Origin of the sequence: Pseudomonas sp. KCJK9058 (assembly GCF_046230975.1) — a bacterium.
In the GTDB taxonomy this organism is placed as follows: Bacteria; Pseudomonadota; Gammaproteobacteria; order Pseudomonadales; family Pseudomonadaceae; genus Aquipseudomonas; species Aquipseudomonas alloputida.
The window spans coordinates 1-55922 of sequence record NZ_JBJJLR010000006.1 but is presented as its reverse complement, the minus strand read 5'-3'; the positions used below and the strand labels follow the sequence as shown (position 1 = coordinate 55922).

Annotated in this window: 56 protein-coding genes (1 of these 56 running past the window's edge); 22 read left to right on the top strand and 34 right to left on the bottom strand. The window is 62.6% G+C overall.

The annotated features are described in order from the left end of the window. The 3 genes from ACK59Z_RS05890 to ACK59Z_RS05880 form a co-directional block, all read left to right on the top strand. Positions 1-266: the end of an alpha/beta fold hydrolase gene (locus ACK59Z_RS05890; protein ID WP_108192205.1), read on the top strand. Its footprint begins 547 nt before the window's first position; the window shows 266 of its 813 coding nt (coding positions 548-813); the start codon falls outside the window, past its left edge; the stop codon is at positions 264-266. After that, positions 260-817 carry a peptidylprolyl isomerase gene (locus tag ACK59Z_RS05885; RefSeq protein WP_070096456.1) on the top strand — a complete coding sequence of 186 codons (558 nt, stop codon included), beginning with the start codon at positions 260-262 and terminating at the stop codon, positions 815-817. Before ACK59Z_RS05890 ends, ACK59Z_RS05885 begins: the two co-directional genes overlap by 7 nt. Positions 818-879: 62 nt before the next feature. Next, on the top strand, positions 880-2712 hold the full coding sequence (locus tag ACK59Z_RS05880) for an ABC transporter ATP-binding protein (RefSeq protein ID WP_003254613.1): 1833 nt from the start codon (positions 880-882) through the stop codon (positions 2710-2712). A 37-nt stretch (positions 2713-2749) separates the two neighbouring features. On the opposite strand, the gene ACK59Z_RS05875 is transcribed toward ACK59Z_RS05880, so the two are convergent. Continuing rightward, entirely contained in the window at positions 2750-3877 is a 1128-nt protein-coding gene (locus ACK59Z_RS05875; RefSeq protein ID WP_409292614.1) for a GNAT family N-acetyltransferase, read from the bottom strand. A gap of 262 nt (positions 3878-4139) precedes the next feature. On the opposite strand from ACK59Z_RS05875, the gene ACK59Z_RS05870 reads away from it, so the two are divergent. Continuing rightward, entirely contained in the window at positions 4140-5384 is a 1245-nt protein-coding gene (locus tag ACK59Z_RS05870) for a putative porin (protein ID WP_003254615.1), read from the top strand. Between the two features lie 200 nt (positions 5385-5584). On the opposite strand, the gene ACK59Z_RS05865 is transcribed toward ACK59Z_RS05870, so the two are convergent. Together ACK59Z_RS05865 and hrpA are read right to left on the bottom strand one after the other, a co-directional pair. Next, complete coding sequence (locus ACK59Z_RS05865) at positions 5585-6706, bottom strand: beta-ketoacyl-ACP synthase III (RefSeq protein ID WP_003254616.1); 1122 nt, start codon at positions 6704-6706, stop codon at positions 5585-5587. Positions 6707-6880: 174 nt separating this feature from the next. Then, entirely contained in the window at positions 6881-10786 is a 3906-nt protein-coding gene (gene hrpA, locus ACK59Z_RS05860) for an ATP-dependent RNA helicase HrpA (protein WP_409292612.1), read from the bottom strand. 571 nt (positions 10787-11357) lie between these two features. On the opposite strand from hrpA, the gene ACK59Z_RS05855 reads away from it, so the two are divergent. Next, positions 11358-12722 (top strand): glutamine synthetase family protein, encoded by a 1365-nt coding sequence (locus ACK59Z_RS05855; RefSeq protein WP_108192220.1) that lies wholly within the window; start codon positions 11358-11360, stop codon positions 12720-12722. A 24-nt stretch (positions 12723-12746) separates the two neighbouring features. Beyond that, on the top strand, positions 12747-14054 hold the full coding sequence (locus ACK59Z_RS05850) for an FAD-binding oxidoreductase (RefSeq protein WP_003254619.1): 1308 nt from the start codon (positions 12747-12749) through the stop codon (positions 14052-14054). 286 nt (positions 14055-14340) lie between these two features. On the opposite strand, the gene fadD1 is transcribed toward ACK59Z_RS05850, so the two are convergent. Beyond that, positions 14341-16038 carry a long-chain-fatty-acid--CoA ligase FadD1 gene (fadD1, locus tag ACK59Z_RS05845; RefSeq protein WP_003254620.1) on the bottom strand — a complete coding sequence of 566 codons (1698 nt, stop codon included), beginning with the start codon at positions 16036-16038 and terminating at the stop codon, positions 14341-14343. Between the two features lie 319 nt (positions 16039-16357). Then, the gene (gene fadD2 / locus ACK59Z_RS05840) at positions 16358-18046 is read right to left on the bottom strand and encodes a long-chain-fatty-acid--CoA ligase FadD2 (protein WP_409292610.1); all 1689 of its coding nucleotides are present in this window, start codon (positions 18044-18046) and stop codon (positions 16358-16360) included. A gap of 218 nt (positions 18047-18264) precedes the next feature. Here fadD2 and ACK59Z_RS05835 point away from each other — a divergent pair, with 218 nt between their 5' ends. Both ACK59Z_RS05835 and ACK59Z_RS05830 read left to right on the top strand, forming a co-directional pair. Next, positions 18265-19209, top strand: a complete 945-nt coding sequence (locus ACK59Z_RS05835; RefSeq protein ID WP_019750688.1) for an alpha/beta hydrolase — start codon at positions 18265-18267, stop codon at positions 19207-19209. Positions 19210-19243: 34 nt separating this feature from the next. Continuing rightward, positions 19244-19714: a MaoC family dehydratase gene (locus ACK59Z_RS05830; RefSeq protein ID WP_014755701.1), complete on the top strand. Its 471-nt coding sequence runs from the start codon at positions 19244-19246 to the stop codon at positions 19712-19714. Between the two features lie 118 nt (positions 19715-19832). Here the strand turns inward: ACK59Z_RS05830 and ACK59Z_RS05825 are convergent, their stop codons facing one another. The 5 genes from ACK59Z_RS05825 to ACK59Z_RS05805 all read right to left on the bottom strand — a co-directional run bounded on the left by ACK59Z_RS05825 (position 19833) and on the right by ACK59Z_RS05805 (position 22838). Beyond that, positions 19833-21071 (bottom strand): RNA polymerase sigma factor, encoded by a 1239-nt coding sequence (locus ACK59Z_RS05825; RefSeq protein WP_003254625.1) that lies wholly within the window; start codon positions 21069-21071, stop codon positions 19833-19835. After that, positions 21071-21556 (bottom strand): SRPBCC family protein, encoded by a 486-nt coding sequence (locus ACK59Z_RS05820; RefSeq protein ID WP_108192201.1) that lies wholly within the window; start codon positions 21554-21556, stop codon positions 21071-21073. Before ACK59Z_RS05820 ends, ACK59Z_RS05825 begins: the two co-directional genes overlap by 1 nt. Before the next feature lie 21 nt (positions 21557-21577). Beyond that, on the bottom strand, positions 21578-21922 hold the full coding sequence (locus ACK59Z_RS05815) for a YciI family protein (RefSeq protein WP_003254628.1): 345 nt from the start codon (positions 21920-21922) through the stop codon (positions 21578-21580). Between the two features lie 44 nt (positions 21923-21966). Beyond that, on the bottom strand, positions 21967-22392 hold the full coding sequence (locus ACK59Z_RS05810; protein WP_409292607.1) for a YybH family protein: 426 nt from the start codon (positions 22390-22392) through the stop codon (positions 21967-21969). A 188-nt stretch (positions 22393-22580) separates the two neighbouring features. After that, positions 22581-22838 (bottom strand): DUF2790 domain-containing protein, encoded by a 258-nt coding sequence (locus ACK59Z_RS05805; RefSeq protein ID WP_003254632.1) that lies wholly within the window; start codon positions 22836-22838, stop codon positions 22581-22583. A gap of 318 nt (positions 22839-23156) precedes the next feature. Here ACK59Z_RS05805 and ACK59Z_RS05800 point away from each other — a divergent pair, with 318 nt between their 5' ends. Further along, on the top strand, positions 23157-23561 hold the full coding sequence (locus tag ACK59Z_RS05800; RefSeq protein WP_003254633.1) for a GNAT family N-acetyltransferase: 405 nt from the start codon (positions 23157-23159) through the stop codon (positions 23559-23561). Here ACK59Z_RS05800 and def read toward each other — a convergent pair. The 3 genes from def to ACK59Z_RS05785 form a co-directional block, all read right to left on the bottom strand. Further along, positions 23516-24052, bottom strand: coding sequence for a peptide deformylase (def, locus tag ACK59Z_RS05795; RefSeq protein WP_409292604.1), 537 nt, complete (start codon positions 24050-24052; stop codon positions 23516-23518). The genes ACK59Z_RS05800 and def overlap by 46 nt on opposite strands. Continuing rightward, entirely contained in the window at positions 24052-25008 is a 957-nt protein-coding gene (locus tag ACK59Z_RS05790; protein WP_003254637.1) for a YihY/virulence factor BrkB family protein, read from the bottom strand. The genes def and ACK59Z_RS05790 overlap by 1 nt, the downstream gene beginning before the upstream one ends. Before the next feature lie 160 nt (positions 25009-25168). Beyond that, positions 25169-25348: a CsbD family protein gene (locus ACK59Z_RS05785; protein WP_003254639.1), complete on the bottom strand. Its 180-nt coding sequence runs from the start codon at positions 25346-25348 to the stop codon at positions 25169-25171. A gap of 235 nt (positions 25349-25583) precedes the next feature. On the opposite strand from ACK59Z_RS05785, the gene ACK59Z_RS05780 reads away from it, so the two are divergent. Beyond that, the gene (locus tag ACK59Z_RS05780; protein ID WP_003254641.1) at positions 25584-25964 is read left to right on the top strand and encodes a hypothetical protein; all 381 of its coding nucleotides are present in this window, start codon (positions 25584-25586) and stop codon (positions 25962-25964) included. A gap of 5 nt (positions 25965-25969) precedes the next feature. On the opposite strand, the gene ACK59Z_RS05775 is transcribed toward ACK59Z_RS05780, so the two are convergent. Continuing rightward, positions 25970-26806, bottom strand: coding sequence for a S1 RNA-binding domain-containing protein (locus ACK59Z_RS05775; protein WP_010955234.1), 837 nt, complete (start codon positions 26804-26806; stop codon positions 25970-25972). Between the two features lie 130 nt (positions 26807-26936). On the opposite strand from ACK59Z_RS05775, the gene ACK59Z_RS05770 reads away from it, so the two are divergent. Continuing rightward, complete coding sequence (locus tag ACK59Z_RS05770) at positions 26937-27797, top strand: DUF6279 family lipoprotein (protein WP_108192199.1); 861 nt, start codon at positions 26937-26939, stop codon at positions 27795-27797. A 19-nt stretch (positions 27798-27816) separates the two neighbouring features. Here the strand turns inward: ACK59Z_RS05770 and aceK are convergent, their stop codons facing one another. Continuing rightward, complete coding sequence (gene aceK / locus ACK59Z_RS05765; protein ID WP_060545090.1) at positions 27817-29532, bottom strand: bifunctional isocitrate dehydrogenase kinase/phosphatase; 1716 nt, start codon at positions 29530-29532, stop codon at positions 27817-27819. Between the two features lie 204 nt (positions 29533-29736). Here aceK and ACK59Z_RS05760 point away from each other — a divergent pair, with 204 nt between their 5' ends. Both ACK59Z_RS05760 and ACK59Z_RS05755 read left to right on the top strand, forming a co-directional pair. Further along, positions 29737-30612: a DMT family transporter gene (locus tag ACK59Z_RS05760; protein ID WP_004576045.1), complete on the top strand. Its 876-nt coding sequence runs from the start codon at positions 29737-29739 to the stop codon at positions 30610-30612. A 13-nt stretch (positions 30613-30625) separates the two neighbouring features. Continuing rightward, positions 30626-31084 carry a DUF4265 domain-containing protein gene (locus ACK59Z_RS05755; RefSeq protein ID WP_004576044.1) on the top strand — a complete coding sequence of 153 codons (459 nt, stop codon included), beginning with the start codon at positions 30626-30628 and terminating at the stop codon, positions 31082-31084. A 3-nt stretch (positions 31085-31087) separates the two neighbouring features. Here ACK59Z_RS05755 and ACK59Z_RS05750 read toward each other — a convergent pair whose 3' ends face one another. From ACK59Z_RS05750 to cysK, 4 genes are all read right to left on the bottom strand, one after another. Further along, positions 31088-31969, bottom strand: a complete 882-nt coding sequence (locus ACK59Z_RS05750) for a DMT family transporter (protein ID WP_012051511.1) — start codon at positions 31967-31969, stop codon at positions 31088-31090. Positions 31970-32085: 116 nt separating this feature from the next. Beyond that, on the bottom strand, positions 32086-32247 hold the full coding sequence (locus tag ACK59Z_RS05745; protein WP_154070663.1) for a hypothetical protein: 162 nt from the start codon (positions 32245-32247) through the stop codon (positions 32086-32088). A gap of 156 nt (positions 32248-32403) precedes the next feature. After that, positions 32404-33339, bottom strand: a complete 936-nt coding sequence (locus ACK59Z_RS05740; RefSeq protein WP_003254653.1) for an aspartyl/asparaginyl beta-hydroxylase domain-containing protein — start codon at positions 33337-33339, stop codon at positions 32404-32406. Between the two features lie 173 nt (positions 33340-33512). Beyond that, positions 33513-34487: a cysteine synthase A gene (cysK, locus tag ACK59Z_RS05735; RefSeq protein WP_003254654.1), complete on the bottom strand. Its 975-nt coding sequence runs from the start codon at positions 34485-34487 to the stop codon at positions 33513-33515. Positions 34488-34619: 132 nt separating this feature from the next. Here cysK and ACK59Z_RS05730 point away from each other — a divergent pair, with 132 nt between their 5' ends. From ACK59Z_RS05730 to ACK59Z_RS05720, 3 genes are all read left to right on the top strand, one after another. Further along, positions 34620-35693 carry a DUF748 domain-containing protein gene (locus ACK59Z_RS05730; RefSeq protein ID WP_409292601.1) on the top strand — a complete coding sequence of 358 codons (1074 nt, stop codon included), beginning with the start codon at positions 34620-34622 and terminating at the stop codon, positions 35691-35693. Positions 35694-35880: 187 nt separating this feature from the next. Beyond that, on the top strand, positions 35881-36726 hold the full coding sequence (locus ACK59Z_RS05725) for a MoxR family ATPase (RefSeq protein WP_003254658.1): 846 nt from the start codon (positions 35881-35883) through the stop codon (positions 36724-36726). 13 nt (positions 36727-36739) lie between these two features. Next, positions 36740-37918 carry a VWA domain-containing protein gene (locus ACK59Z_RS05720; protein WP_004576041.1) on the top strand — a complete coding sequence of 393 codons (1179 nt, stop codon included), beginning with the start codon at positions 36740-36742 and terminating at the stop codon, positions 37916-37918. 81 nt (positions 37919-37999) lie between these two features. On the opposite strand, the gene ACK59Z_RS05715 is transcribed toward ACK59Z_RS05720, so the two are convergent. From ACK59Z_RS05715 to ACK59Z_RS05700, 4 genes are read right to left on the bottom strand one after another with little or no spacing between them, the layout of a single operon-like run. Then, entirely contained in the window at positions 38000-38917 is a 918-nt protein-coding gene (locus ACK59Z_RS05715; RefSeq protein WP_108192195.1) for a biotin-dependent carboxyltransferase family protein, read from the bottom strand. Then, positions 38914-39600: a 5-oxoprolinase subunit PxpB gene (gene pxpB, locus ACK59Z_RS05710; protein ID WP_108192194.1), complete on the bottom strand. Its 687-nt coding sequence runs from the start codon at positions 39598-39600 to the stop codon at positions 38914-38916. Before pxpB ends, ACK59Z_RS05715 begins: the two co-directional genes overlap by 4 nt. After that, complete coding sequence (locus ACK59Z_RS05705) at positions 39600-40376, bottom strand: 5-oxoprolinase subunit PxpA (RefSeq protein WP_108192193.1); 777 nt, start codon at positions 40374-40376, stop codon at positions 39600-39602. The genes pxpB and ACK59Z_RS05705 overlap by 1 nt, the downstream gene beginning before the upstream one ends. A 9-nt stretch (positions 40377-40385) precedes the next feature. Beyond that, positions 40386-41672, bottom strand: a complete 1287-nt coding sequence (locus ACK59Z_RS05700) for an MFS transporter (protein WP_108192192.1) — start codon at positions 41670-41672, stop codon at positions 40386-40388. Between the two features lie 130 nt (positions 41673-41802). On the opposite strand from ACK59Z_RS05700, the gene ACK59Z_RS05695 reads away from it, so the two are divergent. After that, a complete protein-coding gene (locus ACK59Z_RS05695) occupies positions 41803-42714 on the top strand; it encodes a LysR family transcriptional regulator (protein WP_003254668.1) in 912 nt (303 codons plus the stop codon). Between the two features lie 134 nt (positions 42715-42848). On the opposite strand, the gene ACK59Z_RS05690 is transcribed toward ACK59Z_RS05695, so the two are convergent. Genes ACK59Z_RS05690 through ACK59Z_RS05680 form a run of 3 tightly spaced genes read right to left on the bottom strand, consistent with a single transcriptional unit; the run spans position 42849 to position 44665 of the window. Next, positions 42849-43370: a DUF2937 family protein gene (locus tag ACK59Z_RS05690; RefSeq protein WP_409292597.1), complete on the bottom strand. Its 522-nt coding sequence runs from the start codon at positions 43368-43370 to the stop codon at positions 42849-42851. Positions 43371-43379: 9 nt separating this feature from the next. Beyond that, entirely contained in the window at positions 43380-44153 is a 774-nt protein-coding gene (locus tag ACK59Z_RS05685) for a class II glutamine amidotransferase (protein WP_003254671.1), read from the bottom strand. Between the two features lie 14 nt (positions 44154-44167). Beyond that, the gene (locus ACK59Z_RS05680; protein WP_108192191.1) at positions 44168-44665 is read right to left on the bottom strand and encodes an MFS transporter; all 498 of its coding nucleotides are present in this window, start codon (positions 44663-44665) and stop codon (positions 44168-44170) included. Positions 44666-44746: 81 nt separating this feature from the next. Between ACK59Z_RS05680 and ACK59Z_RS05675 the strand changes: the two genes are divergently transcribed. Then, positions 44747-46789: a S9 family peptidase gene (locus tag ACK59Z_RS05675; protein WP_108192190.1), complete on the top strand. Its 2043-nt coding sequence runs from the start codon at positions 44747-44749 to the stop codon at positions 46787-46789. Between the two features lie 198 nt (positions 46790-46987). Here ACK59Z_RS05675 and ACK59Z_RS05670 read toward each other — a convergent pair whose 3' ends face one another. Further along, on the bottom strand, positions 46988-47266 hold the full coding sequence (locus tag ACK59Z_RS05670; protein ID WP_003254675.1) for a hypothetical protein: 279 nt from the start codon (positions 47264-47266) through the stop codon (positions 46988-46990). 132 nt (positions 47267-47398) lie between these two features. Here ACK59Z_RS05670 and ACK59Z_RS05665 point away from each other — a divergent pair, with 132 nt between their 5' ends. Further along, positions 47399-47770, top strand: a complete 372-nt coding sequence (locus ACK59Z_RS05665) for a YajD family HNH nuclease (RefSeq protein WP_108192189.1) — start codon at positions 47399-47401, stop codon at positions 47768-47770. A gap of 72 nt (positions 47771-47842) precedes the next feature. Further along, complete coding sequence (locus tag ACK59Z_RS05660) at positions 47843-48313, top strand: RNA methyltransferase (protein ID WP_003254677.1); 471 nt, start codon at positions 47843-47845, stop codon at positions 48311-48313. A 64-nt stretch (positions 48314-48377) separates the two neighbouring features. Here the strand turns inward: ACK59Z_RS05660 and ACK59Z_RS05655 are convergent, their stop codons facing one another. From ACK59Z_RS05655 to ACK59Z_RS05645, 3 genes are read right to left on the bottom strand one after another with little or no spacing between them, the layout of a single operon-like run. Further along, positions 48378-48596, bottom strand: a complete 219-nt coding sequence (locus ACK59Z_RS05655; RefSeq protein WP_108078912.1) for an aldehyde dehydrogenase family protein — start codon at positions 48594-48596, stop codon at positions 48378-48380. Between the two features lie 2 nt (positions 48597-48598). Further along, a complete protein-coding gene (locus ACK59Z_RS05650) occupies positions 48599-49807 on the bottom strand; it encodes a hypothetical protein (protein WP_108192188.1) in 1209 nt (402 codons plus the stop codon). A 41-nt stretch (positions 49808-49848) separates the two neighbouring features. Beyond that, positions 49849-50298, bottom strand: a complete 450-nt coding sequence (locus ACK59Z_RS05645) for a YcgN family cysteine cluster protein (RefSeq protein ID WP_003254680.1) — start codon at positions 50296-50298, stop codon at positions 49849-49851. Positions 50299-50442: 144 nt separating this feature from the next. On the opposite strand from ACK59Z_RS05645, the gene ACK59Z_RS05640 reads away from it, so the two are divergent. Further along, positions 50443-51036 (top strand): nitroreductase family protein, encoded by a 594-nt coding sequence (locus ACK59Z_RS05640; protein ID WP_003254681.1) that lies wholly within the window; start codon positions 50443-50445, stop codon positions 51034-51036. A gap of 111 nt (positions 51037-51147) precedes the next feature. On the opposite strand, the gene ACK59Z_RS05635 is transcribed toward ACK59Z_RS05640, so the two are convergent. From ACK59Z_RS05635 to ACK59Z_RS05620, 4 genes are all read right to left on the bottom strand, one after another. Then, the gene (locus tag ACK59Z_RS05635; protein WP_108192187.1) at positions 51148-52080 is read right to left on the bottom strand and encodes a D-2-hydroxyacid dehydrogenase; all 933 of its coding nucleotides are present in this window, start codon (positions 52078-52080) and stop codon (positions 51148-51150) included. Between the two features lie 2 nt (positions 52081-52082). After that, a complete protein-coding gene (locus ACK59Z_RS05630) occupies positions 52083-52376 on the bottom strand; it encodes a YcgL domain-containing protein (RefSeq protein WP_003254683.1) in 294 nt (97 codons plus the stop codon). Continuing rightward, on the bottom strand, positions 52373-53506 hold the full coding sequence (gene rnd, locus ACK59Z_RS05625; RefSeq protein WP_409292593.1) for a ribonuclease D: 1134 nt from the start codon (positions 53504-53506) through the stop codon (positions 52373-52375). Before rnd ends, ACK59Z_RS05630 begins: the two co-directional genes overlap by 4 nt. Positions 53507-53695: 189 nt before the next feature. Next, the gene (locus ACK59Z_RS05620) at positions 53696-55333 is read right to left on the bottom strand and encodes a phosphoethanolamine transferase (RefSeq protein ID WP_108192185.1); all 1638 of its coding nucleotides are present in this window, start codon (positions 55331-55333) and stop codon (positions 53696-53698) included. 252 nt (positions 55334-55585) lie between these two features. On the opposite strand from ACK59Z_RS05620, the gene ACK59Z_RS05615 reads away from it, so the two are divergent. Continuing rightward, a complete protein-coding gene (locus ACK59Z_RS05615) occupies positions 55586-55822 on the top strand; it encodes a YdcH family protein (protein WP_003254689.1) in 237 nt (78 codons plus the stop codon). Positions 55823-55922: the final 100 nt, after the last annotated feature.

Sequence of the window (55922 nt, the reverse complement as noted above, 5' to 3'; positions counted from 1 at the left end):
AAAGCTTCGACGCCATCGTCGACTGGGGCGTTCAGGAACGCATCGGGCAGATTCACTGTCCTACCCTGGTGATCGCCGCCGACCACGATTACACGCCGATACAACTGAAACAGCGCTATGTCGCCCTCATACCCAACGCCAGGCTGGTCGTCGTCGACGATTCCCGGCACGCTACACCCCTCGATCAACCCGAGGTCTTCAACCAGACCCTGCTGCAGTTCCTCGCAGCCGCTTCCACCTCTCAAGGATCTTTGAGCCCATGCTGAAAAAACTCCTGCTCACCGCCTGCTCGGTCGCCTTTGCCACCAGTGTCATGGCGTCCGACAAGACCCCGCACGTCATGCTGGACACCAGCTTCGGCCAGGTCGAAATCGAGCTGAACGCCGAGAAGGCACCGCTCAGTACCAAGAACTTCCTGGAGTACGTCGACAGCGGCTTCTACAACAACACCATCTTCCACCGCGTGATCCCGGGGTTCATGGTCCAGGGCGGTGGGTTCACTGACCAGATGGTGCAAAAAGATACCAAGGCCCCGATCAAGAACGAGGCCAGCAACGGCCTGCAGAACACCCGCGGCACCCTGTCGATGGCGCGCACGTCCAACCCGAACTCGGCCACCAGCCAGTTCTTCATCAACGTCGCCGACAACGACTTCCTCAACCCAGGCCGCGATGCCGGTTATGCCGTATTCGGCAAGGTGACCAAAGGTATGGAAGTGGTCGATCAGATCGTCAACTCGCCGACCACCATCAAAAAAGGCATGCGCGACGTACCGGCCGATCCGGTCTATATCAAGTCCGCCAAACGTATCGACTGACCGCAGGCTTCACAAGGATGTGAAACCGCCTGAAGGTCGGACGAACAGGAGTGTTGTCGCCCATGCTGTACCGCCGTTTCGAAAGACTGATCGATATTTTCCGCGAGGCACCGAGCGAAGCCCCCCCGAGCACGGTGTGGCCGTTCTACCTGTATTACCTGCGCCAGGTGTGGCCCAGCTTCGTGGCCCTGCTGGTGGTCGGCCTGGTCGCCTCGCTGATCGAGGTGGCGATGTTCAGCTACCTCAGCCGGATCATCGACCTGGCCCAGGGTACGCCCAATGCCAACTTCTTCAGCGAGCACAGCGGCGAGCTGATCTGGATGCTGGTGGTGATTCTGCTGCTGCGGCCATTGTTCTTCGGCCTGCACGACCTGCTGGTGCACCAGACCATCAACCCCGGCATGACCAGCCTGATCCGCTGGCAAAACCATACCTATGTGCTCAAGCAGAGCCTGAACTTCTTTCAGAGCGACTTCGCCGGGCGTATTGCCCAGCGCATCATGCAGACCGGCAACTCGCTGCGCGATTCCGCCGTGCAGGCGGTGGACGCGCTATGGCATGTGCTGATCTACGCCATCACCTCGCTGGTGTTGTTCGCCGAGGCAGACTGGCGCCTGATGCTGCCGCTGCTGGCGTGGATCGTCAGCTACATTGCCGCGCTGTTCTACTTCGTGCCACGGGTCAAGGAGCGCTCGGTGGTGTCTTCGGACGCACGTTCCAAGCTGATGGGGCGTATCGTCGACGGCTACACCAACATCGCAACGCTGAAGCTGTTTGCCCATACCGACTACGAACAGCAGTATGCGCGTGAGGCAATCCGCGAGCAGACCGAGAAAACCCAGCTGGCCTCCCGGGTGATCACCAGCATGGACGTGGTCATCACCACCCTCAATGGCTTGCTGGTGGTCGCCACCACCGGCCTCGCCCTGTGGCTGTGGAGCCAATCGCTGATCACCGTGGGTGCCATCGCCCTGGCCACTGGCCTGGTGATCCGCATCGTCAACATGTCGGGTTGGATCATGTGGGTGGTCAACGGCATTTTCGAGAACATCGGCATGGTGCAGGACGGCCTGCAGACCATCGCCCAGCCAGTCACCGTCACCGACCTGCCCAATGCGCCGGCACTGAAGGTCAGCCGCGGCGCGGTGCGTTTCGATGAGGTCGACTTCCATTACGGCAAGGCCACCAATGTCATAGAAGGGCTCAACCTGGACATCCGCCCGGGCGAGAAAATCGGTTTGATCGGCCCGTCCGGGGCAGGCAAGTCGACCCTGGTCAACCTGCTGTTGCGCCTGTACGACGTGCAGGGTGGGCGCATCCTCATCGACGGCCAGGACATTGCCAAGGTGAGCCAGGCCAGCCTGCGTGCACAGATCGGCATGATCACCCAGGATACCTCGCTGCTGCACCGTTCGATCCGCGAAAACCTGCTGTACGGCCGGCCCGGTGCCAGCGATGCAGAACTGCACGAAGCTGTGCGCCGCGCGCGGGCTGACGAGTTCATCCCACAGCTTTCGGATGCCCAGGGCCGCACCGGTTTCGATGCCCATGTGGGCGAACGCGGGGTCAAGCTGTCGGGTGGCCAGCGTCAGCGTATCGCCATTGCACGGGTGCTGCTGAAGAACGCGCCGATCCTGATCATGGACGAGGCCACCTCGGCGCTGGATTCGGAAGTGGAAGCGGCGATCCAGGAAAGCCTGGAGACGCTGATGCAGGGCAAGACGGTAATCGCCATTGCCCACCGGCTTTCCACCATTGCCCGTATGGACCGGCTGGTGGTGCTGGACAAGGGGCGAATTGTCGAAAGTGGCAGCCACAGTGAGTTGCTGGAGCAGCAAGGGCTGTATGCCCGGTTGTGGCACCACCAGACCGGAGGTTTTGTCGGGGTCGATTGACACCCGCGAAAAGGCCGGCACAGGCAACACAGATCTCTCAGTCCCGGCGGTAGGGCAACATCCCCCGCGCCTCCTCGGCATACCCCTTGACCCCTTCCCGTTCCTGCAGCAGAAAATCCTCCACCGCCCGCCGCAACCCTGGGTGCAGCAGGTAATGCCACGACCGCGTCAACACCGGCTCGAACCCGCGTATCAATTTGTGCTCGCCCTGTGCCCCGGCATCGAAACGCTGGTAACCCTCGGCAATGGCAAAGTCCATGCCCTGGTAGAAACACGTCTCGAAATGCAGCCGGTCGAACTCATCCAGGCAGCCCCAGTAGCGGCCAAACAGGCTATAGCCCCCCACCAGGCTCAAGGCCATGGCCACATCTCGACCACCCTGGCGGGCCATCACCACGCGCACCGCCTCGGGCATGCGCTCGGCCAGCAGGCTGAAAAAATCGCGCGTCAGGTAGGGGGCACGACGGCGCACCGCATAGGTGTTGGCATAGCACAGAAAGACGAAATCCCACTGTGCCTCGTCCAGTTCATCACCGCGGTACCAGCGGAAGTCGATACCCTGCCCCGCCACCTGCTCGCGCTCCTTGCGCATCTGCTTGCGCTTGCGCGAGCTGAGGCTGTCGAGAAAGTCCTGGAAGTCGCGATACCCCCGGTTTTGCCAGTGAAACTGGCAACCCAGGCGTTCCATCCACCCAGGCAGGCCCGCCAACTGCGCGTCCAGCGCCGGGTCGGTGAAATTGATGTGCGCTCCGGAAAGCCCACCCTTGCCCAGATACTCCGGCAGGGCCTGCAGCATCAACAAACCGTCAGCCGGATCGGCCGCCAGCAGCCGTGGGCCGCTGACCGGACTGAACGGCACAGCGCCAAGCAGTTTTGGGTAGTAGGCGATACCGGCCCGCTCACACGCATCGGCCCAACCATGATCGAACACATACTCGCCAAACGAGTGCCACTTGCGGTACGCGGGCAACAGCGCCCGTACCTGTCCGTCACGCTCCAGCACCAGGTGCTCGGCGGCCCAGCCAGTGTTGCGCGCCACGCTGCCGCTGTCCTCCATTGCACTGAGAAAAGCATGGCGCAGGAAGGGTTGGCCGGCTGGCACAAGGGCATCCCAGGTGGCCGTCGGCAGATCACGCAGGTGGGCAAGGCTGTACAGGCTGGTCACGTTTTCGGCTCGCTGTCTGAAGACCGTCAGTATCCCCAAGGAAGGCCCGTCGCTCAAATGACGAACGCCGGGTGGGCCCTTTAATTCTCAATTACTTAACAACAGTGCCACTAATCAGACATTAATCTGTCATTGGCCCCCGCAATACTTGCGCCTGTTTTCCGGAACCCTAGAACCTGTCTATTCAGGCCCTTTCCGAAGACATGCCAACGCAGGGGCAGGCGCTTGAGCCTCCCCCATTTTTTTCAGTAGGGAGAACCTTATGCGTCTTGTTTCCACACTTACCGGAGTAAGCCTCACCGGCATGATGCTGGCCCTGAGTGCCCCGGCCAGTGCTGCTGTCGACGCCAAGCTGCTCGAAATGCTCCGCGCCAATGGCTCGATCAACCAGGCGCAGTACAACGAACTGCAGGGCGACCTGGCAAAAGAAACCAAGGAAAAGGCCGACCAGAAAGCTCAGTCCGAACGTATGAGCTCCTTTGAACAAAAAGTGGCATGGGCCGCCAAGACCCAGATCAAGGGTGACGTGCGCCTGCGTTACGAAGACGTCAACGTCGACGATCCGAACAGCAGCAGCGGCAACCAGGACCGCCAGCGCGTGCGTGCCCGTGTCGGCTTCTACAGCGAGATCAACCCGCAGGTTGACGCTGGGGTTCGTATCGCCACTGGCAGCAGCGCTGACCGACGTTCGACCAACCAGAGCTTCGACAACTACTTCGACAAGAAGTCGCTGTGGGTCGACCTGGCCTACCTCGACTGGCACCCGACTGCAGTCCCTAACCTGCACCTGATTGGCGGCAAGATGCAACAGCCTTGGGTGAGCATGGGCGACATCATCTGGGATAGCGACATCAACCCGGAAGGTGTGGCGGCCACTTACAAGGCTGACCTGGGCGGGGCCGAAGTGTTTGCCAGCGCCGGTCAGTACACCTTGAAGGACAACGTCGATGGTGACGGCGTCCAGTACAAGCACGATGCACAGGTCTACCACGGCCAGTTGGGCGCCAAGTTCGCGCCGGCCGACGTGCTCAAGCTCACCGTAGGTGCCAGCATCTATGGTTACGACAACGACAAGGAAGCAGCCATCCTGCAGTCGTTCGGCAACACCACCAACGAGTTCAATCTGGTGGAAGGCTTTGGCCAGATCGACTTCACTGGCTTGGCCATTCCGTTGTCGGCCTATGGCCAGTACGTGAAGAACACCGACAGCACCGACGGCGAAGATCAGGCCTGGCTGGCTGGCCTGAAAACCAAAATGGGTGCCTGGAGCCTGGACTACAACTACCGCGATGTGCAGCGTAACGCGGTGGTCAGCCTGTTCACCGATTCGGACTTCGGCAACGGCTACACCGGTTCGCGCGGTCATAAGTTCAAGGTCGGTTACGAAATCGACAAGAACTTCTCCCTGGGTGCTGCCTACCTGATGGCCAAGACCGACCTGTCGCAGCTGCCGAACAGCAATGCTGACGTCGACACCCTGCAGGTAGACCTGGAAGCCAAGTTCTAAGCAACACCCTGCTCTGCTTCACCTGAAGCGGGAAACGCCGACCCCATCCGGCGTTTCCCGCTTCTTTTTGCCTGTGTGAAGTGCGCCGGCCCCTTCGCGGGCTTGCACGCTCCCACAGAATCACCACAGACCTTGAGAACTGTGCTGTACCTGTGGGAGCGGGCAAGCCCGCGAAGAGGCCGTAACAGGCGCCTGATGAATCAGCGCTTGCGCAGAATCACGCTACCAATCGAATACCCCGCACCAAACGAGCTCAACACGCCCAACGAGCCTTTGGCCAGGTCATCCTGGTACAGGTGGAAGGCAATCACCGACCCCGCCGAGCTGGTATTGGCGTAACGGTCCAGAATCACCGGTGCCTCTTCCTCGGACACTTCACGCCCCACCAGTTTCTTGACGATCAGCTGGTTCATGCTGAGGTTGGCCTGGTGCAGCCAGAAGCGCTTCACGTCGCCCGGTTGCAGCCCATTCTCCTGCAGGTGTTCACCGATCAGCTCGGCCACCTTCGGGCACACCTCGCGGAACACCTTGCGGCCTTCCTGGATGAACAGCTTGTCCGCAGCGCCTTCACCCTCTTCCGCCGCACGGTTGAGGAAGCCGAAGTTGTTGCGGATGTTGTTGGAGAACTCGGTCCAGAGCTTGCTGCTGACGATGTCGAACTGGTGCGCCGAAGTGGCCTGGTCGGCACGCTCCAGCAACACGGCGGTGGCGGCATCGCCAAAAATGAAATGGCTGTCGCGGTCACGGAAGTTGAGGTGGCCGGTGCACACTTCGGGGTTGACCATCAGCACCGCCCGCGCCTGGCCCAGCGCTACGCTGTTGGCGGCGGTCTGGATACCGAAGGTGGCCGACGAGCAGGCCACGTTCATGTCGAAGGCAAAGCCCTGGACACCCAGTGCCTGTTGCACTTCGATGGCGATGGCCGGGTACGGGCGCTGCAAGTTGGAGCAGGCGACGATCACCCCGTCGACATCGGCCGCCGTTCGGCCTGCGCGCTCCAGGGCCTGGCGGGCAGCGGCCACGGCCATTTCACACAGCACCGACGGTTCATCGTTGCTGCGCTCGGGCAAGCGCGGCTTCATGCGCTGCGGGTCGAGGATACCGGCCTTGTCCATGACAAAGCGGCTCTTGATGCCCGAGGCCTTTTCGATAAACGCCGCGTCGGAGAGCGGCGCCGCCTCGACTTCACCGCGCTCGATGGCGGCAGCGTTGTCCTGGTTGAACTGCTGCGACCAGGCGTTGAAGGAAGCCACCAGCTCTTCGTTGGAAATGCTCTGGGCCGGGGTGTACAGGCCGGTGCCGCTGATCACGACGTTATGCACGGTCGTTCCTCTGGTCAAAGGCCACCGCCACAGGGCGCTGGCTGGAAACATGACAGGTTAATGGCACTTTAGTGCCAATTCAGGGGCCTACGTTTACCCCCGCAAGGCGGGCTCACCCGCCAAGGGCCGCAAAGCGGCCCCAAACGCCCCAAAGTTTGCCACAAATAATAGAGGTTAGCCTTCCACCTGACTCCATTGTTTGCTCAATCGCTTGTCAGAAATCGGCACCTTGGTCCCCAACTGCTGGGCAAACAGCGACACGCGATATTCTTCCAGCCACCAACGGTACACAGTCAGTTGCTCATCGCGCTTGCCTTCCTGGGCATGCTTGTCGGCACGGGCCTTGTACTGCGCCCACAAATTGGCCAGCTCGCCGCTCCACACCCGGTCCTTCTGTACTTGCGAGCCGAGTTTCTCGAGGCGCAACTCAACCGCCTTGAGGTAACGCGGCAACTCCTTGAACCACACCCCAGGCGTTTCGCGTACGAAGCCCGGGTACACCAGGTTGCCTAGCTGCTGCTTGATGTCGTTCAGCGCCACCGCTTGGCTCAGGTCGATCTTGCCCTTGAAGCGCTTCTGCAGCCCATGCCAAAGCTTCAGCACTTCCAGGGTCTGCCTTGCCAGGCGCTCGGCATGCTCGGCCCAGCTGCCGCGCTTGCGTTCAGCCAGCGCGGCCAAGGCCGCGCCATCACGTGGCAACGGTTGTTCGCCTTCCAGGATGCAACTGTCCAGGCTGGCCAGCAGAATGTCTTCGACCAGCGCCTCGACCCGCCCCATTTCACGGTACAGCAGGCCCAACTCGGTCAGCCCCGGCAGCTTGCCGCGCAGGAACTTGGCCGGCTCGGCCAGTTGCTGCAGCAACAGCCGTTGCAAGGCGCGGCGGTGCTGAAACTCGGCTTCGGCCTGGATCGAGAAACGCCCCTCACGCACAGTGCCGTTGTCTTCCACCAGCGCCGGATACACGGTCATCGACAGGCCGGCGATCTTCTGCTGGGCGGTCTGCTTCACTTCGCTGAAGGCCTTGGCCTGCACCGGCTGCTCACCCTTTGCGTCACGCGGCACGGCCAGGGCAGCCTGGCTGGCGGCAGCAAAGCGCGCGGTCAGTTCCGCCAGGTCGCGGCCTTCGCCAAGGAACTTGCCCTGGCCATCGACCACTTCGATGTTCATGCGCAGGTGGCCTTCGACCTGGTTGACCGACTCGTCCCAGGCCTCATCCGACACACGCGCACCGGTCATGCGCAGCAGCTCCTGGCCCAGGGCCTGCGGGAGCGCCCCTTGGCCGAAGGTCATGCGCGCCAGCGAAGCCTTGACGAAGTCAGGTACCGGGACAAAGTTCTTGCGCAGGGCCTTGGGCAGGTTGCGCACCAGCGCCACGCACTTGGCCTCCAGCAGGCCCGGCACCAGCCACTCCAGGCGCTCGCCCGGCAGGCTCGGCAACAGCGGCGCCGGCACCCGCACCGTCACACCATCGCGGGGGTGGCCGGGCTCGAAGTGGTAGCTCAGCGGCAGGCGCAAATCGCCCACCTGCATACTGTCGGGGTACTGTGCGGCGGTCACTTCGCTGGCCTCGCGGGCCAGCACGTCCTCCTCGCGCATGATCAGCAGGTTGGCGTCCTTCTGGCTGCCCATGCGGTACCAACTGTCGAAGGTCGCCGTCTGGTGGATTTCCGCCGGCAGGCGCGCTTCGTAGAAAGCGTACAGCGTTTCTTCGTCAGCCAGAATGTCACGCCGGCGAGCCTTGGCTTCCAGCTCGTCCAGCTCTTCAAGCAGGCGTTTGTTGGCCGCCAGGCACTTGGCCCGCGACTGGATTTCGCCACCCACCAGGCCTTCACGGATGAACAGCTCGCGCGAGGTCGCCGGGTCGATCGGGCCGTAGTGCACCGGCCGCCGGCCGACCAGGATCAGCCCGTAGAGCGTGATCTGCTCGTAGGCCACCACCTGCCCGCGCTTCTTCTCCCAGTGCGGCTCGAAATGGTTTTTCTTGATCAGGTGGCCGGCCAGCGGCTCGATCCAGTCCGGCTCGATCTTGGCCACCATGCGCGCATACAGCTTGGTGGTTTCGACCAGCTCGGCAGCCATGACCCACTGCGGGCGCTTGCGTCCCAGGCCCGACGATGGATGCACCCAGAAGCGCCGCTGGCGGGCGCCCTGGTAGTCGCCCTCTTCGGTCTTCTGGCCAATCTGGCTGAGCAGCCCGCTGAGGATTGCCTTGTGCATCTTCTGGTAATCAGTCGGTTCCTTGTTCACCGTCAGCTGCAGGTCACGGCAAATCAGCGCCAACTGACGATGAGCATCGCGCCACTCGCGCAGCCGCAAGTAGTTCAGGAACTGCTTGCGGCACCAGTTGCGCAGCGGGTTGGCAGTCAGCGCCTGGCGTTGTTCCTCGAAGCCGCGCCACAGGTTGACCAGCGCAGCGAAGTCCGAGTCCACGTCCTTCCACTGTGCGTGCGCCTGGTCGGCGGCCTGCTGGCGTTCTGGAGGGCGTTCACGCGGGTCCTGCACCGACAGCGCACTGGTGACAATCAGCACTTCCTGCAGGCTGCCCAGGCGCGCGCCTTCAAGCAGCATGCGGCCCAGCCGCGGGTCGATCGGCAAGCGCGCCAGCTGGCGGCCAATTGGCGTCAGCTGGTTCTCGCGGTTGACCGCCGAAAGCTCCTGCAACAGGTTGAAGCCGTCGCTGATGGCTTTGCCATCCGGCGGCTCGATGAACGGGAAAGCATCGATTGCGCCCAGGCGCAGGTGCAACATCTGCAGGATCACCGCCGCCAGGTTGGTGCGCAGAATCTCCGGGTCGGTAAACGCTGGCCGGCTGTTGAAGTCCTCTTCGCTGTAGAGACGCACGCAAATGCCCGGCTCGACCCGGCCGCACCGGCCTTTACGCTGGTTGGCACTGGCCTGTGACACCGCCTCGATCGGCAGGCGCTGGACCTTGGCGCGGTAGCTGTAGCGGCTGATGCGCGCGGTACCGGTGTCGATCACATAGCGGATGCCAGGCACGGTCAGCGAGGTTTCGGCGACGTTGGTGGCCAGCACCACGCGGCGCCCGGTGTGCGGTTGGAAGATACGCTGCTGCTCGGCCGGCGACAGGCGCGCGTACAGCGGCAAAATCTCGGTATGGCGCAGTTGCGCCTTGCGCAGGATCTCGGCGGCATCACGGATTTCCCGCTCGCCCGGCAGGAAGATCAGCACATCGCCCGGCCCCTTGCCCTCGCTACGCTCGTGCTGCGCCAGCTCGTCGAGGGTGGCAAGGATGGCCTGATCGACGGTGAGGTCATCCTCGATCTGGTTGCCCTCTTCGTCCTGTTCGCTGGTCAGCGGGCGGTACCAGGTGTCCACCGGGAAGGTGCGCCCGGACACCTCGATGATCGGCGCACCGTCGAAGTGCCTGGAGAAGCGCTCCAGGTCGATGGTGGCCGAGGTGATGATCAGCTTCAGGTCCGGTCGACGATGCAGCAACGTTTTCAGGTAGCCGAGCAGGAAGTCGATGTTCAGGCTGCGCTCGTGCGCTTCGTCGACGATGATCGTGTCGTAGCGTTCAAGGAAACGGTCGTGCTGGGTTTCGGCCAGGAGGATGCCGTCGGTCATCAGCTTGACCAAGGTATTGGAATCGCTCTGGTCTTCGAAACGCACCTGGTAGCCGACCAGCGCGCCCAAGGGCGTGCCCAGCTCTTCGGCGACTCGCGCGGCCACGCTACGCGCTGCGATCCTGCGTGGCTGGGTATGGGCGATCAACCCATGGCTGCCACGGCCAAGTTCCAGGCAGATTTTCGGCAACTGGGTCGTCTTGCCAGAGCCGGTCTCGCCGGCGATCACCAACACCTGGTTTTCGGCCAGGGCCTTCTTGATTTCGTCACGCTTGGCGGCGATGGGCAGGTTGTCGTCGTAGCGTACGGTCGGCACGCTCTGCTGACGCGCGGTGACCTGAGCGCAGGAGGCCTGGACCTTCTCCACCCACTGCGCCAGCTTCGCCTCGTCGGGGCGCTTGCGCAGTTCGTGCAGTTGCCGGCGCAGGCGATGGCGGTCGGCAATCATGGCGTGGTCGAGGTTTTGCAGCAGTTTGTCGATGGCGTGGTCAGTCATGGGGCTTTTTAGTGATGCAGGTGAGCCTGCTTTTTCATGATCGGCATTCGGAAAGTCGGGCGATTGTCGCAGATTTGCGGATTCTCTGCTGCTTGCACGCTCCCTGTGAGAGCGGCCTTGTGTCGCGATAGGGCTGCAAAGCGGCCCCAGCAACTTCTGAATGGTCGCTGATGGCCGGGGCCCGCTACTCGGCCCTTTCGCGACGCAAGGCCACTCCACATTGACCGTGATGCTTTCAACACGATTGTTTAGCCAAGTGCGATGTAAAGGTTGCCATTCACTGCTTTAATCAACCTTACGCCGCATGTGAGTATCAAAGGCATGACTCCCGCCCAGCCTATCGCCCCACCGTCGTCCCGCCCTTCGCTACCGAAGGCCCGGAGCCGTGCCGGGGAAAATCCGCTGGTCCACATCATCCTCGCCTTCTGGGCCTTGTGGCACTGCCGTCACGCGCGCCCACCGGACACCTCGCTCACGCCATTGTGACCAAACCCGGCCACCGTCTGGCCGTTTGACTCAACCGGGCCGCCTGCTTGTGCGGTGGCCCTGCGCGCCTATGAGCGAATTGATCATGCACTTTGCCCCTGTAGAGCAGGCTACCCGTTTTCTGGCCGACAACCCCGATATCGAGCTGTTCGAACTGTTCATCCTCGACGCCAACGGTGTGCCACGCGGCAAGCTGTTGCACCGCGAGGAACTGCTGGCCGTGTACCAGACAGGTCGGCCACTGCCCAGCACCATCCTTGGCCTGACCCTCAATGGCGACGACGTGGAAAACTCCGGCCTGGTGTGGGACGTAGGCGATATCGACTGCCGTGCCTACCCGCTTGACCGCAGCCTGGTGCGCCTGCCCTGGCGCCGGGTGCCCACCGCCGCAGTGCAGGTGAGCATGCACCCCAGCGAGGGGCTGCCGGCCAGCATCGCTGACCCACGCCATGTGCTGCTGCGCACCATTGAAGCGTTGAAGGCCGATGGTTATCACCCGGTGATGGCCTGCGAGCTGGAGTTCTACCTGCTCGACCAGCAGCGTGATGCCCAGGGCCGCCCACAACCGGCACTGGACAACGATGGCGGCCGCCCCCGCAGCACCCAGGTCTATGGCCTGCGCGAACTGGAGCAGATCGAACCGTTCCTCGCCGACCTGTACGCTGCCTGCAAGGCCCAAGGCATCCCGGCGCGCACGGCCATTTCCGAGTACGCCCCGGGCCAGGTGGAAATCACCCTGGAGCATGGCGATGCGCTGCAGGCGATGGACCAGGCGGTGCGCTACAAGCGCCTGGTAAAAGGTGTGGCCCATGCCCACGGCATGCAGGCCTGCTTCATGGCCAAGCCATTTGCCCAACTGGCCGGCACCGGCATGCACATGCACCTGAGCCTGGCCGACAGCGCCGGCAACAACCTGTTCGCCAGCGAAGACAAGGCCGGTACCCCGCTGCTGCGCCAGGCCGTGGCCGGCATGCTGCGGCACCTGCGCGACTCGCTGCTGCTGTTCTGCCCCAACGCCAACTCGTACCGACGTTTCCAGGCCAACAGCTATGCGCCCCTGGCGCCAACCTGGGGCGTGGACAACCGCACCGTGAGCCTGCGTGTGCCAGGAGGCCCTGCCAACAGTCGCCATGTGGAGCACCGCATCTGTGGCGCGGATGCCAACCCTTACCTGGCTGCAGCGGCGATCCTTGCTGCCAGCCACCAGGGCATCCGCGAACAGCTTGACCCAGGTGCCCCCGTTGAAGGCAACGGTTACGCTCAGGCCACCGAACACCTGCCCACCGACTGGCTGACCACCCTTGACGCCCTGCAACATTCCGAATGGGCCCGTGAAGCACTGGGCGAAGACTTCCTTGGCGTGTACCTGAAGGTCAAGCGCGCCGAGTACCGCCAGTTCATGGCTGAAGTCAGCGAACAGGACTGGCGCTGGTACCTGCACCAGGCCTGAGCCCCTACAAAACAAGGAACACCCATGAACGCAGCATTGAACAACGGCCCGGCGCAGCGCGCGCCGTCCTATTACAGCGCCACCCTCAACGACCACAGCGAGTACCCGCAACTCAAAGGCACGGTGCAGGTGGATGTGGCGATCATCGGCGGTGGCTTTACGGGCGTGGCCACGGCGGTTGAACTGGCCGAGCGCGGCCTGAAGGTCGCCATCGTCGAAACCAACCGTATCGGCTGGGGCGCCAGCGGTCGCAACGGCGGCCAGGTCACCGGCAGCCTGTCGGGCGACGAGGCCATGCGCTCGCAGATGCGCAACCACCTGGGCGCCGAAGTGGACGATTTCATCTGGCACTTGCGCTGGCGCGGGCACCAGGTGATCGAGCAGCGCGTGGCGCGCTATGGCATCGATTGCGACCTCAAGCGTGGCCACCTGCATGCAGCCATGAAGCCTTCGCACATGAACGAACTGCGTGCATTCGAGGCCGAAGCACAGCGCCGCGGCATGGGCGAGCAGGTGCAACTGCTCGACCGCGCTGCAGTGGCCGAGCATCTGCAAAGCCCGCTTTATCTGGGTGCGTTGAAGAACCTGCGCAACCTGCACCTGCACCCACTCAACCTGTGCCTGGGCGAAGCCCGCGCCGCGCATGGCCTGGGTGCACTGATATTCGAAAATTCCGAAGTGCTGGACATCGTCCATGGCCCGCGCCCGGCGGTGGTTACCGCCCACGGCCGGGTCGAGGCACGCCAGGTGATGTTGGCCGGCGATGTGTATCACAAGCTGGAAAAGCGCCAGCTCAAGGGCAAGATCTTCCCGGCCATGGGCGGTATCGTCACCACCGCGCCGCTGGGTGAGCTGGCCGAGCAGATCAACCCGCAGGACCTGGCGGTGTACGACTGCCGCTTCGTCCTCGACTACTACCGCCTGACGGCCGACAAGCGCCTGCTGTTCGGCGGCGGCGCCAACTACTCAGGCAAGGATTCACGCGACATCGAAGGCGAATTGCGCCCCTGCATCGAACGCACCTTCCCGGCATTGAAGGGGGTGCCGATCGAGTTCCAGTGGAGCTGCGCCATGGGCATCGTGGTCAACCGCATCCCGCAGCTGGGCAAGCTGTCGGACAACGTGTGGTACTGCCAGGGTTACTCGGGGCACGGCATTGCCACCAGCCACATCATGGGCGAGATCATGGCCGAAGCGTTGACCGGCACGCTGGAGAAGTTCGACACATTTGCCCAGTGCAAGCATGTGCGGGTGCCGATGGGGGACTTGCTGGGGAACCCGCTGCTGGCGGCGGGGATGTGGTATTACCAGATGCTCGAGAAGCTGCGCTGAGTTGCGCGGATGTAGGCGCGGGTTTACCCGCGAAAGGGCCGGCCCTGCTGACCCTTCTCCACCCGCCGTTCACCGTTGTCGCCACTACCGTATTCGCGGGTAAACCCGCTCCTACAGGGGCTCACAGTGTCTGAAGACGGCGCCGCATCTTATTGTGGGGCCTTGTGTCGCGAAAGGGGCGCAAAGCGCCCCCAGCCATTGTCGCATCGCCGCCGAAACCCCAGGGCCGCTTCGCGGCCCTTTCGCGACACCAGGCTGCTCCCACACTGAGCGTGCAGACTTATGGTCAGGCGATCTTCTTCAAGCCTTGCTTCTTGAGCTCTTCATCACGCAGTTCGCGGCGCAGGATCTTGCCCACGTTGGTGGTAGGCAGCGAATCGCGGAACTCGATGTGGCGCGGTACCTTGTAGCCGGTGACGTTGGCACGCATGTGCTCCATCACCTGCTCCTTGGTCACGGTCATGCCCGGCTTGACCACGATGAAGACCTTGATCACTTCACCCGACTTCTCGTCCGGCACACCGATGGCAGCGCACTGCAGCACGCCCGGCAAGGCCGCCAACACGTCTTCCAGCTCGTTGGGGTACACGTTGAAGCCCGAGACCAGGATCATGTCTTTCTTGCGGTCGACGATGCGCATGTAGCCGTCCGCCTGGATCACGGCGATGTCACCGGTCTTCAGCCAGCCTTCGCTGTCGAGAATCTCGGCCGTGGCGTCTTCACGCTGCCAGTAGCCCTTCATCACCTGCGGGCCCTTGACACACAGCTCGCCCACTTCACCAAGCGGCAGCTCATTGCCGGCGTCGTCGATGACCTTGCACAGGGTCGACGGCACCGGAATACCGATGGTGCCCACCTGGTTCGCTTCCGACGGGTTCACCGCCGCCACCGGGCTGGTTTCGGTCATGCCGTAGCCTTCGCAGATGGCGCAACCGGTAACGGCCTTCCAGCGCTCGGCCACGCTTAGCTGCAAGGCCATGCCGCCCGACAGGGTGATTTTCAGCGCCGAGAAATCCAGGGCTCGGAACGCCTCGTTATTGCACAAGGCGACGAACAGGGTGTTGAGGCCCACAAAGCCGCTGAACTTCCACTTGCCCAGTTCCTTGACCATTGCCGGCAAGTCTCGCGGGTTGCTGATCAGCACGTTGTGGTTGCCGATCAGCATCATCGCCATGCAATGGAAGGTAAACGCATAGATGTGGTAAAGCGGCAGCGGAGTGATGAGGATTTCGCAGCCTTCGTGCAGGTTGGCGCCCATCAGTGCCCGGCACTGCAGCATGTTGGCCACCAGGTTGCGATGGGTCAGCATGGCGCCTTTGGCCACGCCGGTGGTACCGCCGGTGTATTGCAGCACCGCCACGTCGTTGGCCTGCGGGTTGGCCTCGGTCACGGGCTGGCCCTTGCCCAGCGCCAGGGCGTCATTGAAACGCACGGCCTGCGGCAGGTTGTAGGCCGGCACCATCTTCTTCACGTACTTGATCACGCTGTTGATCAGCAGGCGCTTGAGTGGTGGCAGCAGGTCGGCCACTTCGGTGACGATAACGTGCCTGACCTGGGTTTTGGGCACCACTTTTTCGGCCAGGTGGGCCATGTTGGCCAGGCACACCAAGGCCTTGGCACCCGAGTCGTTGAACTGGTGTTCCATCTCCCGCGCGGTGTACAGCGGGTTGGTATTGACCACGATCAGCCCGGCACGCATGGCACCGAAGACCGCGACCGGGTATTGCAGGACATTGGGCAGTTGCACGGCAATGCGGTCACCCGGCTTGAGGTCGGTATGCTGCTGCAGCCAGGCGGCAAACGCCCCCGACAACGCATACAACTCGCCATAAGTGATAGTCTTGCCCAGGTTGCTAAAGGCCGGTTTGTCGGCAAAGCGTTGGCAGGATTGCTTGAGTACTGCCTGGATATTGGGGAATTCGTCAGGATTGATTTCCGCCGTAATCCCGGCTGGGTACTTATCCTTCCAAAAATTTTCGATCATGGAAGCCCACTCCTTCAGCAACAGCGAAGTTCGATTCACGCGTCGATGCGCTTATTATTGATATGAGATGACGGTTCGTTGCAAACCGGATCATCTGGAAGCGGGCCGAGAGTAACAGCTTTGTCTGGGGTCGCCTAGAGGCCAAAACAGGCCTTACGGTCACAAAAATGACTCAATGAACAATACAGGTCATTTTTAGAGTAATTATCCAAAATGTCGCAGATAAGGCTGTATATGGCCTGTTAGAGCGGTTTAAGTCATTCGCGGGTAAACCCGCTCCTACACTGGGCGGTGTAGGAGCGAAGACGCCATCCCCGTATCACGCTATATCGCGCAACTCCCGCCGCAAAATCTTGCCCACCGGCGTCATGGGCAACGATTCGCGCAGCACGATGTGCTTGGGTACTTTGTAGCCGGTGAAGTTGGCCTTGCAGTAGGCCTTCAGCTCATCAACGCTCAGCCCCCCCTCGCGCGGCACCACGAACAGCTTGACCGCCTCGCCGGAACGCTCGTCCGGCACGCCGATAGCCGCACAGTTGGCGACCTTGGGGTGCCCCATCACCACATCCTCGATTTCGTTGGGGTACACGTTGAAGCCCGAGACGATGATCATGTCCTTCTTGCGGTCGACGATGCGGGTGAAGCCGTCCGGGTCGATCACCGCGATATCACCGGTCTTGAACCAGCCTTCTGCATCCAGTGCCTGGGCCGTTGCCTCGGGCTGCTGCCAGTAGCCCTTCATGACCTGCGGGCCTTTGATGCAAAGCTCGCCCCGCTCGCCCAGCGGCAGTTCGTTGCCATCATCATCGATGACCTTGAACGCAGTACCCGCCACGGGGATGCCCACCGTACCCAGACGCGCCAGCTGGCCATAGGGGTTGGTGCTGGCCACCGGCGAGGTCTCTGTCAGGCCGTAGCCTTCAACGATGCGGCACCCGGTAAGGTCTTCCCAGCGCTCGGCGGTGGCCTTGACCAGCGCTGTGCCACCAGAGTTGGTGACCTTCAGCGCCGAGAAGTCCAGCTGACGGAAGCCCGGGTGGTCCATCAGTGCGACAAACAAGGTATTGAGGCCCAGCAAGGCAGAGAAACGCCACTTGCCCAGCTCCTTGATGAAGCCGGGAATATCCCGCGGGTTGGTAATCAGCACGTTATGGTTGCCGGTGACCATCATGCACATGCAATTCGCGGTGAAGGCATAGATGTGGTACAGCGGCAGCGGCGCAATCATCACTTCCTGGCCGTCCTTCAGCAGCTTCTGCCCATCGGGGCCGTGCTGCGAGAAGCAGGCCAGCACCTGCAGCATGTTGGCCACCAGGTTGCCATGGGTGAGCATGGCGCCCTTGGCCAGGCCGGTGGTGCCGCCGGTGTACTGCAGCACGGCGATGTCATCGAGGTTCAGTGACACCGGTTTGGGCGACAGCCTGCGGCCCTCGCGCAGCACCTGCTTGAACGGCACCGCCTGGGGCAACTGGTAGGCCGGCACCATCTTCTTCAACTTGTCGACCACGGTGTTGACCAGCCAGCCCTTGGCGGCCGGCAGCAGGTCGCCCATCTTTGCCTCGATCAGGTACTCGATACCGGTATCGGGCAGCACCTCCTGCACGCGCTTGCCGAACATGTTCAGGTACACCAGCGCACGCGCGCCACTGTCCTTGAACTGGTGGCGCATCTCGCGCTCGGTGTACAACGGGTTGGTATTGACCACGATCAGCCCGGCGCGCATGGCACCGAATACGGCGATGGGGTACTGCAGCACATTGGGCATCTGCACGGCAATGCGCTCACCCGGTTTGAGGTCGGTGTGCTGCTGCAACCAGGCAGCGAAGGCTGCCGAATGGCGCTCCAGTTCCGCGTAGCTGAGGGTCACGCCCAGGTTGCTGAACGCCGGGCGGTCGGCAAAACGCTTGCAGGAGCGCTCGAACACCTCGACCACCGAGGTGTAGGCATTGATGTCGATGGTGGAAGGCACGCCTGCCGGGCGCTTGTCATTCCAGAAATCGGCTTGCATTTATTATTGTTCCTCTGCCTGGACCTGCACTGCGTCCTTTAATCCTTTACCTGACCGCCTGCTGGCGAAAAGGCGTTGATTCGACGTTAGCAGGTAAACCCAAGGTGGCATATACGCCAAGTGCCGCCATTAACATTGTGAATCTTATTTGTGCCCCTCCTGCAATCCGGCCGGTTGTGCATACACTGTTCGGGTAATTGCGCGCACAAGGACCCGCCATGCCCCACGACGCCTTCTGGCTGCCCGCCAGTGAGCACTGCAGCCTGTACGTACACCAATGGCTGCCGGCCAAACCGGTAAAGGCCGTGGTGCTGCTGGCCCATGGCATGGCCGAGCATGCCGGGCGCTACCAGCGCCTGGGCCAGGCCCTGAGCGAGGCCGGCTTTGCCCTGTTCGCTGCCGATCAGCGTGGCCACGGGCGCACTGCCGAACTGGGCAACCTCGGCCTGTTCGCCCGCCATCATGGCTGGAATGCCGTGGTCAACGACTTGGGATGTGTGGCCCAGCATATCGGCCAGCAGTACCCGTGCACGCCGCTGTTCCTGTTCGGCCACAGCATGGGCAGCTATATCGCCCAGGCGTACCTGCTGCATCACAGTGGCAGCCTGCACGGGGCTATCCTCAGCGGCTCCAACTACCAACCGGCCGTGCTGTACCGCTTTGCGCGGCTGATTGCCCGGCTGGAATCCTGGCGCCAGGGGCCACTGGGCAAGAGTGCACTGATCGAATGGTTGTCCTTCGGTTCGTTCAACAGCGCCTTCAAGCCCAACCGCACAGCCTTCGACTGGCTCAGCCGCGACCCGGGCGAGGTCGATCAGTACGTGAACGACCCGTTGTGCGGCTTTCGCTGCACCAACCAGTTGTGGCTCGACCTGCTGCAAGGCTTGGCGCAGATCAGTCAGCCGGGTAACCTCGCGCAGATCGATCCCAACCTGCCGATGCTGGTGATTGGCGGTGAATGTGATCCGGTCAGTGCCGGCAAGCGTCTCACCCATCTGGCCGACGCCCTGCGCGCGACCGGCAACCGACATGTACAGCTGCGCGTCTACCCGGAGGCGCGGCATGAAGTACTCAACGAAATCAACCGTGGCGAGGTCATCGCCGATATTCTCTGCTGGCTTGAACAGGCGCTGGCCCTTGGCCGCCCTGCGCGCAGTGAATGATAGCCGCCCTCGCCCAACGCTTAAGGAAGCATCGATGTCCCAGGTCACCAACACGCCTTACGAAGCCCTCGAAGTCGGCCAGACGGCCGAGTACAAGAAGTCCGTTGAAGAACGCGACATCCAGCTGTTCGCTGCGATGTCCGGTGACCACAACCCGGTTCACCTGGATGCCGAATTCGCCGCCAAGAGCATGTTCCGCGAACGTATTGCCCATGGCATGTTCAGCGGCGCGCTGATCAGTGCTGCAGTGGCCTGCACACTGCCTGGCCCTGGCACCATCTACCTGGGCCAGCAGATGAGCTTCCAGAAGCCGGTGAAAATTGGCGACACCCTGACCGTGCGCCTGGAAATCCTCGAGAAGCTGCCCAAGTTCAAGGTGCGCATCGCCACCAACGTCTACAACCAGAACGACGAGCTGGTGGTCGCGGGTGAAGCCGAGATCCTGGCGCCGCGCAAGCAGCAGACCGTCGAGCTGGTGTCGCCGCCGAATTTTGTGGCGAGCTGAAGTGTGATGCAGCCAGCACCTACTTCAAGGCTGCTCTCCTGGGTAACCCGCTAATTCGTTGATTTAGCGGGCATCCTGTGGGATATGGGCTGGCCCGCAAAGAGCCGGCACCCCCACATCATTCGATAGCCTGCAAACGCCGCTCGATATGCCGCCGCTCAGGCGCCTGTCGGGTCAAGGCCAGCGCCTGCTGCCAGGCCGCTCGCGCCTCTTCTACCTGCCCCAGCTGGCAATGCAACTCGGCGCGCGCCGCATGTGCCAGGTGATAGTCCAGCAACTCCCCCCGCGCCAGAATCCCTTCGACTTCCCGCAAGCCAACCTCCGGCCCATCCCGCTTCGCCAGCGCCACCGCCCGGTTAAGCGCCACCACCGCTGATGGCCAATACCGCTGCAACACGTCATACAGGCCGACGATCTCTCCCCAGTCCGTCTCTTCAGCCGTCGCCGCTTCGGCATGCACGGCAGCAATCGCCGCCTGGACGGTATAGGCACCGAACGCACGGCTCTGCAGGGCCTGGCGCACCAGAGCACAGCCTTCGGCAATGAACTGCCGGTCCCACAAGCTGCGGTCCTGCTGCTCCAGAACCACCAAATCGCCTTGGCCATCGATGCGCGCCCGCTGCCGGGACGCCTGCAGCAGCATCAACGCCAGCAGGCCGACCGCCTCCGGGTCGGGCAGCAACTGCACCAGCAACCGCGCCAGGCGAATGGCTTCATCGCTCAGTTCCTGCTGCAGCAGTGTTTCGCCCGATGACGCCGAATAGCCCTCATTGAACACCAGGTAGATCACCCGCAACACGCTTTCCAGGCGCTCGGGCAGCTCATTGAGCTCGGGTACCTGGTACGGTATGCCCGCGTCACGGATCTTGGCCTTGGCACGCACGATCCGCTGGGCGATGGTTGTCGGGCTTTGCAGAAAGGCGCGGGCGATCTGCTCGGTGGTCAGGTCGCAGACTTCGCGAAGCGTCAATGGCACCTGAGCGTCGGCCGACAGGGCCGGATGGCAACAGGTGAAGATCAGCCGCAGGCGGTCATCCGCCAGCAGTTCTTCTTCACTGGGGTCCTGCGCCTGACCATCCAGCAGCATGCTCAAGTCCGCCTGGGAGCGGTCGAAGCGGACGCGCCGGCGCAGCGCGTCGATGGCCTTGAAGCGCCCGACAGAGACCAGCCACGCTCGCGGGTTGGCGGGGATACCGTCGCGTTGCCAGCGCTCGACGGCAATGAAGAAGGCGTCATGCATGGCCTCCTCGGCCAGGTCAAAATCACCCAGCAAGCGGATCAGTGTCGCCAGTATGCGCCGCGACTCCTGCCGGTACACGGCCTCGACTTCGGCGCTCACCTGGGCCAGTGCTGCCATCAGTCGGGCATCCGCTGGGTCACCACCTCCACCAGGCGGTCCAGGCTTTCTCCCCAGCCTTGGTGGAAGCCCATTTCTTCATGGGCCCGGCAGTCGCTGGCATTCCAGTGCCAGGCACGGGCGGTGTAGCGGGTTTTGCCCTGTTCCTCGTCAAAGCTGATCACGGCGGTCATGAAGGCCTTGTCCGACGGCACCCAACCGGGGCCGAAGGCATCGGTGAACACCAGCCGGCGTGGCGCGGCAATTTCCAGGAAAACGCCCTGGTTCGGGTACTCGCTGCCATCCGGCGCGCGCATCAAGGTGCGAAACAGGCCACCGGCCCACAACTGCATCTCACACTCCGGGGTGGTCATGCCGCGCGGCCCCCACCACTGCATCAGCCACTGGGGTTCGGTCCAGGCGCGAAATACCTTCGCCGGTGGGGCGTCGATCAGGCGGTTGATGGACAACTCGTGTTGCGCCTGGGCAATGGGGGCAAGGCTCATGCTAATTATTCTCCTTGGCTGTCAGGGTTGCAGCTCGCGCACCGGTCGCACCTCGACACTGCCGACCCGCGCAGCAGGGATGCCCTTGGCGATATTCAGCGCTTCGTTGAGGTCGCGGGCCTCCACCAGGTAAAAGCCCGCCAGTTGCTCCTTGGTTTCGGCGAACGGGCCGTCGGTCAGGCTCATGCGCCCGTTACGCATACGCACCGTGGTGGCCGTCTGCACCGGCTTCAGCGCCTCGGCCGCCAGCATGCGCCCGGAACCGTGAATGGCTTCGGCGTACGCCATGCATTCAGCGTCTGCCGGGCTGTCGGGCAGGCTGTGCAACAGCCCCTCGTCACAATAGACCAGGCACAGGTATTTCATGGTCGCCTCCAAGGCATTGGCAAAGTGCGTTTGGCGATAAAGGCTCAGGGCTTGAGATCGAACAGGGCTTTTTGCGTTTCCATGTCGAAAGGCGCCGACCAGTGTTCGTGGATGACCTGCCACTGGCCGCCTTGACGACGATAGCCCACCGTGGCGCGCATGAAGCCGCACTGGCTTTCGTCGTCGCCCGGGCCGCAGCGGTTCAGCCAATAGGCCAGGGCCAGATCGCCAGCGGCGTGCACGGTGAGTTGGGCAAGTTCGAACACCATGGGGCCGGTGCACATGCCCATGCACATTTCCCAGTGCGCCGTGTAGGCGGACTTGCCTTTGAATTGCAGGGCCTGGATGGCATCGAAGGCGACGATATCGTCGGCGTAGGGGGCGATGATGCCCGGGATGTCGCGATCGCGCACGGCTTGCATCCAGCGCTCGATCAATTGGCGGATTTCGGATTCGGCTGCGGTGCTCATCGGGGGTACCTCCGACAGATCATAGGGGGCACGGTGCGTGACGCGTGCCTTCAGCTATGGTCGAACGGGAAGCGGAGGATTCGACAGGCGGGGACATTATTCTGTATTGACGGAGCACCTGGGTGATCGCATCAGAGCCAGCAAGTGCCCGCCACAGCGTTTTCAGCCCGTGTGGCGGGCACCGCCAATCAACCCTGCTGGCAACCTTCTCCCATGGCACGGTACTGGATGGTGTGCACCTGGCCCTGATGGTCTTCATAGGTCATGGTCGCAGGTACCACTTCGCAGACATTGGGGATGGTCGACAGGTTGATCACCCGCTTGATGTCCAGGTTCATCGAGTAGTCGTACTGCTGAGCCACAGGCTCGCTGGAGACGGGTTTGGCCTCATCGGCGAGGGCGAACGAGGACATACCGACCAATGCAAGAATCAGTAATGGTTTCATGTGGTTTTGCCTTTAGAGCGTTCAAGCTGATCGATTGACTTCTATTGCCGTATCCGGCGCGGAGAAGTTGTCATCTAGGGTCTAGATGGCACGAAGTACCGATCCCGCTTCGTACTGCCAGGGGGGATGAAGAAAATTCTACTCCCGGCCAGTAATAGTTGAACCCCGAAGTCGGATATTCACCCTTGCCGGTTTTGCAACAATCTGCGACAAAGTGGCCGCAAATCATCAGGCCAGAGCCTCTGGCCACGTTTCAGGGTAGGACTCACCATTTCTGAAAAATTGTCCTGTTCGACGCTTTCGGACACAGAACGCCGTTTGCTGGACCACTTCTACCGCCAGCACAGCTCACGCATGCGCGCTGCAAGCGACGCCGAACTGTGGGTAGCGCGGGCACCTGGCATCATCGCCGGGCTGAGCCTGAGTGCGGTGGGGGAGGGATTCTGGCTGACGGGCCTGTTCGTCGCCCCGCAGCGACGCAACCAAGGGGTGGCCGCGCAGTTGATCGAGGCAGCACTGGCGCAGGTTGACGGGCCCGTCTGGCTGTTCTGTCATCCCGACCTGACGCCCTTCTACCAGCGCCTGGGTTTCGACCTGGCCCAACAGCTGCCAGAAGCCCTGGCCAGCCGCCTGCTTCGCTATCAGCGCAACAAACGCCTGGTAGCCCTGCAGCGAGGTCAGTCGTCGCTGACCTCGAGCCCAGGGAACAGCACCTCGGTGTAGCCGAACCTGGCAAAGTCCTGGATGCGCGAGGGGTATAGCCGGCCGATCAGGTGGTCGCACTCGTGCTGCACCACCCGCGCATGGAAGCCAGCGGCAAAGCGGTTGATCGGGTTGCCCTGGGGGTCGATGCCCTGGTAGCCGATATGCTTGAAGCGCGGCACCACGCCGCGCAAGCCAGGCACCGACAGACAACCTTCCCAGCCGTCCTCGATCTCGCTTGAGGTCGGGGTGATGACCGGATTCAGCAGAATGGTCTGCGGCACCGCCTCGGCATCGGGGTATCGCTCGCTGCGCTCGAAGCCGAAGATCACCAACTGCAGGTCGATGCCGATCTGCGGGGCGGCCAGGCCCACCCCGCCTACGTGACGCATGGTTTCGAACATGTCGTCGATCAGTTGCTGCAGTTCGGCACTGCCAAGCATGTGCTCGGGCACTGGCGGAGCGATGCGCAGCAGGCGTTCGTCGCCCATCTTGAGAATGTCACGGATCATCAGGGGTTCGGCTCGACGCTATGAGGCTTGCTCGGGTTCGGGTGCTCGTGGCCCAGTACAGTCAAGGTTTCCTTGGGCTTTTCCCCGTCGAAGTCTTTCTCGCCCGGGTTCTTGCCTTCGGCTGACATGTGCTCGATCACCGCATTCATTTCGGCGCCGAGCAGCAGCACGGCAGCCGAAATATAGAAATACAGCAACAGCACGATGATTGCACCAATGCTGCCGTACATGGCGTTGTAGTCGGCAAAGGTCTTCACGTAGTAGGCAAAGCCCAGTGAGGCGACGATCCACACCACAACCGCCAGCACCGAGCCCGGGGTGATGAAGCGAAACTGCTGTTTCACATCAGGCATCACGTAATAGATCAGGGCCACTGCCACCATCAGCAGAATGATGATCACCGGCCAGCGCAGGATGGTCCACAGTGTGACGATGAACTCCTGCATGCCGATCTGGGCAGCTATCCATTCCATCACCTGCGGGCCCAGCACCATCAGCGCTGCGGCCGCCAGCAGCATGCCAGCCAGGCCCACGGTGTAGAAAATGGAAAGCGGGATACGCTTCCACACCGGGCGCCCTTCGGGCACATCGTAAGCGGCGTTCATGGCGCTCATCATCAGGCGCACGCCGGCGGAGGCGGTCCACAGGGCGATCACGATACCCACCGACAGCAGCCCGCCCTTGGATTGTTGCAACTGGTCGATCACCGGGTTCACCTGCTCCAGCGCCTGGGGCGGTAACACCAGTTCCGATTGCAGACGCAGCCAGGAGAAAAAGTCCGGCAAATGCAGGAAACCGATCAGGGCAATCAGGAACAACAGGAAGGGGAATAGCGAGAACAGCGCCTGGTAGGCCAGCGCTGAGGCATAGGTGGACATCTCGTCGTCGAGGAATTCCTTGACGGTGCGAACCAGCACGCGGTGCAGGGGCAAGCCGCGCAGGTCGGGGAAAATCATAGCGTCTCCTTTCGCCGCTTGATCGTTACACAGGCAAGTCTAATAGACCGTGCCCGTGCTGTGCTGCTCCCGGCCGTGATTGAAGAATTTGCTTACGAATAGTGCCGGCCTCTACGCGGGTTTACCCGCCAGAGGCCGGCACAGGCCGCCTCACCTCAAGTCAAGGCTTCTTCACCGCATCCTTCACATTGCCCTTGATCTGTTGCGCCTCGCCTTTAAGCTCCTGCGCCTTGCCTTCGGCCCGCAGCTTGTCGTTGTCGGTCACCTTGCCAACACCCTGTTTCACGTTGCCGATCGCTTCGTTGGCCAAGCCTTTCGCTTTGTCTTTAGTACCGCTCATGGCAAAACTCCTGCAAATGGAGACACGTGAACCGTGTCGACAGTAGGTTGACCCAACGCCTGGGCCAGGAGTTTCAACGGATTTTCCGGCCAGAAGCCGAACGGTAAAACGGCAGGCGAATACCGCCCAAGCCCGCGAAGAGGCCGGCACAGGCACCGCAAGTCACAAACCTTGCCCCGCCCCGTGCCACCCCTCACAATGCAGGCCTTCATAGCGTCAACTCGCAGGAACCTGCATGAAACTCGACAAACCCGCCGCCATCGCCCGGCGCAACGAAGCACTGGCCCGGCCGGTGCTGACCAGCAGCAATACCCTGTTCGCCATCCTGGACAACAAACGCAACCTGTGGTGGTTCGAAGTGCCAGTGGCACTGCTGGGCAAGGGCCAGGCCGACTGGGTCAACCTGCTGCTGCACACGCCAGAAAGCGATGAACTGCAGCACCTGAAGGTGCCCACCAATTTCCTCAAGGCTCACCTGGAGCAAATGGAAGTGCGCAAGCCCGGCAAGCGCCGCTCCACCATCAGCCTGGCCCTCAGCGCCGACCGTGACTCGCTGCTGCGCGACACCCGTCCGGGTGGCGAGCAGCTGGACTTCCGCAACTTCGTACAGGCGTAAGGCCGTCAGGCTTTCTCGATGCGATCGTCATGGATGACGATCAGGCCCTGCTTGAACAACCCGCCAATGGCCTTCTTGAAGTTGCCCTTGCTGACGTTGAACAGCTTGCTGATCAACGCAGGGTCACTCTTGTCGCACACCCCCAACACCCCGCCTTCGGCTTCCAGGCGCGCCATGATCTGCTCTTGCAGGGTGTCCGCCAGGGCGGCGCCTACCGGCTGCAGGCTCAACGAAATCTTGCCGTCCTGGCGCACTTCCTTGATGAAGCCCTTCTCGTGCATGCCCGAGCGCAAGAACTTGAACACCTCGTTCTTGTGGATCAGGCCCCAGTGGCGGTTGTTGATGATGGCCTTGAAGCCCATCGGCGTTTCGCCGGCCACCAGCAGCTCGACCGGCTGGCCAACCTTGTAGTCGGCCGGGGTGACATCGAGGTAGCGGTCCAGGCGCGACGTGGCAGTGATCCGGCGGGTGCGCTTGTCGAGGTACACGTGCACCACGCAGTAATCACCGATCTTCAGCGGCCGAGCCTCTTCCGAGTACGGCATCAGCAAGTCCTTGGACAGGCCCCAGTCCAGGAAGATACCGGCACCGTTGATGTCCTTGACCTTCAGGCTGGCGAACTCGCCAACCTGCACCTTGGGCTTCTCGGTGGTGGCGATCAGCTGGTCTTCGCTGTCCAGGTAGATGAACACGTTCAACCAGTCATCGACCTCGGTCTCGGCGTTTTTCGGGATGTAGCGCCCGGGCAGCAGGATTTCGCCATCGGCGCCGCCGTCCAGGTACAGACCGAAGTCCACGTGTTTCACGATTTGCAAACTGTTGTAACGCCCAAGCAGAGCCATTTCCGATGATCCTCAAGACAAGGCGGCTATTCTACACCTGAAGCCACCACATGGCCCGACCACTCATGCAGTGGAACCGCCAGGCCGCACTTGCATCTACCTTCTGGCCAGCCTGAGGAAGGAACAGCACATGCCGCTACGCCTGCCCAAAGCCCTGCTTATCGCCATCGGCTTCGCCCTGGCCTTGGCCGCCTGCAGCCGCATCGACCTGGCCTATCGCAACCTCGACCGCCTGGTGCCGTGGTCGCTGAGCGACTACCTGGACATGAACCGCGAGCAAAGGGCGCTGCTGGACGATCGGTTGCGCGAGCACCTGGCCTGGCATTGCAAGACTCAACTGCCCGGCTACCTCGACTGGCTCGATCGGCTACGTGACCTGGTCGCCGACGATCAGGTCACCGACCAGGCCCTGCAGCAAAGCACCCGCGAGGTCCGTGAAGCGATTGGTCGGGTGGCCGAGGAAATCACCCCTTCAGCCACCGAACTGCTGCGCGGCATGAGCGACAACCAGGTAGCGCAGATGCGTGAGGCCTTCCGCGAAGACATCAGTGAACGGCAGAAGCAGTATGTGGATACGCCATTGCCCAAGCAGATGGCCCGCCGTAGCGAGCGCATGGAAAAACGCCTGACGCCATGGTTTGGCGAGTTGACGGCGGTACAGAAGCAACGCATCCAGACCTGGTCTCAAGCGCTGGGTGACCAGAACCGTGAATGGATCGCCAACCGTGCCCACTGGCAACAGCAACTGCTGTTGGCGATGAACCAGCGCAACGACTCCAGCTTCGAGCCGCGCCTGGCGACCTTGTTGCAGCGCAAGGAGAGTTTGTGGACACCCGAGTACCGGGCGGCGTATCAGAATACCGAGCGACAGGCGCGCAGCCTGCTGGTGGACCTGGTGCGGCAAAGCACGCCGCAACAGCGGCGGTTCCTGCAGGAACGGCTGAGCAAGGTGCGTACCCATTTGAGCGAGATGAAGTGTTTGAAGGCGTGACAGGTCTGTTCGACCTGACTCACCGGGCCTTGCGCCGATACGGAAACACATCGATCACTTTCCCCTCACGTATCGCCGCCTGCAGCCCCTTCCAGTAATCCGCGTCATACAGTTCCCCATGCAAGCGGCTGAACAACCGCCGCTGGCCCATATCGGCAAACAGAAACGGCGGAAACTCTTCGGGGAACACATCATGCGGCCCGATCGAGTACCACGGCTCGCCCGACATTTCGTCCTCCGGGTAACGCGGTGGCGGAATGTGGCGGAAATTCACCTCGGTCAGGAAGCTGATTTCGTCATAGTCGTAAAACACTACCCGGCCATGCCGGGTCACACCAAAGTTCTTCAGCAACATGTCGCCGGGGAAGATGTTCGCCGCCGCCAGCTGCTTGATGGCCAGGCCGTAGTCCTCCAGCGCCTCCAGCACCTGGCCCTCGGTGGCATGCTCCAGGTACAGGTTCAACGGCGTCATGCGCCGCTCGGTCCAACAGTGGCGGATCAGCACCGTGTCGCCCTCCAGCGCCACCGTCGACGGTGCCACCTCCAGCAACTCGGCCAGGCAATCCGGCTCGAACTTGCTGCGCGGAAAGCGAAAATCGGCAAACTCCTGGGTATCGGCCATACGCCCCACCCGGTCGACGCTCTTCACCAGCCGGTACTTGTCGATCACCGTGGCGCGGTCCACGGTTTTCGATGGCGAGAAGCGGTCCTTGATGATCTTGAACACCGTATTGAAGCCGGGCAAGGTGAACACGCTCATGACCATGCCCCGTACCCCTGGCGCCATGACAAAGCGGTCATCACTGCTGGCCAGGTGGTTGATCAGCGCGCGGTAGAACTCCGACTTGCCCTGCTTGTAGAACCCGATCGAGGTGTATAGCTCGGCAATGTGCTTGCCCGGCAGGATGCGCTTGAGGAAATTGACGAACTCGGCGGGCACCGGTACATCGGCCATGAAGTAAGAGCGGGTGAACGAAAAGATGATCGACACCTCGGCCTCGTCGGTAATCAGCGCATCGGCCTCGATACCGTGGCCCTCGCGGTGCAGCAAGGGAATCACCAACGGCCACTGCTCATCGCTGTTGTACAGGCGGCCGACCAGATAGGCCCCCTTGTTGCGGTAAAGCACGGGTACAAACAGCTCCACGGCCAGCGTCGGGTCCTTGCACACCCAGTCGGGCAGGCATTCGCGCAGTTGTTCTTCCAGCCGCGCCAGGTCGCCTTCCAGGTCGCCATAGGGCATGTCGAACGGGTAATCGGCGAACACCGCGCGCAGCAAGTTCCTGAGACTGCCGTCAAGCCGATAGGTACGGGTTTGCGCGGCGCGCTCGCGGCCGCGCATGGAAGGCCGGGTCGTGTGGATGAACATGCAGCCGTCGCTGATCAGGTCATGGCTGAACAGGCTGCAAAACAGCGAGTTGTACCAGGTCTCTGCCAACTCGTCGTCCAGGCGGGGGTCAATCAGGTGGATATAGGCGTTTTTCACCAGCGGCCACTGTTCCACGTCCAGCAACACCTCTGCGGCAAAGGCCTGGCGCAGCCAGCCATTGACTTCGGCGACTTTCTCTTCGTAGAGATTGATGCGGGCGGCGGCGGCCTGCTGAATATCCTGCCAGCGCGCCTGCTCGAAGCGCTGGCGAGCACCCAGGGTGATGCGCTGGAAATGATCGCGGTAGTCGTCGAAGCCGGCGAGGATCATCCGGGCGATTTCGACAGCGGGCCAGGGCTGGGACATGCGTGGGGCCTCGGAACTGGGATTGAGTACAGAGCTTAGCCGCCCTTGGCTTCATGGGTTACTGCCATTGAAGGCCCGAGCTGTAGTTGCAGCTGCCTTGCCCAGAGCCCCGCAGCCCAAGAGGAATTACACAGCAAGAAAGCACAAGAATCCCCCCGCCCCGTGGCGTACACTCGCGCCCCTGCCTTACCTCCGGAGACCGTTGTGAGCCCCATCGCCCTAGCCCGCCTGCTGACCCTTGCCGCCGTCTGGGGAGCGAGTTTCCTGTTCATGCGCATCATCGCCCCCGAACTGGGCACGGTGCCGACCGCGTTCTTCCGGGTTTCCATCGCCTGCCTGGGCCTGATCGTGCTTCTGGCCGCCGCCCGCGTGCGCTGGGACTTCCAGGGCAAGCTCGGTGCGTGCCTGGTGCTGGGCATGATCAACTCCGGCATCCCCGCCACCTTCTACTCGGTGGCGGCCCAGGTGCTGCCGGCCGGCTATTCGGCGATCTTCAACGCCACCACTCCGCTGATGGGTGTGCTGGTCGGCGTACTGTTCTTCCGCGAGCCAATGACCCTGGCCAAACTCTGCGGCATCTTCCTTGGCCTGTTCGGCGTCGGCATCCTCAGCGGCGCCGGCCCGGTGGCACTGGACATGGCCCTGCTGCAAGGCGCCCTCGCCTGCCTGGCGGCCACCACCTGCTACGGCTTTGCCGGGTTCCTCGCCCGCCGCTGGATCAGTGGCCTGGACAGCCGTCTTTCCGCGCTGGGCAGCATGCTCGGCGCAACGCTCATGCTGACCCCGCTGTTCGGCTGGAGCGCACTCACCCAACCGCCCGCCAGCTGGGGGGGTTGGGAGGTGTGGTTGTCGTTGCTGGGGCTGGGTTTGCTGTGCACCGCCTTTGCCTACATCCTGTACTTCCGCCTGCTCGAGGAAATCGGCCCGGTAAAAGCCAGCACCGTAACGTTCCTGATCCCGGTATTCGGCGTATTGTGGGGGGCATGGCTGCTGAATGAGCCGTTGTCGATGGCGCACCTATACGGCGGCCTGCTGATTGGCCTGGCCTTGTGGCTGGTGCTGCGCCCGGCGCGCAGCTGAAGTGGGGTACTGCATGAACAGCGCGTACAAAAAGGTCCTGTTCCGCCTGGAACAGGACGAGAACGGCTACCCACCAGCCTCGGTCGAGGGCCTGTGGGCCAAGGCCGTGGAAGGCGGCTATGCCATCGACAACATCCCCTTCCATGTCTATGGCATCGCCCCGGGCGACGTGATCGACACCCGCGAGGAAGCAGGCGAAACCTGGTTCGCAGCGCTGCGCCACAGCAGCGGCAGCTCGGTGTTCCGGGTGGTCGTCAAACCACCGGAAACCCTCGACCAGGTGCGCGCAGCATTGCTGGATTTCGGCTGCGCCTGTGAAACCGAGCAAGCAGTGAAGATGTTGGCGGTCGAGGTCCCACCGCAACGCTCGCTCGATACCCTGCTCTACTACCTGCTCACCCAGCGCGAAGCCGGCCTGCTGGACTTCGAGGAAGGCGTGTTGCGCCACGCCATCCCCGAAGAATTCCGCTAGGGCCTACGCCTCGGCCAGGCGCGCGGCAGGCTTGCGAAACACGAACAGCAGCCCTACCACGATCAGCCCCATGCCCAACAGGCTGAGCGGTGCCAGGCGGTTACCGAAGATCAGCAAGTCCATTACCGCAGTCACTGCCGGCACCAGGTAGAACAGGCTGGTGACATTGACCAGGTTGCCCTTGGCGATCAGCCGGTACAGCAGCAAGGTTGCCAGCAGCGAGACCACCAGGCCCATCCACAGCAGCGCACCGACGAAACTGCCGGTCCACTCGACATGAAGCGGTTGCAGAGGTGCGAACAGCGCGCACATGGCAAAGCCGGCCAGGTACTGCAGCGGCAGTGTGCCCATGGGGTTGTCGGTAATGCGCTTCTGCAGGATCGAACCAAAGGTCATGCTGACCAACGCCAGCAGGGCGAACAGCATGCCCGCCAGCGATACCCCGCCCAGGTTGATGCCCTGGTAGACCACCATGATCAAGCCACCCAACCCCAAACTCAGGCCGAACAAACGGCTCCAGGAGCGCTGGCGTTCCATCAGCACCACGGTGAGGATCGGTTGTACCCCCATCACCGTGGCCATGACGCCGGGGGTGACATGGGTATCAAGCGCCAACAGATAGAAGATCTGATAGGCACCGAGCAGCACACAACCGGTACCCAGGGCGCGCAGAATGCTCCCGCGAGTACGCGGCCAGCGCAGCCCTAGCAACGGGCCGATCAGCAACAGGCCGGCCAGGGCCAGCGCCGAGCGCAACAGCAGAAAGGCAAACGGGCTGGCATGCGCCAGGCCGAGCTTGGAGACGATCGCCCCGCTGCTCCACAGCAGGACGAACAGGCAGGTAGTGGCCGCCGAGGCCACGGACGTTTTGGTAAAGACAGACATGAATTGCCACCTGATAGTAGGCAGATAAGCCAAACGGACGGCGTGCGCTTCAACGTGAGCAGTAGCCGACCGTGTTCAGTACGTTGCGCGTGCGAAGGGTTGCGGCACGAAGCCGATCAGCCCAGCACAACCACGCAATGAGGCGGAGCTACGCCGCCTACGACGCCACTGACAGGTGGTGGGGAGTGACAGATCATGACCGGCTGCTGGCTACCACGCACGACCATGCCCGCGACTGGCGCGATGGCAAAGCGTGTGGTGGAAGGGATGGCTGGCATGAACGCGGTCTTTGAGAAAGTGAATGTTCTGGAATATAGCGAGTGATTCTTCGCGGCACAAGCCCGCTGCCACAAGCACACCCTCGTCCTTGAAGGATGAGACGCACCGGTGGCAGCGGGCTTGCCCCGCAAAGGGGCCGGTTAACGCAGAAAAACTCAGAACAACCAGCGATACAACAGATACGCCACCACCACCGCCAGTACCGGCCGCAGCACGCGGTAAGCCTTGGGGTTGGCGCGTTTGAACTGCTTCACATGGCTGCTGATCCTGTTGCTGAAGCGCTTGCTCCAGGCGTACGCCTGGTTGATCCCGCCCACGCGCTCGTCGTCGGTGTTCTGCGGCGCGGTGGCGCGGCCGAGGAAGGCACTGACCTTACGGTTGATGCGCGTCATCAGCGGGCTACTCAGCGGGCGCTCGATGTCACAGAACAGGATCACGCGGGTAACGTCGGTTTCGTTCTTGACCCAGTGCACGTAGGTTTCGTCGAACATCACGTCTTCGCCATCACGCCAGGCGTACTGCTCACCGTCCACGTAGATGCGGCATGCGTCGGAGTTGGGCGTGGACAGCCCCAGGTGATAACGCAGCGAGCCGGCGAACGGGTCGCGGTGCGGGTTCAGGTGGCTGCCGCCGGGCAGCAGGGCAAACATTGCGCCCTTGACATTGGGGATGCTGCTGACCAGCTCGACAGTGCGCGGGCACAGGGTTTGCGCCGAAGGCAGCGGTTTGTCGTACCACTTCAGGTAAAAGCGCTTCCAGCCTTTCTTGAAGAACGAACCGAAGCCGGCGTCGTTATCTTTCTCAGCGGCACGGATATAGCCTTCGTCGAACAGGCGCATGGCCTCTTCGCGAATTTCCTGCCAGTTGTCCTTCAACACGTCCAGCTCCGGGAAGCGCTGGCGATCCAGGTAGGGCTTGGACGGCACGCCGGAAAACAGGTACATCAACGCGTTATAGGGGGCGAACAGCGCCGAATGGTTGACGAACTGGCGCAACACCGGCAGGCGGGCCTTGCCGCGCAGGTGCACGAACAGCACGCTGCCGAAAAACACCAGCAAGACACCCGCCTTGGCTGCAAAGGAAAAGGTCATGCTTTCACTCCTTGGGGAAGAGCCAGGGCTGCGCTGCCTGCTCTCCAGAAAATCATCCTGCCATCATAAACCGATCCCGCCGCGGTAAAAACAACCCGGGCGGGATCGCATTCATGAAGATTTTGCAATAAACCAGGCCGCCGATTGTTGCGCCGGATCAGCGGGAAGGCCGATTACTGCTGGTTTTCCTGCTCGCTGAACATGTCGCTGAACAGCATGCTCGACAAGTATCGCTCGCCCGAATCGGGCAGGATTACGACGATGGTCTTACCCTGCATTTCCGGTTTTTCGGCCAGGCGCACCGCTGCCGCCATTGCCGCACCGCAGGAAATACCACAAAGGATGCCCTCTTCCTGCATCAGGCGAATCGCCATGGCCTTGGACTCTTCGTCGGTCACCGTCACCACTTGGTCGACGATCGACAGGTCGAGGTTTTTCGGCACGAAGCCGGCGCCGATGCCCTGGATTTTGTGCGGGCTGGGCTTGAGTTCTTCGCCGGCCAGGGTCTGGCTGATCAGCGGCGATGCCACGGGCTCCACTGCCACCGACAGGATGGCCTTGCCCTGGGTATGTTTGATGTAACGCGACACGCCGGTGATGGTGCCACCAGTGCCCACACCCGCCACCAGCACGTCGATGGCGCCGTCCGTGTCGTTCCAGATCTCAGGGCCGGTGGTTTTCTCGTGAATGGCCGGGTTGGCCGGGTTTTCGAACTGGCCCGGCAGGAAGTACTGCTCCGGGTCGGAGGCGACGATTTCGTTGGCCTTCTCGATAGCGCCCTTCATGCCCTTGGCCGGATCGGTCAATACCAGCTCGGCGCCCAGTGCCTTCAGCACCTTGCGGCGCTCCAGGCTCATCGAGGCGGGCATGGTCAGCATCAGCTTGTAGCCGCGGGCGGCGGCGACGAAGGCCAGGCCGATACCGGTGTTGCCCGAGGTGGGCTCGACGATGGTCATGCCCGGTTTGAGCTTGCCGCTGCTTTCGGCGTCCCAGACCATGTTCGCGCCAATGCGGCATTTGACCGAGTACCCGGGGTTGCGCCCTTCGATCTTGGCCAGGATGGTCACGCCGCGCGGGGCGATGCGATTGATCTGCACCAGCGGCGTGTTACCGATGGAGTGGGCGTTGTCTGCAAAGATACGGCTCATGGCAGGGGTCCTTGGCATGAAAAAGCAGGGAAATGCCTCAAGGGTAAGCCTGCGGCGGTGGCCCGTAAAGCCTGTTCGAACTCAGCCCGGCACGTTGCGGTCAACCGCACATCCCGCCTTGGAGACAGCCTCATGAAAGCCCGCTATCGCTGGCCGCTGGTCGGCCTGGCCAGCCTGATCGTGCTGCTGGTGGCGCTGCACCTGGCCCTGCCTTACCTGGTGCGCGACTACCTCAACGACAAGCTGGCCGACATGGGAGACTACCGCGGCCAGGTAGCCGATGTGCACCTGGCCTGGTGGCGCGGTGCCTATCAGATAAACGGGCTGAAAATCGTCAAGACCACCGGCAAGGTGCCCGTACCGTTTCTCGACGCCCCACTGATCGACCTCTCGGTGAGCTGGCATGCGTTGTGGTACGACAAGGCAGTGGTGGCGGAGGTGACCTTCGTGCATCCCGAGCTGAATTTTGTCGACGGTGGTAGCAAACAGGCGTCGCAGACCGGCCAAGGTACCGACTGGCGCCAGCAGCTGGAAAAACTCCTGCCCATCACCCTCAACGAAGTGCGTATCGACAATGGCGTGCTGACGTTCCGCAACTTCAATTCCAAGCCACCGGTCGACCTCAAGGCCACCCGGTTGAACGCCAGCATCCGCAACCTGACCAACGTGCGCGACCAGAAAGGCCGTCGCGACGCAAGTTTCGAAGGCACGGCGCTCATCGCGGGGGATGCGAACGTAGAAAGCCGTGCCACCTTCGACCCTTTCAGTGATTTCGACGACTTCGAATTCAGACTTCGCGCCACCGGCATCGAGCTGCGCAAACTGAATGACTTTGCCAGCGCCTACGGCAAATTCGACTTCAATGCCGGGCACGGTGACGTGGTCATCGAGGCCCAGGCAGAAAACGGCCGGCTGAACGGCTATATAAAACCGCTGCTGCGCGATGTCGACGTGTTCGACTGGCAGCAGGACGTCGAGGAAAAGGACAAGGGCTTCTTCCGCTCGGTGTGGGAGGCCCTGGTGGGTGCGACCGAGACGGTGCTGAAGAACCAGCCGAAAAACCAGTTCGCCACTCGGGTGGAACTCAGCGGCAGTGTGCGCAAGCAGGATGTCAGTGCCTTCGAGGCGTTCTTGCAGATCCTGCGCAACGGGTTTGTCCAGGCATTCAATGCGCGCTATGAGCAACCAGCGCCGAAGTCTGACTGAGACAGCGTGACGGGGCATTCAGGGACTGAATACCCGGTCTGCGTTTGCAGCCGCCTGGCCCCGCGTTATAGTCGGAAACAAATCCGGATTATGTGCTGCCTGTTCGGGCCGCTTCGCGGGTAAACCCGCACCTACAACCCTGTACCGCGAAAAGGCCCGCACAGCCCTAAACAGAGGACAACCCCCCATGAAGTTCGAAGGCACCCGCGACTACGTCGCCACAGACGACCTGAAACTGGCGGTAAACGCGGCCATTACCCTCGAACGCCCGCTGTTGGTCAAGGGCGAACCGGGCACCGGCAAAACCATGCTCGCCGAGCAGTTGGCGGCCTCGTTCGGGGCGCGCCTGATCACCTGGCACATCAAGTCCACCACCAAGGCCCACCAAGGCCTCTACGAGTACGACGCGGTCAGCCGCCTGCGCGATTCGCAGCTAGGCGTGGACAAGGTGCACGATGTGCGCAACTACCTGAAAAAGGGCAAGCTCTGGGAGGCCTTCGAGGCCGACGAGCGGGTCATCCTGCTGATCGACGAAATCGACAAGGCCGATATCGAATTCCCCAACGACCTGTTGCAAGAGCTCGACAAGATGGAGTTCTACGTCTACGAAATCGACGAGACCATCAAGGCCAAACAGCGTCCGATCATCATCATTACCTCGAACAACGAAAAAGAGCTGCCGGACGCCTTCCTGCGCCGCTGCTTCTTCCACTACATCGCCTTCCCCGACCGCACGACCCTGCAGCAGATCGTCGACGTGCACTACCCGAACATCAGCCAGTCGTTGGTCAGCGAGGCGCTGGACGTGTTCTTCGACGTACGCAAGGTGCCGGGCCTGAAGAAAAAGCCGTCCACCTCCGAGCTGGTCGACTGGCTCAAGCTGCTGATGGCCGACAACATCGGTGAAGCGGTGTTGCGCGAACGCGACCCGACCAAGGCCATCCCGCCGCTGGCCGGTGCGCTGGTAAAAAACGAGCAGGATGTACAACTGCTCGAGCGCCTGGCCTTCATGAGCCGGCGCGGCAACCGCTGACAGGAGCAGGGCCATGCTGCTCAATCTGTTCAATGAGATGCGTGCGGCCAAGGTGCCGGTTTCGGTGCGTGAACTGCTCGACTTGCACCAGGCCTTGCAAAAGCGCGTGGTGTTCGCCGACATGGACGCGTTCTACTACCTCGCCCGCGCCATCCTGGTGAAGGACGAACGCCACTTCGACAAGTTCGACCGTGCCTTCGCAGCCTACTTCAAGGGCCTGGAAAACCTCGACCGGCACATCGAGGCGCTGATCCCCGAAGACTGGCTGCGCAAGGAATTCGAGCGCTCGCTGACCGATGAAGAACGCGCACAGATCCAGTCGCTGGGCGGCCTGGACAAGCTTATCGAGGCCTTCAAGCAGCGCCTCGAAGAGCAGAAGGAACGCCACGCTGGCGGCAACAAGTGGATTGGCACCGGCGGCACCAGCCCATTCGGCTCGGGCGGCTTCAACCCCGAGGGCATCCGCGTCGGTGACGCCGGCAAGCGCCAGGGCAAAGCGGTAAAAGTCTGGGACCAACGCGAGTACAAAAACCTCGACGACCAGGTCGAGCTTGGCACCCGCAACATCAAGCTGGCCCTGCGCCGGCTGCGCAAGTTCGCCCGCGAAGGCGCCGCCGAAGAGCTGGACATCGACGGCACCATCGACCACACCGCGCGTGATGCCGGGTTGCTGAACATCCAGATGCGCCCCGAGCGGCGCAACACCGTGAAGCTGCTGTTGCTGCTCGACATTGGCGGTTCGATGGATGCCCACGTCAAAGTCTGCGAAGAGCTGTTCTCGGCCTGCAAGACCGAGTTCAAGCACTTGGAGTATTACTACTTCCACAATTGCGTTTATGAGTCAGTGTGGAAGAACAACCTGCGCCGCACGTCCGAACGTTTTTCCACCTTCGACCTGCTGCACAAGTACGGCGATGACTACAAGGTGGTGTTCGTCGGTGACGCGGCCATGGCGCCCTACGAGATCACCCAGCCGGGTGGCAGCGTAGAGCACTGGAACGAAGAAGCCGGGTATGTGTGGATCCAGCGCTTCATGGAAAAATTCAGGAAGGTCATCTGGATCAACCCGTACCCCAAGCAGGCCTGGGATTACACCGCGTCGACCCATCTGGTGCGCGACCTGATCGAGGACAAGATGTATCCGCTGACCCTGCAAGGGTTGGAGGACGGGATGCGCTACCTGTCCAAGTGAGGTTGCCTGCTCCACCATCACCGTCAAGGCATGCACAGGACGTGTGTAGGAGCGGGTTCACCCGCGAAGAGGCCGCCCGCTCTACCGCCAACGGTTCAGGTAATCCTGCTGCTCCCGCCAGGCCTCGTCCTGCACCACCGCCCGGAACCGTACCACCGCCCCCGGCATGCACTGCGCCAGTTGCGCCAGCGCCAGCGGCGTCAGCGCGCCCAGCCGCGGATACCCACCAATGGTCTGCCGGTCATTAAGCAACACGATCGGCTGCCCGTCCGGCGGCACCTGTACCGCTCCCAGCGGGATCCCTTCGGAGATCATCGGCGCCCCTTGGTACACCAGCTGCGGCCCCAACAACCGGATGCCCATGCGGTCGGCCCGGCTGTCCAGCGTCCATTCCCGGTTGAATGCCTCGAACAGGCTGGTACCGCTGAATTCACCGATCTGCGCGCCCATCACCAGGTCGAGCACCGGCTTTGGGGCGAACTGTGGGCACAACGCGTGCGGCACTTCGCGCAGGGGTGCACTGCTACCGGTAAAAGCCAATGCCTGGTGTTTAGCCAGCGCCCCCCCCTGGCCATCGATGCCACCCAGTGCTTCACGTACCACGGTGGCACAACTGCCCAGCACCTCCTCACCCAGGAACCCACCCGGTGCCGCCAGATACGCCCGCACACCCACTTTGGGCTGCTTCAGGGTCAAGCGCTGCCCCTTGGCCAGGGCAAAGCTGCGCCATGGCGCCAGCGGCTGATCATCGACACACGCATCCAGGTCGGCACCGGCCAGGGCCAGCACGCAATCCTGTTCAGCCACCACGCAAAAACCACCCAGCGCCACCTCGACCACCGGCGCCCCCAACGGGTTGCCCAACAACCAGTTGGCCCAGTGCATCGCCACCCAGTCCAGCGCCCCGCCCTGGGTCACGCCAAGGTGGCGCACGCCGAAGCGCCCGGCATCCTGTAACTGGCACAACGGCGTACTGGCCTCAATCATCAACTGCTTCATCCCTGCGCCTCCACATCACCACCCATGGCCAGGAATTCGCTGCGCGAAACCGGCACGAAGCGCACCCGGTCACCGGGTTGCAAAAGGCTGTAACCCTCACGCTCACGGTCGAACAACCGCACCGGGGTGCGCCCGATCAGGTTCCAGCCACCCGGCGATACTGCCGGGTAGGCCGCCGTCTGGCGCTCGGCAATACCCACGCTGCCCGCCGCCACGCGCTTGCGCGGGGTAATCAGACGAGGGCTGGCCAGGCGCTCGTCGACCAGGCCCATGAAGCCGAAACCAGGCGCGAAGCCCAGGGCAAACACCGGGTAATCACGTTCGCCGTGCAACCGAACAATCTCCGCTTCACTCAAGCCGCTGCGGGCCGCCAGCACAGGCAGCTCGGGGCCGACACTGGCGTCGTACCACACCGGGATTTCGTGTCGGCGGCCGCCACTGCCGGTGTCAGGCTGCAAGCCGTCCAGCGCATGAGCGATTCGCGCCCTGGCCTCGCCTGGCGGCAGGGCAGACTGCACCATCAGCGTGGTGTAGGACGGCACCAGGTCCAGCAGGTGCTCGCCGAACGCCGCGCTCAAGCGCCGGCTGGCGGCGAGCATCCATGGCATGTTGGCCTCATCGATACGGTCGAACAGGCGGACCATCAGGCTATCGATGGCGACCACTTCAATTCGCGGTTTCATCACGCCTCCAGCCCATCGAGGGCCTGGCGAATCTGCCGCACCGCCACCACCGAACTGTCGTTGTCGCCATGCACGCAGAGGGTGCGGGCGGCAAGCTGCAAGGCACTGCCATCGTCTGCCAACAGCGTTTCGCCTCGGGCCAGACGCACCGCCTGCTCCACCACCCGCGCCGGGTCGTGATGCACCGCGCCCGGCAGGCGCCGCGACAGCAGATGGCCGCTGGCGGTGTAGGCGCGGTCTGCGAACGCCTCGAACCACAGCGGCACGCCGATTTCATCGCCCAGTGCCTGGGCGGCACGGTTGTCGGCGGTGGCCATCAGCATCAACGGCAGGTTGCCGTCATAGGCCGCTACGGCCTCCAGCACGGTACGCAGCTTGAGCGGGTCGGCCATCATGTCGTTGTACAGCGCGCCATGGGGCTTCACATAGGCCACACGACCACCCAGCACTTTGCAGATGCCATCCAGCGCACCGATCTGGTAATGCAGCAGGTCGCGGATTTCTTCCGGGCTGCAGGCCATGGAACGGCGGCCGAAGCCGACCAGGTCCGGGTAGGCCGGATGAGCGCCGATAGTCACCCCGTGCTCCAGCGCCAACGTCACCGTGCGACGCATGATACCGGGGTCGCCAGCGTGGTAGCCGCAGGCGATATTGGCGCAATCGATGTAAGGCATGACCTCGGCGTCCAGGCCCATGCGCCAGCTGCCGAAACTCTCACCCATGTCGCAATTGAGTAGCAGGCGTTCCACCACGCGGTCTCCCTTGTCGTTGTGCATAGGCCTACCTTACCGCGCCTGCAGCTGTTTGCCGCGGGTTTCAGGCAAGCTCAAGGCCGCCACGATCACAATGCCGTAGGACACCGCAGAAAACACGCCGATACCCAGGCCCAGCGGAACATTCTGGCCGAGCATGCCGATCATCAACGGAAACAGCGCGGCAATGACCTTGCCGATGTTGTAACAGAAGCCCTGCCCCGAACCCCGAATGCGCGTGGGGAACAGTTCGGTCAGAAACGCCCCCATGCCGCTGAAGATACCCGAGGCGAAGAAGCCCAACGGGAGGCCCAGCCACAGCATCACGCCATCGCTGACCGGCATCTGCGTGTACAACAGCACAATGATGAAGGAGCCCACGGCGAACAGGATGAAGTTCTTCTTGCGCCCCAGCAGGTCGGACAGATAAGCACTGACCACATAGCCCATGTACGAGCCGACGATCACCATGGCCAGATAGCCCCCAGTGCCCAGCACACTCAGGCCGCGTTCGTTCTTCAGGAAGGTTGGCAGCCACGAGGTGATGGCGTAGTAGCCGCCGAGCGCGCCGGTGGTCAGCAGGGATGCCCGCACGGTGGTCCAGAGCATGCCCGGCGCGAAGATTTCGTAGAAGCGCGAGGGTGCCTCGGCGTTTTCCACTGCCTTGGCCTTACGATAGACCTCAGGGTCCTTGACCAGGCGGCGAACGAAGATAACGAAGATTGCCGGTACCAGCCCCAGCAGGAACAATGCACGCCAGGCCTGCTCTGCCGGCAGCCAGGAGAACAGCAGCGCATAGAGGATGGCCGTGAGGCCCCAGCCAATTGCCCAGCCGGACTGCACCATGCCCACCGCCTTGCCGCGGTCCTGGGCGCGGATCACCTCGCCGATCAACACCGCGCCGGCGGTCCACTCGCCACCGAAGCCAAAGCCCATCAGGGTTCGGGCAATCAACAGTTGCTCGTAGTTCTGAGCGAAGCCGCACAGGAAGGTGAAGAAGGCGAACCACAACACCGTCAGTTGCAGGGTACGCACCCGGCCGATGCGGTCGGAGAGGATACCGGCCACCCAGCCTCCTACAGCCGAGGCGATCAGCGTGCTGGTGTGGATCAACCCGGCTTCGGTGGTGGTGATACCCCACAGCATGATCAGCGTAGGGATGACGAAACTGAGCATCTGTGTGTCCATGCCGTCCAGGCCATAGCCAATCTTGCAGCTCCAGAAGGTACGTCGTTGCTGTTTGTCGATGTCACGGTACCAGGCGAAAGGCCCGGACGAAGGGAGGGTACTGACCTGCTGCTGCACGCCGGTGGGGTTCATGGATGCCTCGGCTTGTTGGTATTGTTTTATGGGCGACATGAAGCGTCGCGGCCTGGGCGTCATTGTTCAGAGGCCACCTCGCCTGCGTCCAACGAAAAAAACCGCCGGTCTGGAACAAGAAAAACTGATCATGAACCTTCGCTTCCTCGAAACCTTCGTCTGGGTCGCCCGGCTCAAGAGCTTCCGCCTGACGGCAGAAAAGCTGTTCACCACCCAGGCTTCGGTATCCAGCCGTATTGCCGCACTGGAGGCTGACCTGGGCGTGAAGCTGCTGCTGCGTGACTCCCGCGGCGTCAGCCTGACCCCGGAGGGCGGCAAGGTGCTGGAATACGCCGAACGCATGCTGGAAACCGCCAAGGCCATGAAGCAGTCGCTGGACAGCGACCGGGCCAAGGTCGGGCGCATTCGCATTGGGGTAATGGACACGGTGATCCACACCTGGATGAGCGCACTGGTGGCGGAGCTGACCGAGCGCTACCCGCAGGTGGAAATCGAACTGGTGGCCGACACCGCGCTGAACTTGCGCGAGCAGCTGCAGAAGGGCTTTCTTGACGTGATTTTGCAGACCGACTTGCTGCGCGAGCAATCGATCCGCAGCCTCGACCTGGCGCGCTACCCAATGGGCTGGGTGGTGGCCGCAGGCGCCCACCAGCACCGGGACTATGCATCGCTGGCCGAACTTGGGCGCGAGCGCATCATCACCTTCTCGAAGAATTCACGGCCACACCAGGAGGTGCTGAGCTTGCTGCAGGCTGCGGGGGCAGAGGCGCCGCGGTTGAATTGTGTGAACTCGGTGGCGGCGATTACCCGGCTGTTGCGCGACGGTTTTGGCATTGGCGCGCTACCGCCGGCGCTGGTGGATGCCGAGTTGGGCCGGGGCGAGCTGGTGCTGCTGGAAGGGTTACAGCCGCCGCCGAGCCTTGAGCTGGTGGTGGCGTGGCAGACCGGGGTGGCGTTGGTCGATGAGGTGGTTGGGGTTTGCCGGCAGGTGTTGGAGCGGTATGCGCGGGATGTGGGGGGGCAGCGGATCGTGCTGGTCTGAACAACAGTCTCTGCCTGTACCGGCCCTTTCGCGGGCTTGCCCGCTCCCACAGGTACAACCTGGCCCGCCAGGCCTGTGATGATCCTGTGGGAGCGGGCAAGCCCGCGAAAGGGCCGGTACAGGTACAGCAGAACTTAGCGCCAGCTCTCTTTCACCACCCTGCGCCGCCCGCCCAGGATCAGCCAGCCAATCCCCAACAACACGCTTTCGACCACAAAGGCCAGCACAAAACCGGCACCCACACCCCAGCCAATCGCCTCGGGCACCAGCAGAATCTGGTAGCTGTAGCCATTGAGGGTTTCTTCACGCAACTGCGGGTCGGCCTGTACCAGCACATGCCAGGTACGCTCAGCCCATGACCCTTGCAGCACCTGCCATTCGTTTTCCAGCAGTTCGTTGCGGATCATAAGGCTTTCGATGCTGTTGGCATCACTGTTGAACACCGGGTCGTCGCTGCTGCGGTAGTGCTGCAGCAGCGCCTGCAAGTCGACCTTGAAAAAGCGCTCGGCCGTTTGCCGGAACCCATCGAGTGCCTCGCGCGATTCGAACAGGTGCGCCTCGACCCGCTGGCTATAGTCCTTGACCAACCCCGGGACCTGGATACCGGCCAGCAGGCCGAAGGTGAACAACAGCAATCGCAGGTAACTTCTGAACATGCAGCGTCCTTAGCTCTGGCCGTGCGCCACGCACTCGCCGTGCCGCCACAGGGCCCACTGACCCGGCGCGTAGCGGTGCCAGGTCTCGTTCTCGGTCAGGGCCTCGGTAGCAATCACCGTGACCACGTCGTTGGGGGTGGTTTCGGTATGAAAGTCGACGATCAGGTCGACATCCTTCAACCGTGCGGCACCAAATGGCGCACGGCGGGTAATGTGCACCAGCTTGGTCGAGCAAAAGCAGAACAGCCAGTCGCCGTCGCTGAGCATGCAGTTGAACACGCCCTGACCACGGTAGCCGGCACAGGCTTCGACCAACACTGGCAGCAGCTGCTCCACCGGCACCGGTTCGGGGAAAGCGCTGCGGATGCGGTTGAGCAGGTCGCAGAAGGCCGCTTCGCTGTCGGTGTCGCCCACTGGCCGGTAAAAACTGGCCAGGCCCTTGAAGTCACCCAGCTGGCCGTTGTGCGCGAAGCACCAGTTGCGGCCCCACATTTCCCGCACGAACGGGTGGGTGTTGGACAGGCACACCCTGCCGACGTTGGCCTGACGGATATGACCGATCACCACTTCACTTTTGATCGGGTAGCGCTGCACGAGGTTGGCCACTTCCGACTCGCTGCTCGCGGCCGGGTCCTGGAACAGGCGCAGGCCGCGGCCTTCGTAAAAGCCTATCCCCCAGCCGTCACGGTGCGGGCCGGTACGCCCGCCCCGCTGCATCAGGCCGGTGAAGCTGAAAACAATGTCGGTAGGGACGTTGGCACTCATGCCCAGCAATTCGCACATAGGCGTGTCTCCGTTTACAGACGAGGCTCGACCCGGCCTGCGCCACGCGTAGCGGCTGGCGGCAAGTCGTCACGGTAACGGTCGCTGCGCTCGGCAGCCAGCGGCGCCTGGGTGCCGAGCTGGTCATCCTCGGCCCGCTGACGCCTGGCGGCGGCTTCGGCCTGCTCACGGCGTGCGCGCGCGCGCTTTTCCAGCGGCCAGCGCAGCAGCACGAAGAGGAAGTACAGGCCGAAGGCGATCATGCCATACATGGCGAAGTCGGACACAGCGCGCCAGGCGTTGTTGCCGACCTTGAAAGCGACATCCAGCGCAGTGATGGCGATTGCAGGGGCGAAGCTGTCCTTGACCGGGTCGACGATGGTCGGGGTCAGCAGCAGCACCGCCAGCACCACCCGTAGCGGTTCGCGCAGCCAGCGCCACATCCAGCCGGTGAGCTTGAAGCCCACCAGCAGGCACCCTAAGGCGGCTACTGCGTACAAGCCCCAGGCGAAGGTGTAGTCGTTCTCGGTCATGGTGTTCGTGCAAGCCAGGCAAAGAGATGCCTATGATAAACACTTTTCCGGGCACAGGCAACCCCAATCAAGAGATCTTCAATGCCAGCCAAGCCCCAACCCCCGATTGCCCAAGCCGACCAGGCCACCGACCCGTATGCCTGGCTGCAACAGCGCGATACCCCCGAGGTACTCGCTTACCTGCAAGCTGAAAACGCCTACCAGGAAGCCTGCCTGGCCGACCAGGCACCGTTGCGTGAGCAACTGTTCGAAGAGATCAAAGGCCGCATCCTGGAGACCGACCTCTCGTTGCCGGCGCCCTGGGGCCCCTACCTGTACTACACCCGCACCACCGCCGGCGACGAATACCCGCGTCACTACCGCTGCCCACGCCCGGCCGACGACTCGAACACCGTCGATGAAAGCCAGGAGCAACTGCTGCTCGACCCCAACGCCCTGGCCAACGGCGGTTTCCTCTCCCTCGGCGCGTTCAACATCAGCCCCGACCACCGTCTGCTGGCCTACAGCCTCGACACCAGCGGCGACGAAATCTATACCCTGTACGTCAAAGACCTGGCCAGTGGCCGTGTCACTGCCCTGCCCTTCGACAACTGCGACGGTAGCCTGACCTGGGCCAACGACAGCCAGACGCTATTCTTCGCTGAGCTGGACGACACCCACCGCCCATGGCGCCTGCGTCGCCACACCTTGGGCACCGACGCCGCGCACACCGTGTTCGAAGAGCCAGACGGGCGTTTCTTCCTGCACTGCTACCGCACCAGCTCCGAGCGCCAGCTGGTGCTGCTGCTGAACAGCAAGACCACCAGCGAGGCCTGGGTGCTGGACGCCGAAACCCCGCAGGCGCCGTTCACCTGCCTGGCGCCGCGCGTCGAAGGCCACGAATACTTCCCCGACCACGGCCAACTCGACGGCCAGTGGCGCTGGTTCATCCGCACCAACCAGGATGGCATCAACTTCGCCCTGTACCACGCGCCAGTCGCACCAGTGCCAAGCCGCGAACAGTGGCAGGTGCTGGTGGCGCACCGCGACGCGGTCATGCTCGAAGGCCTCAGCCTGAACGCCGGTGCCCTCACCCTGAGCTTGCGCGAAGGCGGCCTGCCGATCATCGAAGTACGCCCACAGGGCCTGCCGGCCTACCGCGTCGAACTGCCAGACGCCGCCTACAGCCTGTACGTGCAGGACAGCCTGGAATTTGCCAGCACTCGCATACGCTTGCGCTACGAAGCGCTCAACCGCCCGGCCCAGGTGCGCCAGCTGGCGTTGTCCACGGGCGCCCAGGTGGTGCTCAAGCAAACCCCGGTGCTCGGTGCATTCGATGCCGATGACTATGTCAGTGAGCGCCTGTGGGCAACCGCAGCGGACGGCACCCAGGTGCCGATCAGCCTGGTACGCCGCCGCCAGGACCTGGGCAAGACCGTGCCACTGTACCTGTACGGCTATGGTGCCTATGGCGAAAGCCTCGACCCCTGGTTCTCACATGCGCGTCTGAGCCTGCTGGAGCGCGGCGTGGCCTTTGCCATCGCCCATGTGCGAGGTGGTGGTGAACTGGGGGAGGCCTGGTACCGTGCCGGCAAGCAGGAGTACAAGCACAACACGTTCAGCGACTTCATCGCCTGCGCCGAGCACCTGATCAGCCAGGGCGTGACGGCCGCCGACCGCCTGGCCATCAGTGGTGGCAGCGCTGGCGGCCTGCTGATCGGCGCGGTGCTCAACCTGCGCCCTGAGCTGTTCCGCTGCGCCATTGCCGAAGTGCCCTTCGTCGACGTGCTCAACACCATGCTCGACCCGGAGCTGCCGCTGACCGTGACCGAGTACGATGAATGGGGCAACCCTGAGGAGCCGGAGGTGTATGAACGGATCAAGGCTTATGCGCCGTACGAGAACCTGAAAGCGCAGGCCTACCCGGCGATGCTGGTGGTGGCGGGCTACAACGACAGCCGCGTGCAGTATTGGGAGGCGGCCAAATGGGTGGCGAAGTTGCGCACGCTCAAGACCGACAGCAACCTGCTGCTGCTCAAGACCGAGATGGGGGCTGGGCATGGCGGGATGAGCGGGCGGTACCAAGGGTTGAAGGATGTGGCCCTGGAGTATGCGTTCGTGTTTGGCGAGCTGGGTATCCTTTGAGAGAGCGGGGGGCGCGTTGCGCCCCTTTCGCGACACAAGGCCGCTCCCACAGGACAGTGGACTGCCCCCCCCCGATGTCGGACATCTGTCCATCTTCTGAGGTGCAGTCCACAGCGCGGAATCCAGTCCAACCTGCGGGAGCGGCCTTGTGTCGCGATGGGCTGCAAAGCAGCCCCAGACGCCCTCAGCTCCCGCCCGTCAATCATCCTCCACAACCGGCTTTGGCGGGTCCTGTCGCAACCCGGGCAATGGCTGATCCTTCGGCGGGCCGGGCACTGGCATCGGCGGCAACAAGGGCGCCCCCGGCTGGCTGTCATAAGCCTTGGGCGGCGTACTCGGGGTAATCTGCGGGTATGGCGTAGGCGTCGGCGTACCGGGCGCGCCGGGTACTGGCGGCGTGAGCCTGGGTGGCGTACTGGCAGCTTCTGCCAAGGGCAGGCCAGCCATCAACAGCGCGGCGAGGATCGCGTGAAACATCAGCAACCTCCTGTCGGGAACCTTTCTACAGGCTACGCCTAATTCAACGCTTTCGCCTGTCCGCCTGACCTGCAAGCGCGCTAGACTCAAAGGCATAACCGTCACTTGCCTGATCAGAACAAAGGAAACACCATGAGCTCCTCCTCTTCTGCCGCCGCCACCGCGCGCCTCGACCGCATCCTGGCCGATGCCAAGCGCGACAAGGAAATGGGCTACCGCGACAAGGCCCTGAGAATGTACCCGCACGTATGCGGCCGCTGCGCCCGCGAGTTCGCCGGCAAGCGCCTGAGCGAGCTGACCGTGCATCACCGTGACCACAACCACGACAACAATCCTCAGGACGGCTCCAACTGGGAGCTGCTGTGCCTGTACTGCCACGACAACGAACACTCGCGCTACACCGACCAGCAGTACTTCAGCGAAGGCTCCACCAGCACCCCGAGCATTGCCAAGGCTACGCACAACCCGTTTGCCGGGCTGGCGGGCATGCTGAAGAAAGACTGACCATCGATTCGCCCCCCGCTGCTACCGGGCAGCCCGTATAATCGCGCTTTTTTTCGCGAAGGGCCCCGGTACGTGGCAAACAAACGATACAGCTGCATCGGCCTGTTCAACCCCAAGTCGGCAGAAAACGTCGGCTCTGTGATGCGCGCAGCGGGCTGCTATGGCGTCAATTCGGTGTTCTACACGGGCAAACGCTATGAACGCGCACGTGACTTCGTCACCGACACCAAGCGCGTGCACTACGACATCCCGCTGATCGGCATCGACGACCTGCAGCGCATTATCCCGCTGGGCTGCACGCCAGTGGCGGTAGAACTGGTGGAGGGTGCGCGGCCATTGCCGGATTACACCCATCCGGACCGGGCCATTTACATCTTCGGGCCAGAGGATGGGTCGTTGAGCGAAGAGGTGCGGGGATGGTGTGAAGAGACTATCTACATCCCGACCGAGGGCTGCATGAACCTGGCGGCAACGGTGAATGTGGTGCTGTACGACCGCTTGGCCAAGGGGCTGAATACCCGCTCGGGGCCCAAGTTCAAATAAAAAGGCCGCCACTGCGGCGGCAGGACAGACCTGCCAACACAGGGCGACCGAGTGCTGAGCTCCGTCAGAACAGCACCGAAACCGGGCCGAACATTGCCTCGACAAACCATGGGTTGTCGCGATCAACGCTGCCGACGATGGTTGGCTGCACGCTCCCCAACCTCGGTTTCGCCCCGTGAACAATGCTGAGTTTCTGCTCGGCGGTGTATTCCAGGTACGACTTGATACGCTTGAAATGCGACTTGCAGACGATGCCGCCCTGCCGATTGTCAGGCGCAGGGATGCCTAGTGCAGCACCTTGCTCTGCAGCACATCGGAACGCCGCCCCAGCACGTTCTCGCTGATCTGCACAAAGTCTTCGGTACTGACGCTGGGCAGGCGCATCAGCCCCCGCACCACATCGTCCAACGAACGTTTGGCCTGGGTGTGAATGCGGATTTCCTTGTCCAGCGCCTGCAACAGCATCACGCCGCGGGCCACCTGGGCCGGGCTTGCGCGCTCACCCTTGAGCCGGTTGACCTTGGCGCCCTGCTTGCTCAGACGCGCCTGCCAGACCTGGTAACGGTCATCACTCATCCCGCCCGAGCGGCGTAGCAACTCGTTGGCGTAATAATCGGTCAGGCTCTCTACCAGCCAGTCACTGCCGTCACGCCCGTGAATCTGCGCGAACAGTTGCACCAATTCGCGCAGCAACGGGCTATTGCCGTTTTCGCTGACCATGGGCCGGGCACTGTTCAGGTACAACGAGCCCTGCGCAGCCATAGCCCCTCGCCACATGCCGTCACGCGCCCCGACCAACAGCAGCTTGGGCGGGTTACGCGGGAACACAGCTTGTAGTTGTGGCCAGACGAATGTGAGCAAGGTCAGGCTGTCCATGCGCCGCATACCCTGCCCCACCGGCGCGGCCACGGTCACTTCGGTCTCGCCCAGGCGAGCGCGGCGGCTGCCCAGGTCGCCGGCAAGCATCCAGCCGGTCGGGCGATCGAACAGGCGCGACACGTTGTCGATGCGAAACTTCCCCTTGCCGATACGCGGCCAGGACGTTTCGATGCTCTTCCAGCCCTCGGGCAGGTCGAAAGCCAGGCGCGCCACCAGCTCGGTACCATCCTGCTGGTCGAGGCGCGCAGGGGGTATCAGCTGGTCGCCGAGGAACAGTGCCCAGTGTGGGGTGATGCGTGATGAATAGGCGCCGCTGGCCAGCTTCTGGTCCAGCTGCACACGGTAGCTGAGGCTGGTCTTGCCGGCCGCTGGCTGCCAGATACCACGCTGCCCCTTCAGCTGCCATTGCCCATCGGCCTGGAAGCCGCTGTAGGCCCCAGCCTTGCCCAGGTCGAAGTCCAGGCTGCGCACGGTGCTGCCTTCGGCCAATGTCACGCGGACCTCGGCCTGGCCGCTGGCAGGCAGCAAGCGCACCTGGTAGTGGAGGTCGACCTTCTTCGCCCAGGCCGGCGAACTGGCCATCAGGCCCAACAGCAACAACAGCTGGCAACGCATACAGAAACTCCTTGTTTCCCCGAGGCAGCGGGCCGCGCCGGTCAGCTGGCGCGAAAGATCAGGTGGTCTTCCCAGTCGTCTTCGTGCACATCGTGTTCACTGAGCATACGCCCCGACTGGGAAATGCGCTGTTCATGAACCTGTTGCCGGTCGCCACAGACCAGGTGATGCCAAGCCGGCAAGTCCTTGCCCTCACTGACCAGACGGTAACCGCAGGTACTCGGCAGCCACTTGAACTGGTCGGCCTTGCCCGGGGTCAGCTGGATGCAGTCTGGCACGTGGGCGAAGCGGTTGGGGTAGTCGCTGCACTGGCACGTATCCAGGTCCAGCAGTTTGCAGGCGATGCGCGTGTAATAGACGCTGTTGTCGTCTTCGTCCTCGAGCTTTTGCAGGCAGCACAGGCCGCAGCCATCGCACAGCGACTCCCACTCTTGCTGGCTGAGCTCTTCGAGGGTCTTGCGCCGCCAGAACGGCGCGTTTTCAGCGATCATCACACAGGGTTCCTGCCTTCATCTTGGGGCCACGGCGCGCGGCGGCGCCAGTCTAGAGCCTGGCCTTCGGCAAAGCCAGACCGCTTGTCAGTCGCGACGGCACGCAGTAGCGTGCGTTTTTCCCGTCCGTTTGCAGGAGCCGCCATGAGCGCCAACCCCCGCATTGCCGATTACGCCATCAACGAGCAGTTCATCAACCGCTGGTCACCACGCGCCTTCACCGCCGAGCCGATCAGCGAAGAAACCCTGCTGAGCTTCCTCGAGGCCGCCCGCTGGGCACCTTCGGCCTATAATTCGCAGCCTTGGCGCTTCCTTTATGCCCGCCGCGACACGCCTAACTGGGAGCGTTACCTGAGCCTGCTGGTGCCATTCAATCGCAGCTGGGCGCAACAAGCGTCGGCGCTGGTGCTGGTCATTTCGAAGACTACCTTCGCGGCCCCGGGCGCTACGGAAGAAAAACCGGCCCTGTGGCACACCTTCGACACGGGCTCTGCCTGGGGGCACCTGGCCCTGCAGGCCAGCATCAGCGGCTGGCATACCCATGGCATGGCCGGCTTCGATCAGGACCTGGCACGTCAGGAACTGAAGATTCCCGAAGGTTACGCACTGCATGCCATGGTGGCGATCGGCAAGCTGGGGGACAAGGCCAGCCTGGATGAAGCCCTGCAGGCGCGTGAAGTGCCGAGCCCGCGCAAGCCGCTGAGCGAGCTGGCTGCTGAAGGCGATTTCAGCCTGTAAGGTTTGTGTTGGCCGTGCTGGCCTCTTCGCGGGCAAGCCCGCTCCTACGGGGGATCACCACCCTGTGCTGGAGGGGTTTACCCGCGAAGAGGCCGGTACGGGCCACAGCAATCAGTAGCCCCGGGCGAAATCGACTTCGCCACGCAACCCCTGCCCCGCCGCATACGCTCGCACATTCTCCGCAAACAAGCGCACCATCGCCGCCGGCGAGGTGGGCGCCGAGCTGTGCCCGGTCAGCAGCAAGCCCCAGGCGGTCCAGAACGGGTGTTGCTTGGGCAGCGGCTCCTGGCGGCACACATCGATCACCGCACCGGCCAGATGGCCCTCCTTCAACGCCTCGACCAGGTCGGCATCGACCACCGCCACACCACGTCCGGCATTGATGAACAAGGCCGAGGGCTGGAAGCACTTGAACAGCGCTGCGTCATACAGGTCATGAGTCGCCGGGGTATCCGGCAGCAGGTTCAGCACGTAGTCGACCTGGCCAACCAAGCGCGGCAGGTCGGCCAGCGCCGCCACCTCGACGAACGGCGCCTGCTCACGGGCGCTGCTGGCAACGCCGTACAGCGCCACACCAAACGGCTGCAGGAACTCGGCCACACGCTGACCAATGTCGCCTACACCCACAATGAGGACCTTGCGCCCTTCCAGGCTGCGCCCCGGGCGGTCATCCCACCGCCGCTCGACCTGGCTGACCAGGCGCGACAGCACCTCACGCTCATGGCCTAGCATATAGGTGAGCATGTACTCGGCCATCACCTGCCCGAAGATGCCTACTGCGCGGCTCAGGCGGTAATCACGCGGCAGGCCGTCGGCCAGCAACGGCGTGATACCCGCCCATGTCGACTGTATCCAGCCAGGCTTGTGGCCTTGGCGCAGCAGACTGGCCAGCAAGTCCGGCTGGCCCAGCCACACCGGGCACTGCGGTGCCTGGCGGGCCAGTTCGGCAGAGTCGCCGCTGGTCAGCACTTCCAGTTCTGGCGCGGCGGCGCGCAAAAGCCCGGCGTATCGAGCATGGTCATGCTCAGCGATCAGTACACGCATGGTCAGACGGGGTCGTTTCGGCGCAGCAGCTCTTCGGGCAGGTGCTCGATGTACTCATCTTCCAGCGGCGGCATCTGCAGGTGGTAGCCTTGGCTTTCGAGGTTCTCCAGCACCTTGGTGATGTCCTCGCGGGCCAGCTTGCGCTCAGGGCTGAGCACCAGGTCAAAAGCGTGCACGGGGGTGCCGAAGAACGGCAGCAGGCCTTCAGGCACGCGCTCCAGGCCGTCAGCCTTGAGTACGTACAGGTACATTTCGTTCTTGCGTGGGCTCTTGTAGATCGAGCAAATACGTTTCATCGGGTTTCTCCGGCACCTGCCAGGTTCTCCAGCAGGGCCTGGCCCATGCGCTCACGGCGCCAGCCGCGCAGCGAATCGGGCAGTTGATAAGGGCCATTGGGGTATCCGCTCTTGAGCAGCGCCTCCAGGGCTTTCTTGCGCAGCATCAACTCGGGCGCAATCCCCAGGCGCTCGCCTTCGGCCTGGCCGATGGCACGCAGCTGCTTGAGAAGGCCCGCAGCCTCGATCGGCAGCGGCTCGGGCAAGGGCGCAGGCCATTGCTCGGCAGGCAGGCTGGCGGCGCGCTTGATCAGCTGGATGAGGCACTCGCCGTCCTGACGAATGGTGCGTGGGTGCATCTCGTCGATCTTGGCCAGGGCCGACAGGTTGTTCGGCTGGCTTTTGGCCATGGGCCACAGCGAGTGCTCCTTGAGGATACGATTACGCGGCACATCGCGGTTGCGCGCTTCGCGTTCGCGCCAGGCGCACAGCTCACGTAGCACTGCCAGTTGTTGAGGCGCCAGCTTCCAGGCCAGCTTGACGTCGCGGTACAGGCTTTCAGGCTCGACTTCACGGCGCAACGCAGCTACCAGCTCGGCGCCGTCTTCCAGCACCCAGGCATACTTGTCGTCACTCAGCCGCGGGCGCAGCACGCTGAACAGCTCGGCCAGGTGCACGGCATCTTCGGCAGCGTAGCTGACCTGGGTTTCCGAGAGCGGGCGTTGCAGCCAGTCGGAGCGGGTTTCGCCTTTGGGCAATTCGATGCCCAGCACTTCCTGCACCAGCCGCGAATAGCCCATGGAGAAGCCCAGGTTCAGGTAACCGGCGGCCAGCTGAGTGTCGAACAGCGGCTGAGGTAGCTTGCCGGTCAGGCGCAGCAGCACTTCAAGATCTTCGCTGCAGGCGTGCAGCACCTTGACCACACCGCTGTCTTCCAGCAGGTCGGCCAAGGGTTGCCAGTTGCCGATCAGCAGCGGGTCGATCAGAAAGGCGCGTTGGCCGTCGCCGATCTGAATCAGCCCGGCTTTCGGGTAGAAGGTGTCGACCCGCATGAATTCGGTGTCGACGGCGACGAAGGGCAGCAGGTGCCAGTCGCGGCAGTGTTCGGCCAGGCTCTGGTCGTCACGGATCCAGTGAATTTCGATGGCCACAAGGCTCTCCCACTAACATTGGCGCGCAGTATATACGGCGCGGGCACTGCGGGTGAAACTGTCCCGCTTTTCGGGGGCAGTCCACCCTGTGGGAGCGGGCGCACCCGCGAATGAAGGCAACACGGTGTATGGCCCGGGCTTGCCCGCTCCCACAGGGATCGCCCAAGCTTGCATGAAACGCGACTGGCTTCAGCGCTTGGCCGCCAGCCAGGGCCGGCAACTGGCGAACATGTCCAGCGACTGTTGGTAGAGCTCGGTATGCACCTGCAACAGGCCAAGCATCGAGTGGAACAGGTTGTCCTGGGACAGCGGGGCATCGCTGAGCCGTGCCAGGCAGTCGGTATCGACGCCGAAGTCCTCCTTGTAGCTGTCGGAGAACCAGGTCAGCAGTGGTATGTGCTTCTGCTGCTCGGGAGCGATGGCGTACGGCGTACCGTGCAGGAACAGGTTGTACTCGCCCAGCGACTCGCCGTGGTCGGACAGGTAGATCATAGCGGTGTCGACCTTGTCTTGCTTGCTGCGCAGGGTATCGATCAGCGAGGCCAGCACCTTGTCGGTATAGGCCAAGGTGTTGTCGTACCCGTTGATGATTTCCTCCTCGCTGCACTGGTTCAACGCGTTGCTCTGGCACACCGGGGTGAAGCGCTCGCCATCACTGGGGTAGCGCTTGAAGTACTCTGGGCCGTGGCTGCCCATCTGGTGCAGCACCAGCACGGTGTCCTTGTCGAGGTTGTCGATCAACGCGTCCAGGCCTTGCAGCAGGATCTGGTCATGGCATTCGCCATCGGCGCACAGCTGCGGGTCCTTGAGGTTGCTGACGTCGATGAACTGCACGCGATCGCAGGTGCCTTTGCAGCCCGACTGGTTGTCACGCCACTGCACGGCCAGGCCGGCACGCTGCAGGATGTCCAACAGCCCTTCGCGGTTCTTCGCTACGCGGGCGTCGTAGTCCTTGCGCTTCATGCCCGAGAACATGCAAGGCACCGAAACCGCCGTTTCCGTACCACACGAGTGCACGTCGGAAAACGCCAGCAGGCCCTGCTCTTTGGCAAGATTGGGCGTGGTATCGCGGTCATAGCCCAGCACGCCGAAATGGTCTGCCCGGGCACTTTCCCCGACCACCAGCACGGTCAGCGACTTGCGCTCATGTTTTTGCCAGGCCGCATCACGCTTGGCATCTTCACCATAATGCTGGAACGGGCGCGAGGCCGTACCGACACGCTCGCTGACATAACCAATGGAGGCCCCGACGATATTGCTGGGGGTGAGCATCAGGCGCAATTCATGGTGATTGCGAAACAGCGACGACAGCCCTTGATAATTGACCAACGCTACCGAGCCAATGGTCACCACACAGGCACCACTGACCAGCAACTTGCCCAGCAGCTCGCGGTGCCACGGGCGGTAGGCGATTTGCGCCTTCCACAGCAGCACCGATGGCAGCACACCCAGCAGCAGGATATACGCGGCAAACTTGAACGACATCAAGTCGCGCACTTCCGCAACATTGGTCTCGGCCATATTGCGGAACATGGCGGCGTCAATAAGTACGCCGTACTGGTTCATGAAGTAAGCCACGCCCGCGCCACTCATGAACAACACGATAAGTACCGGCTTCAATACATACCGGAAGGCAAGTAACGTGAGGACAAGATTGAAGGCGAAAAGCATCAGCACAGCAAACGCCAGACTCAGCCACAACCCTGACAGGCCAGCAGGAACCGCCGCTTGCAGGTGCTCCCAGAGGAACATGTTGAAGCCGATCAGCAGGTAAAGACTGGCCAGCAGCGTGACCCATTCAGTCCGCAGGGATTTGAAGTTGAGCATTAGCGTTCGCAATCAAGAGTGATTATCACCCCCAGGCCAGATGGCACTGTGGGAAAGTTGGGCGAACTCTAGAAAGCACGTCATCAATTTTTCGTGAAAAACTCGGTAACAATTTCGTGAGGGTGCGTCTTTTACCAATTATCTCAAAACCATTCAGCTGCCATTCAGCCTGAACCGCCGTCACAAGCCTGCGCAAAGACAGCTATTCTCAATGGTCAGGACCTTACCGACAACCCTGACAGAGGTGAAGAAATGCCAGTTCCGCACGATCTGCTCGCTGACCTGCACGTTACCGCTGATGCATTCCAGGCACTCATAGAGAAGGATCAGGACCTGCACAAACTGCACAAGGAGTACAACGCCAAGGACAAGGAGGTGGTAGCCGCCGAAGGCAACGGCACCAACGACGAGGCCGTCAACCGCCTGCGCAAGGAAAGGTTGCTGATCAAGGACAAGATCGAACGGATCATTCATCCGCCCAAATCCTGACAGGCATTTATTGAATCCACCGGCCTCTTCGCGGGTAAGCCCGCGAAAGGGCTGGGCCTGCAGGCCAATGTCCCTGGCCGGTCAACGTTGTCGCCGCCAC

Coding starts and splice junctions, on each gene's coding strand:
- ACK59Z_RS05885 (WP_070096456.1), top strand. CDS start 260: ATGCTGAAAAAACTCCTGCTCACCGCCTGCTCGGTCGCCTTTGCCACC.
- ACK59Z_RS05880 (WP_003254613.1), top strand. CDS start 880: ATGCTGTACCGCCGTTTCGAAAGACTGATCGATATTTTCCGCGAGGCA.
- ACK59Z_RS05870 (WP_003254615.1), top strand. CDS start 4,140: ATGCGTCTTGTTTCCACACTTACCGGAGTAAGCCTCACCGGCATGATG.
- hrpA (WP_409292612.1), bottom strand. CDS start 10,786: ATGACTGACCACGCCATCGACAAACTGCTGCAAAACCTCGACCACGCC.
- ACK59Z_RS05855 (WP_108192220.1), top strand. CDS start 11,358: ATGCACTTTGCCCCTGTAGAGCAGGCTACCCGTTTTCTGGCCGACAAC.
- ACK59Z_RS05850 (WP_003254619.1), top strand. CDS start 12,747: ATGAACGCAGCATTGAACAACGGCCCGGCGCAGCGCGCGCCGTCCTAT.
- fadD1 (WP_003254620.1), bottom strand. CDS start 16,038: ATGATCGAAAATTTTTGGAAGGATAAGTACCCAGCCGGGATTACGGCG.
- fadD2 (WP_409292610.1), bottom strand. CDS start 18,046: ATGCAAGCCGATTTCTGGAATGACAAGCGCCCGGCAGGCGTGCCTTCC.
- ACK59Z_RS05835 (WP_019750688.1), top strand. CDS start 18,265: ATGCCCCACGACGCCTTCTGGCTGCCCGCCAGTGAGCACTGCAGCCTG.
- ACK59Z_RS05830 (WP_014755701.1), top strand. CDS start 19,244: ATGTCCCAGGTCACCAACACGCCTTACGAAGCCCTCGAAGTCGGCCAG.
- ACK59Z_RS05825 (WP_003254625.1), bottom strand. CDS start 21,071: ATGGCAGCACTGGCCCAGGTGAGCGCCGAAGTCGAGGCCGTGTACCGG.
- ACK59Z_RS05820 (WP_108192201.1), bottom strand. CDS start 21,556: ATGAGCCTTGCCCCCATTGCCCAGGCGCAACACGAGTTGTCCATCAAC.
- ACK59Z_RS05815 (WP_003254628.1), bottom strand. CDS start 21,922: ATGAAATACCTGTGCCTGGTCTATTGTGACGAGGGGCTGTTGCACAGC.
- ACK59Z_RS05810 (WP_409292607.1), bottom strand. CDS start 22,392: ATGAGCACCGCAGCCGAATCCGAAATCCGCCAATTGATCGAGCGCTGG.
- ACK59Z_RS05805 (WP_003254632.1), bottom strand. CDS start 22,838: ATGAAACCATTACTGATTCTTGCATTGGTCGGTATGTCCTCGTTCGCC.
- def (WP_409292604.1), bottom strand. CDS start 24,052: ATGATCCGTGACATTCTCAAGATGGGCGACGAACGCCTGCTGCGCATC.
- ACK59Z_RS05790 (WP_003254637.1), bottom strand. CDS start 25,008: ATGATTTTCCCCGACCTGCGCGGCTTGCCCCTGCACCGCGTGCTGGTT.
- ACK59Z_RS05785 (WP_003254639.1), bottom strand. CDS start 25,348: ATGAGCGGTACTAAAGACAAAGCGAAAGGCTTGGCCAACGAAGCGATC.
- ACK59Z_RS05780 (WP_003254641.1), top strand. CDS start 25,584: ATGAAACTCGACAAACCCGCCGCCATCGCCCGGCGCAACGAAGCACTG.
- ACK59Z_RS05775 (WP_010955234.1), bottom strand. CDS start 26,806: ATGGCTCTGCTTGGGCGTTACAACAGTTTGCAAATCGTGAAACACGTG.
- ACK59Z_RS05770 (WP_108192199.1), top strand. CDS start 26,937: ATGCCGCTACGCCTGCCCAAAGCCCTGCTTATCGCCATCGGCTTCGCC.
- aceK (WP_060545090.1), bottom strand. CDS start 29,532: ATGTCCCAGCCCTGGCCCGCTGTCGAAATCGCCCGGATGATCCTCGCC.
- ACK59Z_RS05755 (WP_004576044.1), top strand. CDS start 30,626: ATGAACAGCGCGTACAAAAAGGTCCTGTTCCGCCTGGAACAGGACGAG.
- ACK59Z_RS05750 (WP_012051511.1), bottom strand. CDS start 31,969: ATGTCTGTCTTTACCAAAACGTCCGTGGCCTCGGCGGCCACTACCTGC.
- ACK59Z_RS05745 (WP_154070663.1), bottom strand. CDS start 32,247: ATGCCAGCCATCCCTTCCACCACACGCTTTGCCATCGCGCCAGTCGCG.
- ACK59Z_RS05740 (WP_003254653.1), bottom strand. CDS start 33,339: ATGACCTTTTCCTTTGCAGCCAAGGCGGGTGTCTTGCTGGTGTTTTTC.
- cysK (WP_003254654.1), bottom strand. CDS start 34,487: ATGAGCCGTATCTTTGCAGACAACGCCCACTCCATCGGTAACACGCCG.
- ACK59Z_RS05730 (WP_409292601.1), top strand. CDS start 34,620: ATGAAAGCCCGCTATCGCTGGCCGCTGGTCGGCCTGGCCAGCCTGATC.
- ACK59Z_RS05725 (WP_003254658.1), top strand. CDS start 35,881: ATGAAGTTCGAAGGCACCCGCGACTACGTCGCCACAGACGACCTGAAA.
- ACK59Z_RS05720 (WP_004576041.1), top strand. CDS start 36,740: ATGCTGCTCAATCTGTTCAATGAGATGCGTGCGGCCAAGGTGCCGGTT.
- ACK59Z_RS05715 (WP_108192195.1), bottom strand. CDS start 38,917: ATGAAGCAGTTGATGATTGAGGCCAGTACGCCGTTGTGCCAGTTACAG.
- pxpB (WP_108192194.1), bottom strand. CDS start 39,600: ATGAAACCGCGAATTGAAGTGGTCGCCATCGATAGCCTGATGGTCCGC.
- ACK59Z_RS05705 (WP_108192193.1), bottom strand. CDS start 40,376: ATGCACAACGACAAGGGAGACCGCGTGGTGGAACGCCTGCTACTCAAT.
- ACK59Z_RS05700 (WP_108192192.1), bottom strand. CDS start 41,672: ATGAACCCCACCGGCGTGCAGCAGCAGGTCAGTACCCTCCCTTCGTCC.
- ACK59Z_RS05695 (WP_003254668.1), top strand. CDS start 41,803: ATGAACCTTCGCTTCCTCGAAACCTTCGTCTGGGTCGCCCGGCTCAAG.
- ACK59Z_RS05690 (WP_409292597.1), bottom strand. CDS start 43,370: ATGTTCAGAAGTTACCTGCGATTGCTGTTGTTCACCTTCGGCCTGCTG.
- ACK59Z_RS05685 (WP_003254671.1), bottom strand. CDS start 44,153: ATGTGCGAATTGCTGGGCATGAGTGCCAACGTCCCTACCGACATTGTT.
- ACK59Z_RS05680 (WP_108192191.1), bottom strand. CDS start 44,665: ATGACCGAGAACGACTACACCTTCGCCTGGGGCTTGTACGCAGTAGCC.
- ACK59Z_RS05675 (WP_108192190.1), top strand. CDS start 44,747: ATGCCAGCCAAGCCCCAACCCCCGATTGCCCAAGCCGACCAGGCCACC.
- ACK59Z_RS05670 (WP_003254675.1), bottom strand. CDS start 47,266: ATGTTTCACGCGATCCTCGCCGCGCTGTTGATGGCTGGCCTGCCCTTG.
- ACK59Z_RS05665 (WP_108192189.1), top strand. CDS start 47,399: ATGAGCTCCTCCTCTTCTGCCGCCGCCACCGCGCGCCTCGACCGCATC.
- ACK59Z_RS05650 (WP_108192188.1), bottom strand. CDS start 49,807: ATGCGTTGCCAGCTGTTGTTGCTGTTGGGCCTGATGGCCAGTTCGCCG.
- ACK59Z_RS05645 (WP_003254680.1), bottom strand. CDS start 50,298: ATGATCGCTGAAAACGCGCCGTTCTGGCGGCGCAAGACCCTCGAAGAG.
- ACK59Z_RS05640 (WP_003254681.1), top strand. CDS start 50,443: ATGAGCGCCAACCCCCGCATTGCCGATTACGCCATCAACGAGCAGTTC.
- ACK59Z_RS05635 (WP_108192187.1), bottom strand. CDS start 52,080: ATGCGTGTACTGATCGCTGAGCATGACCATGCTCGATACGCCGGGCTT.
- ACK59Z_RS05630 (WP_003254683.1), bottom strand. CDS start 52,376: ATGAAACGTATTTGCTCGATCTACAAGAGCCCACGCAAGAACGAAATG.
- ACK59Z_RS05620 (WP_108192185.1), bottom strand. CDS start 55,333: ATGCTCAACTTCAAATCCCTGCGGACTGAATGGGTCACGCTGCTGGCC.
- ACK59Z_RS05615 (WP_003254689.1), top strand. CDS start 55,586: ATGCCAGTTCCGCACGATCTGCTCGCTGACCTGCACGTTACCGCTGAT.